This is a genomic window from Flavobacterium sp. WG21 (assembly GCF_000335775.1).
Taxonomy (GTDB): domain Bacteria; phylum Bacteroidota; class Bacteroidia; order Flavobacteriales; family Flavobacteriaceae; genus Flavobacterium; species Flavobacterium tructae.
In genome coordinates this window covers 1-57,671 of sequence record NZ_AMYW01000030.1, presented here as the reverse complement: position 1 = coordinate 57,671, position 57,671 = coordinate 1, and the positions used below count along the sequence as shown (strand labels likewise).

Here is a 57,671-nt window from a genome sequence, read left to right as displayed (position 1 = left end):
TTCATTTGAGCTGAAACATGCTCTCATGTATGAAGTTGAATCGTATCCTGTAGGAGTTCCCGGGATATGAATTGCTCCAACACCAGCAGCTCCTTCGTTTGAATTTTGTCCACAGCTTTGACGGCTAAAATAGTCTGTATGACGTAAACCAATACAGTGACCAATTTCGTGCGCTGCTACGTGTGCGTTTACATTTACAGAATAAGTGTCTAATCCAGAATACAATGTAACTGAGTTATAAGGATTTCCTCCAGTAGGGAATCCGGCTACTCCACCGGCACCTCCGGATTGTCTTCTTACTACTATGTTTGCACCTGTAGTACTTGATCCGAAAGTTAGTGTAAAGTTAATCGTCAATCCTAAACTATTGTATCTGTTTACTGCTGCACGTAATCCCGCTTGCATATTAGCAGAAAGAGCTGTTGTACCTGTTCCGGTTAATCCAACAATTTTAATAGTTTTTGGAGCAGCTACTAAATTAGTAGTACGGTATTGCTCTGAAGTGATACCTCCATGAAGATCCATTTGTTTCAATTGTGCATCAGTGATGATGATATCCCCTTCAACCAGGTAAGCATCTTCAGTGGTACCGTCTAATTTGGTATTTTTAATTACCTGAACATCATTAGTGTTCAATGCAAGTGAGTTAATTTTATCTAACACATCTTGTGATACTGTTAGAGCTTCTTTGTTTGGTTGAGTTACCTCATCCTCTTTATTACAAGACAATAGCGATAGCGCTATACACGACAAAAGTAAGGTTGTTTTAATTGTTTTCATTTAAAAGTGTTTTGGTTAGTTAAATAAGTTGATATTTTTAGGGTCTTTACAAAATATTACTACTTTATTGTCAAAACTACATAGATTTAGTATTAAAATACTTATAAAAACAATAATTTAACAAATTAAATGTATTTTGTTAAATTATTTTCCTGTTTTTTATGCGGTAATCGCATAAAATTCACTATGAGCCCAATAAAAACAAGCAATCGATTACAAATCAACGTATTACTCTAAAACAAATCCTTCAAAATTATTAATTTTAGATTTCGTATACTTCGCGGGTGAAAACGAATCTGATAAACTTTCAACAGCTTTGAAATACAACTGAAAACTCTTAAAAGTGGACTTAACCTTCTAAAATCACGAATTCCGAACGAAATAAAAAGGAATAAAATTTTTACAAATATTTTGATAACTTTGATTTTTTAGCGGCGATATTTAATTCAATTAGAAGTGTTTAAAAAAGATTTCTATCTTAAACTAAAAAGTAATATATCGCTAAAAAAGGCGGTTTTGTCAAAATATTGATCAAAATGGCTGCAATTGCCCTAACACCTACAATAAATGAAGATAAAAATTACGTTTTTCCTTTTTATAGTAACGACAATCTGTTTGTCGCAAAACTCCAAAAAATGGGAACAATACTTAAAGAAAGAAAGTGATGGAACATTTGAAAAATACTCTCTTACCCCTATAGAAAATGCACATCGCAATCAGTATACTATTGTAAAAAAATTAGATGCTACCTATTGTATTGTTGAAAATAAAAGTTCAAAATACAATCGATCGTTGAAAGAGATACTTCCCGTTAATAATTTATGGAAATTGCCTTCAGATTTTTCAAATCATCAAGAACGCAAAAAATACATCATAGCCACTAATGCTATTGAATCATTGCTTGCCGATTTGAAGCTGACGAACATTTCTACTATTAAAATACTTAATGATCATCTTGTAATCCTGGAAAGTGATTCCAAAACAATTCTTGATAAGATTATTCCCTTGAGCAGCGTCACTGCTGTTTCACAAGAAGCGCTTCAACCTGAAAGCGAATCAAAAATAACGGATCAAAATTTCACTATTAATGCTGTAAATAAAGCGCTTATTAATTTCCCTCTTCTCACAGGCGAAAATCAAATTGCCTCTATCAAGGATGACCTTTTTGATCTAAAAGATGTCGATCTCTTCCATAAACATATTCCTTCCTCAACACAATCTTCTACCGTATCCAGCCACGCAACTGCCATGGCCACTATAGTTTCGGGATTGGGGAATAGCTCTGTTTTAGGAAAAGGGGTCGCCATAAAAGCAAAATTGCAATCGTCTGACTTTTTAAATATCTATCCAGACGAAATAGCAACTTTACAAGGGGCCACCACTCAAAATCATTCTTATGGTACAGTGATTGAGAATTTTTATGGTTCACTCGCAAATGCTTACGACAATCAATTGGCCTTAAATCCTGACTTGACTCATTGTTTTTCATCCGGTAATAAAGGATTAGAAGGCTATAAATCTATCACCGGTAATTTTAAACAATCTAAAAACAGCATTGCCTTTGGCTGTGTAGATCAGAATGAAGTCATCCTATCTTTTTCGTCTAAGGGTCCTGCTTATGATGGGAGAATAAAACCGGAATTAGTCGCTTACAGCTCTCAAGGGACATCAAATTCTACTGCATTGGCCACAGGGATTATCACTCTTATGAAGCAACAGTATAAAACGATACATAATACTGCTTTGTCTAATGCCTTAACCAAAGCCATTCTAATTAATAGTGCAAAAGATTTGGGTAACGCCGGTCCTGATTTCACCTATGGTTATGGCAACATCAATGCTGATAAATGTCTGAAAACGATTAGTGAAAACAGATTTATAACCGATAAATTGGCTTCCGGTCAAACGAACTCACATACCATTACAGTTCCTGCTAATGCGAAAAACTTAAAAATAACATTAGTCTGGAACGACTTACCCGCAGCGATCAACAGCGCTATAAGTTTGGTAAACGATTTAGATCTCGAAGTTCTTTCGGCCGATTCTACTACTTTTTTACCCTGGGTTCTGAATCCTGAAAATCCTCAGCAACCTGCCACTAAAGGAAAAGACAAACTGAATACTATCGAGCAGGTATCGGTTGAAAATCCTACATCCGGATCCTATACTATTACTGTTACTGGCGCGTACGTCTCAAATGCTTCTCAGGATTACAGTATCGCCTATGAATATGAAACGGAAAATCGTTTTGAATGGAATTATCCAGTTGCTAATGATAATTTCCCTTATGATGGGAAAATAATTTCTCCTTTCAAATGGAGTTCTTCCTTTCCCGGTACCTCTGGTCAATTATCGATCAGTTATAATAATGGTCAAACCTGGGAAATTATAGCAAATAGTATCAATTTAGATAATGAGCAGTTTACGTACACACCTGCAGAGAAAAAATTCTCGAAAGCTAAACTAAAAATGACCATTGGCAATACAGATTATGTTTCGGATCCCTTTACGGTTTCTTATGATTTAAACATTAGAACCAGTTTAGTATGCGATGGCACAACAGAAATTAATTGGGACAAACCTGCGGATGTTGCTTCGTTTAAAATTTATCAACTGACCAATGATCGTTTAGAGTTTAAAGAACAGATAACGAACAACAATTATGCCTATACTGACGGGAAGATTTATACGGTTACTCCTGTGATAAATGATAGCGAAGGAATAAAAAGTGAATCGACCTTACAGTACGATCAAAACTCAAATTGCTACTTTGAATTGACTTTGGCTGAAGTTTTCGAGGAGAACCAAATAAAGGTCAGCGCCAGTGTTTTTAGCTTGTACAACATCAAAAGAATAGATTTAGTGAAGATTAATAATTCAGCCGAAAGTGTGATCAGTACTCTAAACGACATCCAATCAAAAACATTTTCTTTTCTGGATACAACACCAGTAAAAGGCAGTAATAAATATAAAATCAATATACTATTAGGGAGCAATACTACCGTAAGTTCCCAAATTATTGACGCTAACTATTTAGGTGATGATTTGTTTTTGATTTACCCAACATTATTAAGTAAAAATGAAGAATTAAATATTGAAGCCAAAAAAGAGGAAGCTGCTACTTTTTATCTCTACAATGTTAGCGGACAAAATATTATTACTTCTTCGTTTCTTTCTAAAATCAATAGTATCAATTTGAAAAATACGCCATCAGGAATTTATCTTTACAAAATAATAACAAGTTCCGGCGGGGTACAAACCGGAAAGATTGCGGTTTTTTAAACTACTTCCTTATAATCTATGATGCTTTTTTACATTTGATAGTCAAACCCGACAGGTTTTAAATGTTTCTATGTCTAAGATTTTTTTTCGCACGCAGATCTTACAGATTGCTTCGCCTGTTCGCTATCGCTCGAGTCTGCAGATTTTCGAATCTTTTTAATCCGCTAATCTGTGGCAATTACTTTTCAAAACACCCAACTGGTAATAATTATTCATTTGAAGCTATTTCCTTTCTACCTCATTATCAAAATAAAAAAGCCATTCAAAATGGAGATTTTCCATCGAAAGGCTTTTCGTCTATACAAAAAACTAATTTAACTACAATTCAGTAATTTCGAGAACAACGCTGGTTTCGACCTTAGACGAAGAAACACGTAAACCAACATTCATTAAATAATCTCCCGTAAAGGATTCTCCGGATTCTTCGACTGATTTCTTTGCCTCCGGCATTAGGTTTATTTCTTCTACTTTATAAGTTTTATTTGGATCTAAACCTTGAAAACGAACCGGATTATATTGCGGATCATAAAGTGGATGAAGCGTGTAGGAGAACAAAACCGCTTTACTTTTCGACTCGTTCACATACATCAATACCGCACGGCTTTCCTCATAAGGAGAAATCATTCGATACAGGTCGCCGTGCCAAATTACCGGACTCAATCGTTTATAATTAACTACGGCTTCCTGGCAATATTTCAATTCTTTTTCTTTCAGTTCTTTTACATTAATATCAAAACCTAATTTACCCATCATTGCCACATCAGTCTTGAATTTGATGGATTGATTTCCCCAGGAAGTTACATGGTTACAAATTGAGAAGGCCGGAAAAAACTGCGAATATCCCCATTGTATGAATACTCTGTTGAAAGGATCGGTATTGTCGCTTGCCCAAAACTCTGTAAAATATTGAAGTAATCCGTAATCGGTTCTGCCTCCTCCTCCGGCACAAAGCATCATGGGTAAATTTGGATATTTCGTTTTAATGCGGTCCAAAACTTTATACAAACCTCTGGTGTATTCAATAAACAAATGTGACTGCTGATTTTTCAGATAGGCAGAATAAGCATTAGTCATCATTCTGTTGCAATCCCATTTAAAGAAAGCTACCCCCTGTTTTGTCTGCATAATATCGTCTACTGTTTTGAATACGAAATCCTGCACTTGCGGATTACATAAATCTAAAACCAATTGGGTACGGTAATAACTTTCCGGTCGATTAGGCAATTTTAATACCCAATCCGGATGTTTCTCGTACAATTCACTTTTCGGATTCACCATTTCGGGTTCGATCCAAATTCCGAACTTTATTCCCGTTTTCTCAGCCTCCTGCATCAGGAAACCAATACCATTTGGCAGCTTTGTTTTAGTAGCCTGCCAATCTCCAAGCCCTGATTTATCACCGCTTCTTGGATATTTATTTCCAAACCAGCCATCATCCAGCAAGAACATGTCAACACCCAACGTTTTGGAATCGGCAAACATGTCGGTCAATTTCTTTTCATCAAAATTGAAGAAAGTTGTTTCCCAATTGTTCAATAAGGTCAGACGGGATTTTTCTCCATCTTTCACTCCGTATTTTTTGGCCCATGAATGCAGGTTTCTACTGGCCTGTCCTTTTCCTTTATTCGAAAAAGTATAAATAAAAGACGGCGTTGTGAATACTTTTCCCGGCTGAAGATTATACTCAGAAGCAAACGGATTGATTCCGGAGCTGATTCGAAGCGAATTTTTATTGTCCAATTCAAAAGCAAACTTAAAATTTCCGGACCAGGCAATCGTTCCCGCCACAAGTTCACCCGAATTTTCATTGGCTTTAGCATTTAGAGACAGAAAGAAAACCGGTGTTTGATACATATTTGTACGGACCCCTAATTTCGAATCAATTACTTTGGTACCACTCGTTAACTCACTTTCCTGCATGCGAGTTTCTTTGGCCCAGTCTCCGTGAAATTGAGTCAGCCAATAATGATCGGCATCAAAATGTAACATTGATGACGCATAATTGTATAAGATAACCGATTTCTTTTCATGGTGTACAATTTCAGTCCATTGTTCTATTGTATTCTCGTTATAAAAAGCCTTATAATGCAGTGTAACTTCTACCGGATATACAGGATCTTTAAGTTTGATACTAGTTTCGGTAGTGTTACCATCTAATTTTTGCGTACTATGGCTTACATAGTTTAATTCCAGAGAGGGATTACCGTCATTATGAGTCATTCGAATTGCGGGTTCAAACAAATTCTCTGTTCCAAAAGTCGGGTAAGCCTGATGTCTTAAATTAACCAGCGGATTTCCGTCGTTAACCACAAATGTTTTGGTACTCTCTTTCGAAACCGCATTGTATCCTGAATTATCTCTTAGTTTCGTCCCTAAATAAGACTGATAAAGCAAACCGTTCTTTCCTACCTTTAAAATCAAAGCCGTATTTTGAGTTTCGATCTGAATTTGTTCCTCCTGTGCATTAACTTTACAAAACAGAAATGTAAAGACTAATAGAAATAGTATTTTTTTCATAAAAAGGGTTCGATAATAGTAAATGGTTGGTTTGTGGTATTCTTTATTTTATTCCTTTAATCTAAAGTGAGTTTCAAAAGTATAACAATCAAGCATCCGTACACACCGGTACCTACCAGTTTGTTCTGATCTATTCCAAAAAGCGTTTTTCTTAAACAACATTATACCTATAATTATAATACTATATTACCCTGTTTTTATTCTATAAAAGACCATTACTATTAATTAAAGTAAAAAATCTAATGAAATATCATTTTATATTCTTCGAAGCAAAACCTATATTTCTCCTAACTCAAAAAGCGAATTTTTCAAAGCCCGAAAAGAACCTCACAACAACGGTATTTTTAATCTTTTAACTTTACTATTTCCGGTCCTTTTTGTATTGTAGGTAACCTCAACTTTTTTCCTCACTGTTGAACAATCTGATCGGTTTTATTTTCTTAAAACGTAAAAAATCCTTCATCGCAAACCAATCTTAACTTTTTAACACCTAATCCTATATTACCCACTTTACTTTTCCTGTTTATCGCTGCTTTCTAAGCATCCTCAAAAAAACCGGTAGGAACTGCTTCCTTAAAGAATAGAACATTTATACTTTTGGACTAAACAATAGCTATAAAACTGTACTCTATAAATAATGAAAATTACCGCCAGTAGAAAAAAGATGACATCGAAAATTACCGAACAGTTGTTAATTCAGGACAAAAAGCAACTACGTCTTTAAAACAAAACCAATAAAAAATTTATCTAAAAACAACACAAACAAATACTACTAATACGATAAATAACAAGCTGCTGGCGGTAATTATTCAACATCCATAAAAAACAATTCTAATGAAGAGATTCTTTGAGAAAAAACAAAAACACATTCTATTCGTCCTTGTCGCTTTTTGCTTTGTAGCAGGCAAAGCATTTTCGCAGGAAGACCGTCGCTGGCAAATCAATCCGGACAGAACTATTTCCTGGCAGATCAGTAACAATATTCCGCATGACGATCATATCGAAATGAGTGGCAAGAAGATTTCGGCCGTTCTAAGGTATGGCGTTGCAGCGGATGGTTCGTTCCATGCTACCCGCAGCTTGGTATGGCCCATGCTCAGAACCATCCCTAATAATACTCATGCCAGTTTAACACGAAGGTTTGCACAGGACGGTTTTAATTTGGTAACTGTAAACTACAAACCGATTGTGGCAGAAAAAGTGACTTCACTAACTCTGGACGGAACATTGCTCGTTAAAAGTAAAGTCGGCAATACTCTGGAATTGACCCGACAATTTTTTCCGTCGACAACTTTAGCCGGTTATTTTGAAATATATACCCTTAAAAACATATCTGAAAAAACCTGTGTCGTAGAAATTCCAAAATCGAATACCGTTTATATCACAGATCCGTCAAAAGGAACAGAAGGCAGTTATGCTGTACATGTTGACCTCTCTAATTCCGGGAATTTTAATCTTAAGACCAATGAAGTAGTTAGTTTTTCTGTTTTCTATTCGGGTGTCAAAACAAACGAGCAGATTCCTGTTGTAAATGCCGAAGAAGAAAAAGAAAAACGTACCCAATTTATTAATCAAATATGGAGTAAACTGATCTTAGAAACACCGGATCCCGTTTTGAATACGGAATTTGCCTTTGCTAAAATCAGAGCTTCCGAAAGTATTTTTGAAACCAAAGGCGGTCCTATGCACGGCCCTGGAGGAGAATCTTACTATGCTGCTATCTGGGCCAATGATCAGGCTGAATATATAGGTCCGTTTTTTCCTTTTTTAGGATATGAATATGGCAATCAGGCTTCCTTAAATGCTTATTTGCAATTTGCAAAATTTATGAACAAAGAATACCAACCTATTCCGAGTTCGATTGTAGCCGAAGGAACTGATATTTGGGCCGGAGCCGGTGATCGTGGCGACGGAGCAATGATTGCTTATGGAGCTTCGCGTTATGCTCTTTCAAGAGGAAATACAAATGAAGCCAAACAATTATGGCCCCTGATCGAATGGTGTCTGGAGTATTGCCATAGAAAATTAAATTCTGATGGTATCGTAACATCCGATTCTGATGAACTTGAAGGCCGTCTTCCTGCCGGAAAAGCCAATTTAAACACCTCTTCCTTATATTATGATGCTTTGAATTCTGCTGTTTATTTGGGTAAAGCTTTAGGAAAAAATAAAGCACAGCTTAAAGCTTACAAAGCAGAGGCCGAAAAATTAAAAGCAGCGATTGAGAAGTATTTCGGAGCTAAAGTCGAAGGCTTTGAAACCTACAAATACTACAAAGAAAATGATATTCTAAGAGCCTGGATCTGTACCCCGCTCGCGATGGGCATGTACGATAGAAAGGAAGGAACTATAAACGCCCTATTCTCACCAAGGTTATGGACAAAAGACGGTCTTGCCAGTATTGCGGGTGACAAAATTTTCTGGGACCGTTCGACTTTGTATGCGCTAAGAGGCGTTCTCGCCGCTGGTGAAACAGACAAAGCACTGGATTTTCTGCATTACTATTCGAACCGTCGTTTATTAGGTGATCACGTTCCCTACCCAGTAGAAGCCTATCCCGAAGGTGATCAGCGTCATCTTTCGGCAGAAAGCGGATTGTATTGCCGAATTTTCACCGAAGGATTGTTTGGTATCCGACCTACAGCTCTGAACTCGTTTGACTTCACTCCACGTCTTCCTAAATCCTGGCCCATGATGAAATTGCGCCACATCAATGCATTTGAACATGATTTTGATATTACAGTGGAAAGAGTCGATAAAAAACTAAAAATAACAATCTCTGAAGGCAAAAAAGTAATCGTTAAGAAAATTATCAAAGACGGAAGTACAGTCAATATCAATCTTCAATAAAGTAAACTCCAAATTACAAACGACTTCTTATTTTACAAAAACTTTGATGTACCGATCAGATTTCAACTGCTGGTTTTTAGTTCTAATTAATGTTTTGCTATTTAATGTCAGGTATTCATTCTGCCTGAATTGCAAAACATTAATTAGAATTGATGCATCAAAGTATATGAACATCAAAAGAGAAACCCTACCATCTTGTGTTTTTTCTAAATTATTTACAAAAAAATTAACAAGCTAACCCGACAAATAAAAATATCTTTGTCATCGACTATGACAAAAAAGTTTTACATATTGCTATTCGTTACACTTGGTTTCCTGATGGGACCAACGTTTACGTATGCACATGGAACAAAAAAAGAAATGTCATGTTGCAAAAAAGAATCTGCAGCAAAAGATTGTTGCAGCAAAAAAGATTCGAAAGACAAAAAACATGGCTGTGATAAGAGCTGCATGGGGAATTCCTGTACGCCAACCAGTAGCTGTGGTTTTTCGCCAATGACAATCTTTCAGGTAGAAAACCATTCTCTTTTTGGTTTTTCTGAGAAAAAACAAACTTACTTTTATTCAGAAATCTTTATTTCTTCAGATTTCCGTTCGATCTGGCTTCCCCCTAAAATAAGCTAGATTTCTTTTGTGACGGCCAAAGGTCTGTCTTATCCAAAAGTCTTTTTTAAGGCTTTAATTCAAAACTATTTTTTAATCTTAATCTATTGTCAGAGATAGCTGTATTTGCTATAGTTTCTGCTTTGCTTTAGGATTAATTCATCCAAAAAAAATTACATACAATGAACTCAATAACAAAATTATTGATGGCAATGTCTCTATTGCTATCAGTTACTTTCGTCAGCGCTCAAATTAAAAATAAAACCACTGAAAAAGTAAAAGTAAACGGTAACTGCAGCATGTGCAAAAAAGTGATCGAAACTGCCGCAAACGTTAATAAAGAAGCCAAAGTAATCTGGAACGAAGACACCAAAATCGCTACTATTACTTACGATGCTCAAAAAACGAATCTTGATGCCATTCTAAAACGCATCGCTGATGCCGGATACGATAATGAAAAATTTAAGGCTCCAAATGCGGTTTATGACGAACTACACGGATGCTGTCAATACGACAGAGAACCAAGCGATAAAAAACAAAGTACTTCATCGTCGCATCATTAAAAACCATTTTGTTCGTAACCTTTTTATTTAAAACCAATTGCGAGCAAACATAAAAAAAGAAATCATGTTCAAAATAAAAAATATAATCACACTATTCACCCTTGTAGCAGCTGTTTCTATGACAAATGCACAAATAAAAGTGGGAGATAGTTTTCCGTATGTTCAGCTTCAAAATAATAAGAATACTACAACCAAACTAAATTCTTTTAAAGGAAAAACGGTTTTAGTAGACTTCTGGGCATCCTGGTGTGCTCCTTGTCGACTGGCCAACAAAAAACTGGTTAAAATGTACAATCAATATAAAGATCAGAATTTTGAAATCGTTGGAATATCAATCGATAACGACAAAACAAAATGGTTGAAAGCCATTGAAAAAGACAAAATGAAACACCAGCAATTAATTGATCCAAAAGGCTTTGAAGCCAAAACAGCTCTGACTTTCGGAGTTGAAGCGCTGCCTTCTGCTTTTCTTTTTGATGCATCAGGAAAACTAGTTGCCATCAATCCAACAGAAGCTCAAATAATTGCTCAAATTAAAAAAAACAAAAAATAAGATGAAAACTCTAAATATAAAATTCATAGCTCTTACACTTATTCTATTATTAACGGGTGTAAACTCCTATTCTCAGATTACAAAAGCCGAAATAATTGCAACAGGATTAACCTGTTCGATGTGCTCGAATGCCATAAACAAACAGTTAAAAGCTTTTACAGAAGTAGACAGTATCAGTACCGATTTAAATACCAATACGTTTACCGTTTATTTTAAAAAAGACAATTCATTGGAGCCTAAAGTCCTGAAAAAAGCAGTTGAAAAAGCCGGTTTTTTTGTTGGGTCACTAGTTTTAACAGCAAAATTTCATGTAGACAAAATTGAGGACAATACCACTCTTAAAATCGATGATGCTACTTACACTTTTATCGATATTAAAAAACCTGTAGCACATGCCGAAGGGAAGTACAGAGTTTTAGACAAAGGTTTTGTAACGCAGAAAGAGTATAAAAAACTGCTTAAGTCGTACTCAAAATATCCTGATTACGCGACGGAAAATGAGAATGATTACTATTTAAAAGCCCTTTAAAAATGAGATATTTATCCATAATCTTCTTATTCCTTGTTTCTTATCAAATTGAAGCACAAGAATTATTTGTAGTAACCGAACCTGCCAGTAATGCTCCGGCGGGTTCTATCGGAGTTCGTGTTGGACAATCCTTAATGGAAAAGAAACTCGAAAGCGGTTCCATGTATAATTTAACCCCGGAAGTTACCTGGGGTATCAATAAAAACCTGATGGTTCGTACCTCAGCTTTTTTAAGCAATCAGGACAATGGACTGGGCCTTAAAGGCGGTGGATTTTATGCCAAGTATCGATTCTTTTCGGCAGATGATTTACAAAGTCATTTCAGGATGGCTGCCTTTGGACGATACAGTTACAATAACTCTTACTTTAATCAGGAAGCTATAGATCTGGCAAACGGAAATTCAGGCTACGAAGCTGGTTTGGTTGCCACACAGTTGCTTCATAAAGTAGCTATAAGTTCTTCCGTAAGCTATGTGCGTGCTCTTAACAATGCCGATTACAGCTTTCCGGATATGCTGGGTAAAAATGCCATAAATTATACCTTCTCTGTGGGTAAATTAATGCATCCTAAAAAATACACCAGTTACAAACAGACGAACATTAATGCAATGTTGGAGTTTACCGGACAAACCATTACCGAAAATGGCAGATCGTACCTGGATGTAGTTCCTTCGATTCAGTTTATCATCAACAGTCAGGCGAGAATTGACTTAGCTTACAAAAAAGAGTTGTACAGCTCTATGCAGCGTATGGCAACCGATGGTATTTTTCTGAAACTGGAATATACTTTTTTCAATGTAACGAAGTAAATAAATCCCATTACAACCGGAACAAATCGTTCTGATTAAACCTATAAAATGAAAAAAATAATTTATTTATTATTCCTGTTCTTTGCTTTTGCAAAAGTTCAGGCGCAGATCATAAATCCTGTGAAATGGGAAGCTTCGATCGAGAAAAAATCCAACTCGGAATATCAACTTTCTTTTAAAGGAGCTATTGAAAAAGACTGGCATGTCTATTCGCAATTCACTCCCGAAGATGGTCCGCTTCCGGCTGAATTCCTTTTTCATGATTCCAAAAACAATTATGAACTTATTGGAAAAGCAACCGAAAGTGAAACCCACCGAAAGTTTAATGAAATCTTTGGTGTAGATGAAATTTTCTTTTCGGACAAAGCTGTGTTTACTCAATTAATCAAGCAGACCAATCCGAAAAAAGAAGTCATACAGGTAGAGCTTTCTTATCAGGTATGTAAAGAGAATTGTATTAGCGAAACCAAGTACTTTGAATTCAATCTCAAAACGCTTGAAGCGAAAGAAATTCAGGCAGCTGACATTACAAACGACAAAACGGAGAAAACAACACCAAATTCCACTATAGAAAAACAACCGGAATCTGAAAAAACGGATTCCAGTTTGTACATGATTTTTATTATTGCGTTCTTATCCGGTTTTGCCGCACTGCTTACCCCTTGTGTGTTTCCGATGATTCCCATGACGGTAAGTTTCTTTACCAAACAAAGTAAAACGAAAGCTAAAGGAATTAAAAATGCTATTATTTATGGCATTTCAATCATCCTAATCTATGTATTTCTGGGATCGGTAATTACACTTATTTTTGGTGCAGATGCCTTAAACGCCTTATCTACCAATGTCTGGTTTAATATTATCTTTTTTATCTTACTGATTGTGTTCGCAGCCTCTTTCCTAGGTGCATTCGAAATCATGTTACCCAATTCATGGGCCAATAAAGTAGATCAGCAGGCAGATAAAGGCGGAATCATTGGAATTGTATTTATGGCATTGGCTTTGGCCATTGTTTCTTTTTCCTGCACGGGACCCATTATAGGAACTCTACTGGTTGAAGCAGCTTCTAAAGGCGGAATTGCACCGATTGTGGGCATGTTAGGTTTCTCATCGGCTTTGGCATTGCCTTTTATGCTTTTTGCCATGTTCCCGGGCTGGTTAAATACATTGCCAAAATCTGGTGGCTGGCTCAATACCGTAAAAGTGTTTCTGGGCTTTCTGGAATTGGCTTTAGCCTTTAAATTTTTATCTAATGCCGATTTAGTGCTACAGCTGCACTGGTTTGAAAGAGAAATCTTCCTGGCCATTTGGATCGCTATATTTGGTACGCTGGCTTTCTATTTATTCGGAAAAATAACCTTGCCGCATGATTCTCCAACGTCATCCATTTCGGTGGGCCGTTTAGGAGTTGGATTAATCGTATTGACATTTACCATTTATCTGATCCCCGGATTGTGGGGTGCTCCCTTGAAATTAATTAGTGGTTTCCCTCCTCCAATGACGTATAGCGAATCTCCTTATGGCGTGGGTGGGGCTGGAAAAAATACCTCATCAGTTGAGAAAGCATTACCAGTCGGAGCACACAAAGGCCCTCATGACATCATGGCTTTCACGGATTATGAAAAAGGGCTTGCCTACGCCAAAAGTGTAAACAAACCTATTCTTTTAGATTTTACGGGATTTGCCTGTGTGAATTGCCGAAAAATGGAAGATTATGTATGGTCTGATCCTCGTATTTTATCCATCTTAAACAATGATGTCGTTTTAATTTCTTTATATGTTGACGACAAAAGAGAATTACCTCTTGAAGAACAATATGTCTCTAAAGAAACGGGGAAAAAGATCACAACCATTGGAAATAAATGGAGCGATTTTCAAATTACCCGTTACAAAGCAAATGCGCAGCCGTACTATATTTTATTAGATACGAAAGAGCAAAAGCTGAGCAAACCTACTGGATATACTCCTGACATCACTGAATATGAGCAATGGCTGAAATCCGGTATTGCTAAGTTTCAAAAATAAAAATACCATTTTTTACATCTGTGCATTTTTTAAACGTTGTGCACAATCGTGGTCCGATTACGACCACAACAAAGGGAGATATTCAGGTATCTCCTTTTTTTATTATTACAGATCATCAAACTCTGAAACAGAAATTTTATGACAATTTCCCTCGCGAAGCTATAGTGCACGAACACATTTTAAAATCATAATTATTAAATTTTTATGCTTCAATATTAATATTATTTTCGATACTTTAGCTTTGATGCAGATTGATAAATTAACAGTTTTGATAAACTCTAAGGATTCCTGTTACTCCCTTTTATCTCTGTCAAAAGAACAAATTTTTAACTTCTAAAAAATAAATATGGAACAAAGGCATATCAGAAATAGGCTTTACATCAGCCCGGAAGAGCAGGAATTAATAAAAAATACTCCGATATTATTAGGCGGAGCAGGTATCGGAAGTGCTATTGCTGAATGTTTATTGCGATTAGGTTTTGAAACCCTGACCATCATCGATGGTGATGTTGTCGAATTGTCCAATTTAAACCGACAAAATTATACCGAACACAATATTGCACAACCCAAAGTAGAGGCACTTAAAGAACGATTACTGGCTATCAACAGTCAGGCAAAAATCACGATTCACAATTGTTTTTTAACACCCGAGAATGTTGGCGATTACATTACCGATCATAAAATTGCTATTAACGCTCTGGATTTTACTTCTGATGTTCCTCTTTTGTTCGATTCCATTTGTCAGCAAAAAAACATTCCGGTTTTACATCCTTACAACCTCGGATGGGGCGCATTGGTCTTAGTCATTTCCGATGATGAAGGTTTAGAAGTTTTAAAGAAACCAGATGAAAAATTTAGCGAAGTGAATGTAGTTGACTATGTTTTAGAATACATGAGATACTGGGAAAATCCACAAAAATGGCTGGAAGAAATTCTGGACAAATACAAAAAAGAAAACAAAAACCTGTCTCCTCCCCAACTCCCTATTGCCTCATGGCTGGTAGCGGGAATGTGCACCCACATTGCATTTGATATTGCCACCAACGCCCCCGTAAAAACATTCCCGGAGTTTTATTTGACTTCGCTTAAATAAGGAATTTAAAAGATTTCATCTCTGAAAAAATAAAGCTGCCGATTAGGGCAGCTTTATAAAATCTTAAAACATATTTTATTTCTTGTCCAGTTTTATCCATTCGTGAAAGGTTCCTTCACCTCCCACTCCTTTGATGAAGTACTTATTTCCCTCTTTTTTTATTAAATAAGTAGGATCTAATTTTATACATCGATCATCATTTCCATTGTAATATAATTCCAAAACATTATTTTCTTCTATTCCCTTATAATCCCCTTCGCAAATTGACTGCCCATAAAAGGAATCTAACTTTAATGAAATTTTATCCTCGCTTATTATAAAATTGTATGTTGAATGCCCCGTGCCTTCGGTTGTTAATTCCTCCTCAACAGTTGCCGAAAAATTACCCTGATAATTTTCATCAATTGCTTTAAGGTTTTTTAATTTGTAGGGCAACAACAATTCCGTATATAAATCAATTCCCTCTTTGGTTATTTTATTTGTTAAAAGCTTTTTTAGAAAAACCCATTTATTATTTTCATGAATATAAAAATAAGTACAGGCATTCTCTTTTAAATCAAAATCTCCTGATCCGTCCTTGTAGTATTTTGAGACCGCCTCTTTAGGTAAGAAACTAGCAACAATGTAATACTCATTTAATTTCTGTTTTAAAATTTGACTTACTTTATCATTTATCTCTTTTGAAGTTTCAGAGCTTCTATCGATATTTTTAAATTCCGAAAAAAAACCTTTCTTATTATAAACAGACCAATAATCCTGAATCAAGCTTGATTTCCCAATGTAATTCACATCAAAAAAACCCAAATCTTCAAGATCAAAAAAATAAACAGGGAACGTTGGACTATGATCCTGAAGATAATACCCATTTACCTTGTATTTTTCTTCTAAAAAATTGACAGGCGCAACTTTGAAATCAGATTCTCCATTATTAGACAATCCTTTTTTATCGAGTTTTTCGCTCTTTACCTCATTCTTACTGGAAACAGTTTTAGATTCTTGCTTACAACTAATTAATATCACTCCTAATAGCAAAGCCAATAGTTTTGTACAATTTCGCATATTCTATAATTAAACTATCTTTTTATCAATTAAAATTTTGCCTCTCACTTACCTTATTAACAGTATTTATAATTTTTTCCAACGAAAAATATTCCTTTTTAATTTTCTTATCATATTTAATTTCTGGCTGAGTTGTTTTACCTTTAAAGAAAATAACCGGCAAAAATTTCTGATTTTCAGGAACTAAAACATTTCCATCAATTTCTATATTATTAGCAACAGACGAAAGCAATTTATGATCAGAAACAACTATTTCTGAAATATCCCATGGATATCCATGAAAATAATTATTTGGTCTCTCCTTGTCAATTAAAATTGGAGTGAAATAAAGAAGAGGCTCCAATTTTTTATTTTTAATGTCATAAAAAGCATAGTCGACCCCATCTTCCTCTCCTAAAGATCTAAACAATTCCAATATATGATCCTTGTCCAGATTAATGAAAAATTTATAATTAATACTACCATAAAACTCGTTGACTAAGAATAATTTATAATTGGAAGTAATCCAATATTCTATATTTATATCTCTTTTTGAATCATATACTGTACAAATGAAATCTTTCTTTGAGTCATTATCAAAATCAATAGTTTCTGTAACAATATTTTCATATACATCAGGAATTAGACCTCTTAATTCTTTACTTATTACAACTTCCTGTGGTTTAATTAATTTAAGTTCATTTCTAACTTTTTCATTTTCTTTATCTTTACAGGAAAACATGAAGAAAGACAGAAATAGGCATATCATTATTTTCATTTTTTTTATCTTTTTTCTCAAAAATAGTAATTTAAAATTCTACTCCTTAGTCAGTCTAATAAAGCACTGGGAGTTTATAAATAACACTGTTTTTCAATTTATATGAAAAAACAAAAGCTACCTGCTAGAGGTAGCTTTTAGATCCAATAGATTTAAAGTTTATCATACTCTATTCATCACCTATTTCTGGAAAACAATCCACTTTTTCCTTTTTTAAATCAACTTCAATAATTTTTTCTTTTACCAAGTCGAATTTAAATGCCTTGAGCACTTTTTCATATTTCCCTGATGCTGTTATTTTATTGATTACAACCCCAAAATATTGATCTTTTTTATTATTGTAACAAGTAAAGGATAAACATTTATTCCCCTCCATCTCATATTGGTTCATATCCTTATTTATTGCTTTACCAATACTTAATATATCTATTACTTTCCATTTGTCAATTTTCTCTTTTTTTAAAAGGATTTTTAATAAATTTCCTTGATTATTAATATTTAATACTCCAAAGTCTTTCATTCTAATTACATTTTCATCCTTTATTGTTTCCCTCTCTAAATTCAAGATACTTTGATATCTCCTATCTTCTGTTAAGGTTGAATCAATTAAAAAAATCAGGGTATTCTTGTTCAAATTTATATTTACCGCTACCATAATTAGCATATATTCCTGCTATGTTTAAATCTGAATCATTAAGTAGCTCACCTATTTTAAAATCTCCGTTTTTCTTATTATTTGATTTCAAAGATTCTGCTAAGCTATCCTTTTTTAGAGTATGATATTTATCAGAAGATTCTGTATATTCTTTTTCATTTTTTTTACCACAGGATAATAATATGACAACGATAAATAAAACTATTTTTTTCATATATTTTGATTATTTATTTACGAATATACTATTATTATATTTCTATTTGCCCGAATTTATTTCGAATAATTTCATTGTTATTTCTGATTTTCTTTTACCGGATTTGTGTTAACATTGTTTTTTAAATCAATTATTTCCTCAAATGGATCTAATGCTGCACCTCGATTAGCTCTTGAGCTTCTAACTTCAAAATGTAAATGATTAAATGCCGCTGGTTGACCTTCTGCTTCACCTGTCTGACCTGTAAAACCAAGCAAAGTTCCTGCTTTCACTTTCTGATTGTTCTTTACTACTATTTTACTTAAATGAGCATAAAAGAAATTATATTTTTTTTCATTATAATAACCTTCTATTCTGACATGTAAACCAAAAGTTTGCGAATAAACTGGATCTAAAATTAATACTATTCCATCAATACAAGCATAAACAGGAATATCGACGGGCGTAAAAAGATCTAATCCCAAATGCTTACCTTTATTCCTATATTTTGTGTTGAGCAAATACTTACTTTCATTTAATAACCAACCAGATTTATACCACCCTCTTAATTCCATTCGATCCAATGGATTTCTCCAAATATTTCTGCCATATTCCCCATTATGTAAACTTTCGTAGTATTCTGTAATTAATTCCTTGATTTGTATTCCATTTTTAGTTTTATCAACATCTAAACTTGCATTTGTACCATAAGCTGTTGTCCCTAATTGATATATTGTTTTATCTAGTTCTAATCCCAAATAAGCAGGGGCAAAAACAGCCATGTAAATATCTTCTGGTATTACAGGTAAAGTTTTTACCTTTTTCATATAATCTTCAACTTTACTCAATTGATCTAATTGAGTCATTTTAGCATACTTAAGTTTCAATTCATTAAGCACGTCAAGTCCCCCACCTGTATATTCTCCCATACTTGTAAGTGCATCCTGTGTAAATTGAATAAGTCCAACTGCACTTGAATATTTTTCCCTTTTATATATTTATCAAACGAATTTCTAGTTAATTTCTCTTTAGGAATTAATGTTTTACCTTCTATTTGATGCGGTGCAAAAGTCCCTCCAGTTTCTCTATTCATTACTGCCATTAAACCATTTGCCATTTCCAATGTTTTTTTAGGCCAGAGACGCTTACAAATTTGAAACACTTTTACTCTAAACTCCTTACTCACTTTTGCTCCCCAAATCAATTGCGGATCATTTTCATCAATTCCTACTGCATCAGAAGACTCTATGTTATTATCAACAACCGCATTCATTCCATTCTCCAAAGAAAGCCTGGTTTCAATTCCTTCCATTCCTAAATAAAATGTATCCATCATACCTGTCAATGGATTTATAATATTCCATTCTTCTTTTAAAGTGAAATTAATAATAACAACTCCCTCGTTGTTCACCTTCACTTTTGCAGTATGTATTATATCACTAGTATTTTTATAAATTTTTAATACTACCTCCTGACCGGCTTTATTTAGAGTTTTAATCACTCCTTTTACCTTTGCACCAAAAGGAACCGGAGTTAACAGATTTACACGGCTGTTTTCGTACTCAAAATAAAGATCAGTAATTCTTACAGCTGCTGTAACATCCAGTGCTGCGTCTTTATAAACATTGGTATTTGTTTTAAATGAAAATACTTCTTCGTTTTGTATTCCATTGAGTTCAAATCTAATTTTGGCACTTTGCCCGTTTTTAATTCTTAAATACTGTTGCAAGCCTAAATTAAAATCAAATGTTTGATCTATTTCGCCTCTTGAATTTGTTTTAGTATCGTTATAAAAATTCGCAATTTTGCTATCATTCAGAAAGACACTAATTCTTACAGGCTGATTATCATAATTCGAAATAATACCTCTCACATGATTAATTTCTCCCGAAAAACCTGAAACTTTCTTTTTATCACCATTGTTATACGCCCAATAAGCTTCTGTTATTTTCGGATGTCTTACTGTTATGACGCTACCTGATAATGTTTTAATTCCATCTTTATTATTACTATAAGCTTCAACTGTAAAATCTCCCTCCTTTTTAGGAACCGGAAATTCAAAGGTTTCTCCTTTTTTGAAGTATGGCCTTTTGATATCATTACTCTCATTTAGTATTTTCATACCGTCCGGCACATAGATTTTACTATTCTGATCATAAACCAGCCATTTGACATTCTCTCTCTCCTCTTTTGTAGCGGGTTCAATTTTAAAAGACTTAATTTTAAAGAAAACTTTTGTACCGGCCTCATTCATAAAATAAATCGCTTTTGAAGGAGTTCCGTTCTCTTTAGTAGCAATTACGCTGCTGACATAATTCTTAATGGTTTCAACTGCAAATTCTTTATAAAGTCCGTATTGATCTTTACTGCTTACTATAATCTTATATTCGGCGAAATCAGATAGCGAAAGTTTAATCTCCGAGGTTGAATCCAATTCCGTCAAATCAGAAGTTTTAGTTTCTGATTTACTGTTTTTTATTTCTATTTGATAGTAAAGCTTTAACGGTTGCAATGTACTTAATTCAGGATTTGACAGAGAAATTTTAAATATTTGTTCTTCAGCAAGTGGTCTGATAAATTTGTCTTTGATCGTTATCGGTGGAGTAATTACAAGCTCCTGGGTCACTATTTTTATTTCTACAAACGCAAATGACTTTTTACTTTTCTTATTGTTTGCTCCATGCTCATACCCATAAGCTTCAATTATAAAAACACCTTCTGTATCAAAATTATAACTAAAGGATATCCCTTCATCTTCAAAAATAGTTTCTTCGTATTTTTTACCTTTCTTCTTTTTGTAAACAATCCAGTTAATACCTTCGTTTTTATTTCCATTTTGAACGATCAGGGTTTCGTCAAGGAAAAACTCCAAAGTTTCTCCTACAATAAAGGAAGAAGCCGCTGTATTTTTTATTTTGACCGCTCCTCTTTTTACGGCATTTCCCTGAACATCTTCATAACTTATTTCTTTTAAGAATACATAGACAGCCTCTCTTCCAATCTTGCCATAAAGTCTATCTGCGCTTAAATTAGGATAAATTTTGGTTTTAGTGGTTATAGTAATTGTACCAGGCAGGTCATCCAGTCCCTCTACTTGTCCTAGCAATAAAAACAGTTCATTATATTGTTCAAAAAGATTAGCCACATTGGTGCTGTCTTTCTGTAATTCTTGTTGGATTATTTTCCAGCGTTTTTTACTTCCTTCAGAAATTTTCCCAAACAATATATTGGCATCAATTGCTTTAATCATTTTTTCACGAACGATTTCCCAATTAAAATTTTGGGTTGTCGCTACGGAATTCAGTTGTTTTAGAGCGGCGTACATTTCTGTAAATAATGCATGATTTGGTTTACCTTCAAAATCCTGTACAGACGCTCCTTCATCAAAAGCCTTAGAAATTCTGGTCCAATATTCTACTGCTGCCGTGTCATTTGCAGTAGTGGCCAGTTCTAATTTTTTTCTGATTGCTTCATTAACAGCTTCCAGAGTTGGCTCACCGTTTGGCTGCAGTTTTTCTGGTATCGTCAGCATTTGCAGTGCCTCAACACCAGAATAAATCTGATTCGTTACACCTTTACTTAAATTTAAAGCATCCTCTTCAACTCCGAGTATCGGAGAAGTAGTGTTCACTGATAGGACAGCACTCATCATTGTGCTGTCGATAGTATCAGCAACGTCTTCTCCGATTGAAGTATTAAAAGTTTGCCTCGTTTCTCCGAAAACCAAAGGAGTATTGTTTACCGATAATGCTGTGTTATTTCCTGCTTTAACAATTGTATCGTTCACGCCCCCTTCGGCTGAGAAATTAGAGTTGTTGACAGCAGTATTTTGGCTCTTCTGCTCCTGCCATAATTGTTCTATATCCTTTTGCTGACTCATTTCTTTTGAAATTTTTGCCAGCTCTTTTATCATAACATTGGTTAGATGTTCAGCACTTTTAACATCAGCGCTGTCTTGTATTAAAATATCGAAGTTGTGAATTACATTTTTACTCATTGGTAGCTATTTTTCTGAGTGTAAAAGTAATTTCCTAGTTTATCTTTTTAAAACTTCAAGACACTTGTATTCAGTAGTTTCAGCAAGTTTACATTCTACTGAAACTACTGAATAGAGAAGGTTATTTTTTCTTTTTTTAGTATTCTTCTGTTCTACTTTTACACCCTCAAAAAAATTAAGTAATCCTATTTTCTATAGGTATTCAAAACTTTAAAATTTACCCACAATCCCATCAAACATTATTAAAAAACATGGAAAAAAGACCCAAAATACCAGATAAGAAAAGCTTGAAAAACTTCTTAGATCAATCTTACTTATATCATTAAAAAGGAAAAAACATGGCTTTACAAACATTAAACACTATTAAAAGCTGGTTCAAAACCGGTTTAAAACCAACACAAACTCAATTCTGGGACACTTGGGATTCTTTTCGTCATAAAGACGAAAAAGTTCCTGTAAAGGATGTTGAAGGGATTGACGAATTATTAACCGGATCTAAAATAGTTCCATCTGGAGGATTTATCATTTTTAAAGTTAATCCTAATACAGCTGATGAATTAGAAATCGGTGATAGTGTTATAGGATATTGCGAAGGAAATTTCCTTTGCGAAGCAACCTATTATGGTGGAGATACGAGTTTGATGAGCAGTTTTACGAAATCAAACAATATCGTAGGTAGAATTCTATCTTACAATACTAACGATCACACTATGACTTACGAACTTAATAATGAAGTATTCTTAAGATCTCACAGTCATGGTGTTTATGACGGAATTACACTTAAGTATAAAAGACCGAAAGAACTCGAATTCTCCAATGGAATGTTTCATGGTACATATCCACAATCATGGCTTGGACTTGATTCCGGTACTATCATTAAATTAATAGATACTACTGGTAGTTTGGAAGATTCAGAAGAATTTATACTCCCATACTTCGAAGACCGAGAATAAAACGCTATGAAATAATAATACTGTTTTCTTACCATCATAAAGATTGGTAACAATTATTACTTAAAAAGTTATTCAAAAATAAATTTAACTAAATGAAAAATACAAATCCTAAAGAATCAAAACACCATATCAGCAAACCTTTACAACTTAATTCTGTCCCTCAAAGTGAAGATAAATTAGATAGTGTTCTTGTACGCGGAGCTGACAAAATAGTTAAACATGTTCCCAGAAGTCAATTTTCTAATGGTTCTACTCAAACCTTGCAACAAGTTTTAGATAATGGTGGAGACTATCACTTTAGTACTCCAGGTGCTATTATAGATATAGGTGTAGGGATATCAAATGGAGGTTTTTCCGTCAGGAATACCAATCCTAGTACAGAATCACAAATTCATGCAATATTAGGTAGTTTAACTCTCGGAGTTAAAAATACGATATCAGGTACAGGTTGGTCTTTAGGATCTCCTTTTAATCCTACTTCATATGAAGTAAGATCTTTTAGTGATTTTTGGCATACTACCTTAAAATTTCAAGATCAAAATAATTATACAGGAAACTCTGTATTGACCATTCCAAATAAAGTAGGAGATCATACAATCGCTACGCTAGCTGATATACCACAGACATTGCAACAAACTCTGGATAACGGAAATATTTTAAACTCACGCTCTGTAATCTCCTTTCCTAGGTTATCTATTTTCAACGGGAACATAAGTATGAATTCAAATCCGTTCACTAATCAGATGGATGTTACAGGTAACACTATTGAAAATAATGAAGATCACTCAAGATTTGAAGCAAACAGTGATAAAATAAAGCTTGTGAATTCCATAGAGCCCGGAGGACTAATATTTTCACCCACCTATGATGGAACCGGAACAACGTATACAAATGCAACTAGTCCTGTAAATGGGGGTGGGGTTAAACAAGTAATACCAGTATCCGTTAATTCAATAACTCCAGATCCTATCACTGGTAATATCAATTTGCCAATTAATTTGCAAACAGTGATTGACAACCAAGGTAGAGCAACTGGTGAATTTACCCTCGATTCAGAAGGTTTAACATCAAACACAAGAGTAGCAGGTGGAACTATAGATTTTAAGGAAGGAAATCACTTCGGATCAATATCGCCTACAGCTTTAGTGCAGACATACAACAACAATGAGGAAGTATTATTATTGGCAAATGGCAATTTAAAATTCGAATGGGATGGTGGAAGAAAATCTCTCAACTTAAGTCTGAGAAACTTGAAAGACGGTAACTTAAATGTAAAGTTTCCAAACAAAGCATCCGGAAATTACAATCTAATGTACCGAGAAGATTTGGCTACGTACAACCCAACAACAATAAATCTCTCTTTGACGGAACTCGATAATTCCTACCCTGATGCGATTCCGGGCTTTCGCGTCCATTGCAATTCCATTTCAAGCGGAGCTTTGATCTACGAAAATACGTCAGCTGGCTGGTTGCAAATTACCGCCTCAATTGTTTAATATCCCCACTAAGTAACTTTAAAATTTTAATATAGGAACAAACCAAAATCGCAGTAATTACGAGGTAACGTCTTTTTCAAAACACAACATTTTCTGTTGAAACTGTTAAAAAAAAGAAGGTTTATTTCCTTGTTTCTATCCCTCTAAATTATTCTCTGATTCCAGCATATTCAATACAGTGAGATATTCATTTTCTAAACATTTACAATCTAATTTCACAATCAACTCAAACACACTATGGCCACAAATATCAATACCATTCTAAGCTGGTTCAAAACCGGCAAAAAACCAACTCAAAAAGAATTTTGGGATTCCTGGCAAAGCTTTTGGCATAAAGAGGAAAAAATCCCAATTACATCAATTGAATCAATTGAGTCGATCTTAAATGAGAAAGCAGAAAAATCATTATTAGATACTAAAGAAGATAAAAATCAAAAAGGTGTTGCAGGGGGCTTTGCACCACTAGACAACTTTTCTAAAGTTCTAACTAGTTATTTGAATGTGGTCAACGATCTCGTGACCGGCGGAAGTGATGCTGTACTAACAGCAGAACAGGGAAAAATTTTGCAAAACCAAGTCAATACAATTAATACCTCATTGAGTACTTTACTTATAAATGACCTTACAACTGGCGGAACAACCAAGGCATTAACAGCTGAGCAAGGTAAGCAGTTAAAAATTCAAATTACTGCAATAAATACACTTTTGACTTCTGACAATGTGAATTTAGACACCGTACAGGAAATCGTTGATTCTATTGAAAATATTCAAACTTATTTATCAACTATTTTGGTAAATGACCTTACAACGGGTGGTGTTACCAAGTCGCTTACGGCTGAGATGGGAAAACAACTAGATTTGTTGAAAGAGAATGTTTCTAACAAATCTCAAGACATTGAAGCGGACAAAGCATCTACCACAAAACATGGAAGTGTAAAGGCGGTTTATGACTGGACAATTTCGAAGTTTAATTTATGGGTACTCAGTATTAATAGTATTCCAGGAATATCTTACACTATTGGTTTAACGGACTACAAAACTAAAAATATATTCACGAACACCAATCCTGTTGCATTTACAGTTCCAACCAATGCTGCTGTAGCTGTACCTGTTGGAGCAAGGTTTTCTTATACAGTGCAAGGCGCAGGGACTGTTACCGTTGCGGGAGCCGGAATAACTTTTGTTCAAAAGAATCTTGTCTATACTTATGGTGACACTTTTATTGTTGAAAAAATAGGCACAGATACATGGGCGGTTTACGGTAATTCAAGCGGTATTGTTAATAAACTAACATTATCACCTATTGATGGTGATATGATTGATTTTGGGAATTATGCACAAAATGCGTTTACATTAAAAAGGATTTTTTCCGGAGGAAACAGATATATCGATTTTGAATCTGTTTCGGCTTACGGAACAACATCGGTCAATAAGCTTAGGTTTAGATTAAAAAACTATACTGATTCAGCTGTTTATGATGCCTTTACCATAGAAACAACTACATCAGATGCGGTTTCAAAAGTTACCGTTGGGGGAGATTTAATTGTTAATAGAAATTTATCTATAATAGGTTCTTTTAGTCCTAAAAAATTAGTCCTTGCTCCTGTAAATGATGATCTGATTGATTTTGGAACTTATTTGGAAAATAATTTTTCATTGAAAAGAGCCTTTTCTGGAGGAAACAGATATATCGATTTTGAGTCTGTTTCGACTTATGGAATGGCATCGGTCAATAAGTTTAGGTTTAGATTAAAAAATTACACCGATTCAGCCGTTTATGATGCTTTTACCATTGAAACTACTGCATCAGATGCAATTTCAAAAGTTACAGTTGGCGGAGATTTAATTATTAATAGAAATTTATCTATAATAGGCTCTTTTAGTCCTAAAAAATTAGTCCTTGCTCCTGTAGATGCCAATATGATTGATTTTGGGACTTATTTGGAAAATAATTTTTCGTTGAAAAGAACTTTTTCCGGAGGAAACAGATATATTGATTTTGAGTCTGTTTCGACTTATGGTATGGCATCGGTCAATAAGTTTAGGTTTAGATTAAAAAACTACACCGATTCAGCCATTTATGATGCTTTTACCGTTGAAACTACTACTACTGACGGTGCTGCACTTGTAAAAATCGCGGGAACATTAAAAGCTTCCGAATACGACTTGTCATCACTAGGTCTATATGAAGATGATGCCAAAGCAGCAGCAGGAGGCGTGTCTGTTGGATATGGTTATATTAATAGCTCAACTGGCGCATTGCACCGAAGATTAACCTAATTATAAAATCATGAAAGTACAAGCAATTAATTATACGTCATCAATACCTACTTAGCACTCTGCTTTATTACCGAATATGTTGGTTAATCGTGAATCTCGAACGCTCAGAGTACTTCCTTAGTTGGAACTTAAAAAATAATCCTACTATAATTAAAAACTTCTCATAGATTTTAATTGTAGCATCAAAGCCCGCACTGGAGGACAGTTATGTCTTCTAATGTTGCTTTTACTAAACCAGCTTTTAAACTCTGCTCACACTAAAACTAATTCGTTACTTTTTTTTGAAGAAAATACGTATATTTCATTTCAGTCTTATACATACTTCAATTTTTCGATTATAGTATTATTAAACCTTCCACTCTATTAGACATTCTAGGAAGCGCAAGAGCAGAAACAACAGCATCAATATGAATGATCGTGGTAAGTAGAGAAAAAATCGAATACTAGCCAGATTTCATTATATCAGCACCCGAAGGGCCATTTGGACACAGAGATCATTAACTAATTTCTAAGCAGTACAAAAACAATCCCCCAAACCGCCGTAAACTTTTTGTTTTTTGGCGGTTTGTTTTTGAATTAGAATGCAAATCTCTTCCAATTGCTTAAAGAAAAACACTCAGAATAAAAGCCTTAGCCACAAAACCTATCTACTGAAACTACTGAAAACGAGGAGCAGATTTTTCGTTTTCCAGCTCCCAATGCCTTATTTTTACATCTGCTAATAAAATCGGTTAGCACTCTCAAAATCAATATAAAAACACCCCTTACTTACGGGAATATCCTGAAAGTAGCTACCTCATCTATTGAGAATATTTTAAACAGTATTACCAACCTTTAAACATCAAATCAATCATGAATTCTACATCCAGAGATTTAGGAGAAATACCTTCGGCACCAGACATGAGCAATTTTAAAAACCCTTTGGGGCAGCAACCCGAAGGCAACATTATTATTGGAAATTTTAACATTACTTCTTTAAATCCGTCACAAACCACTGAAAGTCTTACCGAAATCCTGAAAAGAGAAAGTACAGACAGTTCTATTTAAAACATCAAAATTCTTAAATTCTAAAAAATGTTAGACGAAACAGCAATCAAAAAACTAAAAGAAAAATATGGTAATGTATTAAAACTTACCTCTGATGATCAATCTATAACAGCATATTGTAAGAAACCGTCTCTCACCACATTTCTTACTTATCAAAAACGATACAATGATGATCCGCATGATGCAATTTTGTTTCTGTTCAAAGAATGTGTACTTGAAAAAGAAAATTATGAGGATGAATTCATGCTTTCTGCTGGAAATTCAATCATCTCAATGATTCGATCAGACAGTGAATTTACCATCAATGCGACACCTCAAAAAGATGAGTTCAAGAAATCGGCAGCACTTATTCGCCAAGCTTTTCAGGTAGATCCTTATCAATTACCGATGGATGAATTTTATAAACTAATCGAAGAAGCGCTCTGGTTGCAGAAACACAACGAAACAAGACTCGAAAACACCTTTATTACGGCTTTCGCTAAAACATTCTCCAACTAAAAACTAAAAAAATAATGAAATTCAATTTTAATGTAAACGAAATTTTAGACTCTAAAGATACTGAATATACGGGTATTAACTATAACGAATCGGAATCGAAAGATTTTATTATCGATAAAACCGGAGGCGAATTTAACCTAAGAGTCTTTGCTCCCCTAATTTTTGAACCTCTGGTAAAGAAAGATCTCAATCTGCCTGGTTTGCGTATAGATGCGGTAACAGTTAATTTAAATCGCTCAAAAGTTATTAGAAAAGAAGGAATAGAAGGCAGAGATTCAACCATTAAAGAACATATTACAAATGGTGATTTTAGTATTTCGATTGAAGGACTAATTGCCAACGAAAGTGGAGATGAATATCCAAAAGAGAAACTTTTCTTGTTGAAACAATTTCTAAATGCTCCCTATGCTCTGAGAGTAACTCATGCCATTCTGAACCGATTTGGTATTTACGAACTGGTTATAGACTCCTACTCTATTCCTTCTATTTCCGGAACAAAAAATATTCAAAAATTCACGGCCAGCGCCACATCAGACGAAACTGTAGAACTAATAATCAGAGACAATGCTTAAACTAAATGCCAAAATTAAAGTTTATGAAACGGTGAGGCTCATCCCCAGTCCGAAATTTTATGAATTTACCTATGTCAAAAACGTAGAAATCAATAGCTCTTACAAATCGTTAACCGACACCGCCACGATTGTTATGCCTCAAAAAGTATATACCGATACCAAAGGCTTTGATCAGAACTTATTTGCAAATGCAAGCGGTGAACAAAAAACAATTCATGATTTTTTTAAAGTTGAAAATTTCATAGAAATATTTTTAGGATACGACGGAGATTACAAACCGGCTTTTAGGGGTTATATTACAGGCGTACAATCCGATACCAATGCTACTATAACCTGTGAAGACTTAATGTATGCTTTCAAAAAAATAAAAGCAGTAGATAATAGCGATGCTCAGGACAAAAATGACACTTTGAATGTTGTAGCCACTAATCCAACCACCAATGTCGAAAACTTTAATCCAAAAACATTTCTTGAAAAAAGAATCAAACCGCTAAATCTTCCATTGAAGATAGATGCTCTTGACGAAAATTTAGGGAATCTAATGATTAACAGAGGGCAAACATTGGCTCAAGTTTTCGAAATGCTGAAGGATAAAGGAATCTACACCTACTTTAAAATGGAAGAAGCCCGACCTGTACTTACAATCACCAATAACCCGCAAAAACACACAACCGGAGAATTAAGCAGTTTTATCGATCGCAATTTTATCCAAAGTCCTTTAGCCGGGGCAGTTGTAAAAAAACTAATCAATCAGGGACTTCAGCTTTTGAGTACACAACTAAATAAAACAATTCAAGCCGCTTCCGGGAACTTTTTAGGGAAAGCACGTTTCAGATTTCGCTACAACATTATTGAAGATAAGTTAGTTGTAGTGAATGAATCGACCAAAAATACCCGCACACGAGTAGAAAAGTACTTTAAAAATTCGAACACTCCGATTTACATAGAATTAGGTGATCCAAATGGACAATTAATAAAAACCCACGTATTGCACAGTGATAGTGAGGATTTACCTAAAGATACTGCCACTTTCAAAAATACGGCAACAAAAGTAACTTCAGAATTGTATCAATATGCCGCATTACGAGCAATGGAATCTAAGCCCAGCGGATTTGAAGGTTCCTTTCTCACTTTTGGAGAGCCGTTTGTTCGACCAACGGATAAAGTAATTCTTGAAAACGCCAAGGATAAAGAAAAAAACGGAACCTTTCAGGTCGAAAAGGTCGAACGCAGTTATGGTGAAAATGGTTACCGACAAAGGGTTTATATAGGTCGAAGAGTAGAAGTTTAATAAAAATATATCATGGGAAATATAACCGATTTAATAAAAGATGTTGCCGGTAAAAATCAGATTATTGAAACCTTTGCGGCAAAAGTGATCGAAATAAATAATGAAATAGAATCATTTCACAATCCTGAAGACGCTTATACGGTAAACATTATGCGTGCCGATGGCGCCATTCTTAAAAACGTACGATTGAAAGCTTCTATTCAGGATTTAGAACAGGGAATTATAGTCATTCCTAAAAAGGACAGCTGGATTTTGGCGACCATTATTGATGGAGTTGAAACCAGAGCATTTATTTCGCAATATTCAGAAATTGAGCGCACCTTAATACGCTTCAAAAACGAACAAAACCAATACCTGGAAATAGAGAGTAATGCAGATAAGTTTCAAGTATTATTCAAAGAAAAAAAAGAAAATGATCCTGCATCAACTTCGGCACCTCAATACAAAAATATGGCCCAAATCAAATTTACGGGTGGAACTGAGGGGCCAAACATCAACACCTCTTTTTACAATGCAGAAGGCATAGAAATTTCTAAAAACAGTTTTAATATAAATGAGCAAAAGATCAGCATTAATGAAGGAAGTACGCTTTTTAATGTAAAAGATAAGGAAGTTAAAGTCATCATTAAAGATGGTTTTGAAGCTATAATTTCTGATGCCAAAACTTCATTTAAAAAAGGAAGTTTAACTTTTGAAATGGATAAAAAATTTAAAATTGCTGTAAATGAAAAAAGTTTAAAGTCTAAGCTTGAAGAACTAATCGACGAAATTGGCAAAATTACGGTTACTACACCAGTAGGTCCATCTGGACCACCAATCAATCTAGATAAATTTATCACAATGAAAAATAACCTTGCAGAACTTCTAGAATAATAAAATTATGGCCTTAAATAAATCACAATTAGAACAAACAATAAAATCTCTTTTAATTGAAGAGAATAAAAAAACAGACAACAGCTCTACTTCTATTAACAACATTGCCAATCGATTAGCATTCGCAATTGACACATTCGTAAAATCAGGAACTGTAACCACTACAGTAACAACAACTGGTTCTGCATTATCACAAACCGGAACCGGAACTGGATACATTACATAAATCGTTCCGAACTAATAGAAAAATGCCTCTTACCATCAACTATAGTAAGAGGCATTTTTCTATTTCAAAATTATGAGCAAAAAAGATAAAATTCCCTCTCAGAGAATCTTAATTCAGCTTTTTTCTTAAGGTCTCTTCCATTTCATAGAATTTGCTTTCGAGATCATGAATTTTTTCATAGATATTAACAGGATCCGGCATTTGTTTAGACGCATACATACTGGCGTACCAAACCTCCAAAATGTCTTCGGCATAAATAGAATACATCGGGTAATTTCCGTCTCTGTTATCCGATTTAAGGATTAATTTTCCACTTTCCCTAATTCGGTTTAAAACCCTTTTTACCACTACCCCGTCATTCTTACTGATGATGACATAAATTCTTCCGTCTAAGATGTCATCAAAATTATCTACATATTTCCCAAAAAGATAATCCCCATCGTGTATGGTTGTCGACATCGAATTTCCTTTGATTTCAAAACACCTGTAGGTTCCGTTTTTTAACATTGGCATACTGAACGAAGGCAGGGTTTCCATATACTCCGGATCCGAATAACCGTCCAGGTAACCCGCACGTGCTTTAACGCCAACAAAATTGATATTTTCCTCTCCGTCTTCATTTACCGTTATAATTTTCGGCAAATTTAAGCCAATCGCATCCTTGGTTTTCTGAACAAAAATTTCATCGCTTGCTCCAAAAAAATACTCCGGATTTACATTGCAATGGGTAATAATACTTTGGAGTAAATCAAAACCAGGTTTTGTTCTTTTTCTTTCTCCATCAGCTTGCAATCTTCCAATCGTGATACTATCTATTGTAGTACTGGTTACTCCTATTAACTTTGCGAATGAGTTATTGTTTAACTTCAATTCGTCTATAATTCGTTTTATTTTAGCATGTATTTCCATGTTGTAGTTGTATTTACTCATTATATGTAATATGTTTTAACACCCATACACATTCCACTATATGTTGCAAAACTAAATAATATAAAACGAATAATCGCATTTTTTAAACTTTTTTTCATATAACTCCCGAATATAAAGACATTTGAGAGTTGTTTCCTATCGTATTGCTCGAATATAAAGTAAAAACAAGCAAATCATATTACTGAAACTATTGCATTTTAAACTGTAATATGTTGTATTTATTAAAACATATGTTGTATATTTGTCAAAAAATAATCCATCATATGATTTTAAAAGATTTTTATAACGAGAAAAAAAACGCAATTCAATCAGAGTTTACTTCTGATGCGCCAACAGTACAACTTTATAGTGATGCTATTTTTAAAACATCAATCGAAACACCGATCGTAATGTTTAAATACGACAACATCAACTGGGAAACATCCTCTGAAAAAAACTATAAAGCCGATGTATCTTTTTGCCTGTATATTGTATTACCGGTAGACACTATTTCATCAACAAGTTATGCAAATGCATTTAATCTTGCGCAGCGTATAGACAAAGCGGTATTATCTAAAAACAACAGTAATACACATATTGATACCAATTCAACATTCAAAATAAGGGAAAAACAGTGTACAAACGAACATACCTATTGGAATAAAAATGATTATTTTATTTGGGAGATCACTTACAAAACCACATTGATCGAAAATACCTTAAAAAAGAAATACATCCTCTTTAATAACGGATTGAGCAACGAAGCTCTGGAAGACTTAGGATACAATTTAACCTCTGATATCATCTCCATAAATCCAAACCAAGTTAAAGGCGCTATAGATTTAGATACCACTCCCTAAAATCTAGTCGGCAATTTAAGAAAGTTAATTCCAATCAGATCATTAAGCAGCACCTTACCAAAAACAAAACTAATCCTTACCATTAAAACTCCACAAATGAAAAGAAGCAGAACACTATTAGACAAAAGAAGAGAATATGTTATTAATTATCTAAATAGAAATCAGGCTAAACAAATGAAAGTTGTGGTTTCGGAACTTTCGGATACTTTGTTCTTAACGGAGCGTACTATCTATACGATTATCAATGAAGGTCTTTCTTTGGAAGCCAGCGCTTAATAGACTGAAACTACTGGCTTTGACCATTCAAAAAATTGGAAAAACACCCTTTGAGCCTTAAATTTGTACTCGTCGGCAGACCACAAATTCACTCCTAATCTAAGATAACAAACCTACTTGTATTGACCTCCAAAAAATATCTTTTTATTTTTTGAGTCTTAGATTACGAATACTATTTTAAAAATAACAATTAACTAAAAACGAGAAGTTTAACAACTTGTCACAGGCCTCTTTTTGCCCTTTTTTAAGCAAAAAACAAATTTTAAACATTTAAACATTTTATATTATGAGTACATTAAACGATGTAGTAATTACCAAATTATCAGGCGGATTAGGAAGAAGAACTCCGGAGCAGGACATGGTTTCAGGATTACTTTTTGATGGAGTTTCGACTGAAAAATTAGCATTAGATCAAGTAAAACGTCTGGCCTCCTTAGAAGATGCCGAAGCATTAGGAATTACAGCTGATTATGATGTAAACGGACAATCGGCCTACTACCAGATTCAACAATTTTTCAGGATGAATCCGTCAGGGGATTTGTATATTATGAAAGTAGAGGCAGCCTCTTATTACGAAGTTGTTGTACACGCTTTGAAAATGCAGGAAAAAGCAAACGGAAACATTCGACAAATGGCAATCATCTTTTCCGGGCCAGAAACTACATTCACCGAAACTAAGTCCCTAATCTCAACAGCACAAAAATCAGCTACCTACGCGTATACCAACTACATGCCTTTTGAAATTATTCTGGAAGGAAAAGGTTTTGAAGCTAATACTGCTACAAATATGACGGAATTAAATGCTGAAAATGTATCGGTGGTAGTAGCTATGGATCCTGAAAAAGCTTTTGAACAAAAATTGTTTATGAAAGGTACTACAGCCAAAGATGACAAGCTTTATACTTTGGCTCCTAACGAAAAATTAGTACCCGTAGCAAATTCGTCTAATCTTTACAAGGTAGAGAAAACCGATGGTAGCAATAACGACGATAGAGAGAGACTTGAGTTTACGTTCAAAGACGTTTACAAAAATACTGCAGCAGTTGGATTAGCGTTAGGTGCTGTTTCCAGAGCAAAAGTATCGGAGAACATCGCCTGGATCGAAAAATTCAATCTTACCGGTGAAGGTTTTTCGAAAGCAGGTTTCGTAGGCGGAGAAGAAATCAAATCACTTACAGGTTTAAGAACTTTAAACGAAAAAAGATACATCTTCGCCCAAACACACACAGGTTTAGCCGGAATTTATTTCAACGACAGTCACACTTGTACAACAGGTACAGCTGACTTCGCTTATATCGAAAATAACCGTACAATCAATAAAGCAACCCGTTTGTTACGTGCAGCTTTACTACCAAAATTAGCTTCACCGGTTTTAGTGGATATCGATGGTAAATTACCGCAATCGGTTTCTAAAAGTTTCGAAGGATTATGCAGAAGTGCCTTAGAGGGAATGGTAGCCAATCAGGAAGTATCTGCCTTTGATGTGTATGTAGATCCAAAACAAAACATTTTAGCGACTTCAGAATTAAAAGTGAAAGCCGAAATTACGCCAATTGGAACTGCCCGTAAAATTAAAGTTGATTTAGGATTCAAAAATCCTTTCGGAATCGATAAAGCATAATTTAAGCTTTTCTTATCTCTCAAAAACAATAAAATCTCATCAGGATATTGTCGTCTTTCAATTGTCTCAAATAGTGATTGAATCCGATGATAGGCTTGAAGCGTTATCAGAATTATAAAATAAAAAAAATCAAGAAACATATGAATAAGTTACCCTTAATTAACGGACAACAACACAGCTGGTCATCAATTGAAGTAAGTATCGCAGGTAACATTGTTACCGGTATTACCGCTGTCAACTATAGTGACTCAGTATCAAAAGAAAACCACTACGGAGCCGGCGATATGCCTGTGCACAGAGGTAGAGGAAAATACGAAGCAAAAGCTTCTATTACTTTATACAACTATGAGGTAGAAGCTATTCTGGCCGCTTTACCAAAAGGACAAAGATTGCAGGATATTAATCCGTTTAGCATCATTGTAAGTTATTTGGATGACAGCAACGAAGTAATTACTCATACGGTAAGAAACTGTGAATTCAACTCCAACAGCAGAGGAATTAGCCAGGGAGATACTAAAATTGCAGTTTCTTTTGACTTAATCTGCTCTCATATCGAATGGAACTAACCATTACCAATATTCTTTAACCTTACTAATTCCTGTCTGAAAAACCGACTCGAAAGAGAAACCCAATCTTATAGCGTTATACAGAAAAGAAGTTCAAAAGCAACATGATTTCTGTCCGCAAATTATTTCTACAGCTCTTAGCGAGTCCGTTTTCGGACAGGTAATTATCTACTTCACAGGCTGCCTGAGCATTTTCATCCTGAAATGCGGCTCAGGCAGCCTATTTTTCAATCCAAAATAAGTTCTCAAAATGGAAACAACTAACACCAAAACTGTCGATATCCTGGACGGAAATATTACCCAGGCGCAGCTCAACCAATGGAAATACAAACATAAAAAAGTAGTGAAACTCACCATTGCCGATGATGACGAAACTACACTGTTTGCGTATTTCAAAAAACCCGATATGAGTATTCGTGCTGCCGTTTTACAAGCATCCAAAATGGATGAATTTAAAGCGCTGGAAGTACTCTTCAAAAACTGTTACCTGGGCGGTGATGGCAAAATCGAACAAGAAGACGATTTGCGTCTTAACATCACTACCGCATTTTCAGATCATATCCAGCCTAAACCTGTAAAAGTCGAAATTTTATAACAACATCTTTATATTATCCTCCTGCAAAACCTTACCATCATGATCGTTAAAAACCATACCATAGAACTAAAAGATACCAGCGTTTCTGAAATGGCACGTTTTAGGCAAATTATGCTTGGCATTTGGAGTCAGCAGATTGAGAGCGACAAGAATAATGCTGAGATACTTAACTATGCAAAAAAACATTATGAACCGGCAGAAAAATTAAATGCAAACGATTCAAAAGACAACAATAAGACTAAAGAAACTAATAAACGCAAAACAAAAAAGAAGAAATTTTACAAAAAAAACAGGCTTTATAGCAATTCAGGAGAATTCATTAGAAATACGACAAAAGGAACTAAGATTTTGATAGAAACTAAAAATGGTTTAAGATTTTTATCGGGACTTGATTATACAAATAGAGGAACAAGAAAAGCGGTTTCAAAAATAATCACTTACGAAGCTCATTTAAGAGGATATAAAGGATATTATGGAGTTAGAACTCTAAAAATCGATGAAGAAAATACCATTGCCTACACTAATAGGGCTAATACTGTCTGGATTAATACGAAGCAATTAAACTTAGGAACTTGTGATGATTATAACGATTTAGGAAGTACAATTGATCATGAAGCTAATCTTTTATTTGGACATAAAGGTGAAAAAGACCGCAAAAATTATACTTTTGTAAGACATGCAAATGTTTATTTAGGACAAACAAGAACAAAAGATTTTAACGACACAAGCAATGCAAACAAATATTCTGTGGCTACAGGCTTTATAAACAGAATATACAATGCTTATTTAAATAAAGAAATAACTTTTGAAGATTTAAAATCTCAAGTAGGTAATTTCAATAAACTTAATGCTAAAAATGGAGTTCAAATATTAACAAAATTTGATGGTAATGGTGTCAGTATTCAGTTGAAAGATGGCCCCCACCCAGTACATTTAAAGCAATTAATTTTCCCAGAAGAATAATAAATACATAGATACATGAAAAAGATACTTATTGTAATCCTGCTTATCTCAATTGGTTGCACCAACAAACAAAAAGAATTGGAATATTTAATCTGTAAAGATTCTACACAATATTGGAATTACGAATGGCCAAGAGATAGGGCTCAATATTACGGGTTTACCTTTAGTCTAAGTAAAGATGGAAAGCTAAAGAAGTACTCTTATGATAAAATAAAAAATAGAAGAAGCTTTTTTTGGGATATTCCAGATCCGGATATTAGTAAATGGAGTGTATCAAAAGACTCTGTTCTAACTGTTATGGGAGATAAGGATAAAATAATTAAATACACAGATGATACAATTTATGTCATTAGTCTGCAAAACAAAACCAAAAGTTATTATGTGAGAGTAAAAGGAGATTTAAATATCTCTAAAGATGACAACATCCCTAATTTATAAACTTACTAACCAGTCAGAAAATCCTTTCTATCAAGACTATACAGCAGTCTTTAAATATTAAGTCTTTTACGTATTATTAAATTGAACTTTAAATTCAGTACTATTTACTTTCTTATCGTAAACTTCCTGAATTTAGAACAGTTTCAGTCTAATAATTTCCCAAGACTGATCTTTTTTACCTTTCTTTATTTAGCCGGATTTTTAATAAATTTATTCCTTTAATAGACGATTTTTAAACCTTTACTGCTGAAAATAAATCATGACAACAGAAGAACAAATAATTGAAAAACTAAAAACATGGTTAACAAAAACAAAAGTCATATCGTATGATGAGCGTATCCCCTTGAATTGCTGGGATAAAGAATTAAAAGAATTGAGAGACGGAATAGCAAAAGAAGTTTACATAGTATCATTTAAAACAAAAAGCACCAATATAGAGTATAATGAAAAAGGCGAAGTAGTTTCTTTTTTCGAAGGAATGTATTGCTTTGCCTATTTTGATGCCGAAACGTTAGAACTGCTTTATATAATGAAAAAGGCGGGATATATTGAGGTTGACGGTTCTTATTAAGTAAAACCAATGCATTTTTTTAATTTTCCTCATTAATAAAACAATGAAAACAATAACAAAAGTTCTATTCTTTATCGGAGTTTTTCTTTTTCTCTTCAGCTATATTATTGATCCGTATAAAATCAATGAAGAAAGTTATATTGTAATTGATGAAGATACTGTCGCTTTCTTAAAAATGTTATACATAATTACATGCCTGCTTTTCGGATATTCATTTTACATATTTCTAAAAATTTTCAAAACTAAAACTTATACGATTTTTTCTTTTATTCTATTTGTGATCAATTTAACACTTTTGTGCAAAATGTTTTTCTATTTTGATTCATTTCTAGAATAAAATTCTAAAGAAAGCTTATTTATTCTTCTGAAGACAATTCAATCTTGACCAATGTATGATTCATAAATTGTGCCTAAAACAATAAAATAATCTATGACCACAAAAGAACAAATAATTGAAAAACTAAAAAACTGGCTGGAGAAAACAAAGATTTCGTTCGATAAAGATATTGGATTAAATTGCTGGAATAAAGAATTCAAAAAATTAAGAGATGGAAACGACAAAGAAATCTATATTGTAGATTTTCAAACAGAAGATAAAATCGAATATGATGAAAATGGTGAAATTATTTCATTATTTGAAGGCATGTCTTGCTTTGCTTATTTTGATGCCGAAACATTAGAACTGCTTTATATAATGAAAAAGGCGGGATATATTGAAGCTGACGGTTCTTATTAATACATTAAAAATTCAATTTTCAATCTATTAAGAACCCGTTTTCTACACTAGAAAAACGGGTGTTTTTTTTCATTTATTTTCATTTTTGTCTACAAAATAAAGTACTAAAACGCATAACCACACCTACTTAAACCACTGATTAACAAAGCCATAATATTTCCACAACACACCGTTTCAGAGTATTTCCACAGTGCTCTTGAGATTAAATTCTTTTCTCAAAAAACATAAAAAATACATCTTCATAATTTATCCCACGATCCGTTTTCAATCGTAAATAAGTTTCAACATCAATATCATTTTATCGATAAAAATACTCTGACCGTTTTTCTAAACAGTCGGGACAGGATTTTTATGCTCAAAACCTAAAATCATTAATACCAATAAATATGGATCAAACTACAAAAAAACACATTGATTTACTGCATCCTTCAGTCAGAGAAGAAATGACCAAAATCATCGAAGAATGTGATCTGGTTTTAACCGGAAGAGCAAAAGTTAGAATAACACAAAGTCTCAGAACTTTTCAGGAGCAGGAGGATCTTTATGCTTTTGGAAGAACAAAACCCGGTAAAAAAGTCACGAATGCAAAAGGAGGTCAATCCATTCACAATTATGGTTTTGCAGTCGATATCTGTTTAATTATCGACGGTAAAACAGCTTCCTGGGATACAGCAAAAGACTGGGACAACGACCAAATTTCGGATTGGCAGGAATGTGTCGAAATTTTTAAAAAGCACAACTGGAACTGGGGCGGAGACTGGAAAACTTTTAAAGATCTTCCACACTTTGACAAAAAAGGTTACAGTGATTGGAAGGTGCTTAGCAAATTAAAGCGTGACCGAAAAAACTATGTAATCTTATACAAATAACGCAGATGAAACCTTTTAAATTAAAACATACAGCTCTCCTACTTGTTCTGGCTTTTACCATTACCTCCTGTACTTCCACAAAAACAGCTTTATTTGACCTTTATTCCTATCAAAAAACAATTGCAGTAAAAGTCGAAACTATTAAGTTAATGGAGAAAGCTACTACCCCATATGCGGCTCATAAAGTCGAAATAAATGCTTTATTACTTGACATTGAAAAGTTGACTGAATATGAAAAAAATAAACTCCATAACGAAATCACTTTTTCGATGTGGAAAATGCTAAACGATAAAGAAAAAAATCTTTTGGCCGGTTTTTTCAAACGATGGGAAACAAAAGGAATTTTATCTCCTGCTTTTATACAGGAATCCGAAAAACAAGTTTTGCAAGCTCTCGATTTACTAATTCAATACGAAGCCAAAAAAGATAAAGAGTCAAAAGATGCTCTTTTATATTTAATCAACAGTAATACCTGAAACGATGCATAACGATACATTATTAGACCAATTAAAAAGCAAACTGAAAATTATTATAACAGAAAGTTATAAAGATAACAAATTCGAACTGGAGAAAGATCTGAACTCTTTTTTAGAAATCTCCAGAGAGAAATTGGAACGCTGGCTCTTTCTTTTCTCCTCCGGAAATTTAACCGAAGAAGATTTAGAATGGCTGTTAAAAAGTCAATTCAATTTAATGGAATTTCAAGCACTTCAAACCACCGGAATATCAAAAATAAAACTGAATGCTATTAAAAATAATATTCTAAAAATGATTTTTAAAGTACTTCTTGATCTGGTTATCCCACGGGGTTAAATCTTTGTGTTTCCTCAAAAAAATAAAAACCAAAATACTAAAAATCAACAACTTAAAACCAATAATCAACTTACTGAAACTACTGATTCGCAAGCCTCAAAATCTTGGTAAAAGACAAATTCGGACGTATTTTTACAGTATCAAATAAAGGGCATTTTTTGAATATGGCGCGCAGATTCAAAGGAGCTATTCATTAACAAAAAAACAAAAAGTAACTACATATGAGAGATTTTATCATAGAAGATGACTTGTTAATCACGAATGGAGATTTCGCTATTAAAAATGCAGATCAGCAAAACATAGAACATCTATTGCTAAGTCAAAAAGGAAGTTATAAAGAGTTTCCTATTCTGGGAGTAGGAATAAAAAAATACATCAACAGCCCGGATGCAACCTCCAGGTTAAGACTGGAAAACGAAATAGACAAACAATTATCGTATGACAACTTTCACATAAAAACACTAGATGTCAACGATTTACAAAACATTAAAATCGATGGAAACTATTAAACCACAAGAAAATCAAAACATATTTGATGTCTCTTTACAGGAATACGGAAGTATTGAAAAAGTATTCGACCTTTTAGACGACAACGACAGATTTAACCTTACAGAAGACCTTTCTGTTTACGAAGATTTAAAAATAGGCCGCGAAGCTTTCAAAAAAGATATTGTAGAATATTACAATACCCGAAACTTAAAGCCTGCCACAGCTATTACAGAAGAAGAACAGTATTTACTGGATAATTTCTCCGGAATCGATTATATGATTATTGAAGACGATTTCATCATTTATTAGCAATTTGTGTAGGCTGCAACAATCTGAACAACAGTCCAAAAATTCAGGTTATCAAACAAAAAAGCCTATTCATTTCTCCTTTTAGAAGTCTCTAAAAGAAAACTACTTCTCTGTAGTATTTACAAATAACATAAACAATTATCTCTAAGCATATTACACATGTCTTACAGGCTAAACTATTTCAAAAAATTAAAATATGGCACGTACAATTGCTGAAATACAGAACGAAATTCTGATTGAGAAAGGAAAGCAATCCTCCTTAAACAACTTAACAGATTCAAAAACTGCTATTTGGAAACTTTGGATCAACATAGTCGCCACCGCTATCTGGATTCATGAAAAAATAGTAGAAAAAAATGCGTTGATCTCAAGACCGCATACCTTAAACTGGTACAGAAGCCAGGCCTTAAATTTTCATTACGGCCTTACTTCAACCTCTGATTCCAACAGTAAAATTCCATTCCTCTGGAAAGATGGTTCGTATCAGTTTGACACTACAGGTCTTGACGAAACAGAAATCGAAAAATTAAAAATAATCAAACATTGCGCAGTAAGCGAAATTGATCTGGAAACAGTACTCGATCCTACACAAAAGAAAGACCGGGAAGCTATTTTTTCGGACTACTTCCGTAACAAAGTGGGGGTAGTATTTTTAAAAGTAGCCACGGTAAAAGGAGATAAGATCTCGAGAATAGATGTTCCTAATGAACTCTACGCCTTCAAAGAATATATGGCCAAAATTAAAGATGCAGGAAACCATATTCATATCTCTTCTGATAACGGTGATATCTTAAAATTAAACTTAACCGTTTATGTTGATCCTTTGAACATCTATATTGATCCGACAAATCCGGCAAATCCAAAAAATGGTTCATTGATTCTGAACGAAAAGATATTTCCTGTACAAGATGCTGTCAAAGAGCATTTAAAAAGTATTGAGTTTAATGGCGCCTTTGTAAAAACCTATTTTGTCGATGCGTTGCAGAATACGCCGGGTATTAAAATTCCAGTTGTAAATAAAGTCGAAACCAGCTGGGCTAAAAATCCAAATGACCAGCTAAACCCTCCTTTAGAAGATGTTACTAAAACGGAATACTTTATCCCTAACTCAGGCTATTTTGATCTGGATGCCTTAGAGGTACAGGTAAATTATATTCCTTTTACATTTTACCGAGACAAACAATAGCCTAATACCTATACTATGAATAAATACACTGTTTTAAAATGGGAAAAGCTACTATTATGGCTCCTCCCTCCGGTTGTTAGAAAAAAAACACATCTGGAATGGCTTAATGTTTTACTGGCTCCTCTTCGTACGATTTATGACGACATATTATACAAAATGCAGCATACAGGGCAGGTCATTTATCTGGAAAAAGTACTCAACGACGCTTTTAATCCCACAAAAAATTACGATCCCAACCTAAGTATGGAACAAAAGCGATTAGAGGGGCTAATTTATATAGACGAATCTATCAAACCTGCTATTCAATATGTCTATCTCCACAAAGAATACTACGAACCGGATATTACTTTGCCCGACAAAAAGGTAAAAAAAGGAGCTTTAATGATTCCACAATTAAACATTTTCACTAATAATGAACTTAAAAACAGAGACAACAAACCGGTTTATCTCGCACATCGCAAAGATTATACAGAGGTAAACTACGCCAATTTTAGAGTGTTTATACCCGAAAATCTAATTAAGAATCAAACCATAGCTGTTCAACCTAATCAGGACAGTACTGTAGAGAAAACGGAGCCGATCGACGTGACCGATTTAAAATATCACAATCTTCTTAATTTCTATAAACTGGCAGGAAAAAGTTACGAAAGCTATTGTTATGTGCAGGAAAGCATGGACTAAAAAATCGCTCCAAAAAACCATTGACGATTAACTAAATCATTGGTATTAAAACAAATAAACAACATACATTAAAACAAATAAAAAAATGAAACAAATAAATTTTAGCCATGAAGGAGGTTTCCCTCTCGAGCAGGAAACTTTAGAAAGACTTCAGAACGCCTACAGAACGGAGTTATTTGGAGCTTTAAAAGCACATTTTGGCGTTGCAATCGGTGAAAATTGTATTATCGCCGAACCAACAGCCAATAGAGACGGTTGGGCTATAGTACATGATGAAAAGGATTTTTTAAAAGAAGGCGTTTTATATCCTATCCGAAATACGACTGTAACAGGCTATCTAAAAACAATTCGAACAGGCACAAACCTGGTTTACGGAACAGGAAGATCTCAAACTGCTTATTTTGATTTTGAAGCCGTGTATATTGAATTACCAGAATATACTGCTGGTAAAGCAACTCCTGAAATCGACAGAGACGACCTAAAAGTAAGATATTATCAGTTGAAAGATTTTAGAACGATTAAAGATATTCCTGCTGTCGAACGTATTTTGAAAACACTTCAGGATCAAATTGATGCGAATAAAGAAAAAATTCTAAAAGCAACTGAAGATATTGCAGAGATTAATAAATATTTTCCCGGTATCAAAACAGACGTTACTAATCTTAAGTCAGACGTCATCAATATTAAAAAAGAATATCTTCCTATAGACGGCTCAAAAGCCATGACCGGAAATCTAACGGTAGAGGGAAAAGTATATTTAAAGCAGACCGGCAAGGAAAATCCTGATGGTTCTATATTACTGCTGGACAGTTCAAATCAAGTCATTAAAAGTGATACCATAATCAGCCATTTACTTGACCGTGTTACAGAATTAGAAAAGAAAAAGCCTGCAGAATCTGCCATTCCAAAAGGAATGATTGCTATTTGGGGGCGACCTGCTAATCAAATCCCGGAAGGCTGGCAAGAATATGCTCCTTTGAGAGGAAGAATGCCTGTAGGATTTGATCATACTCAGTCAGAATTCAATGAAATTGAAAAGCCAGGAGGTGCAAAAAATAAAACCTTAACAATTGATGAAATACCAAGTCACAGACATGCAGTTGGACTCTTTTCTGGTACAGGTTCTACTGGTAGTGAAGACTGGATATCTGAGCCTTATGAAGAAGACGCACGAAGAGCAGGTAATTATTCAGCTCCAGAAGGCGGAGGTCAGCGGTTTTCAATTCTTAACCCTTATAGCGTAGTTCATTTCATTGAATATACAGGACTTCCAAATAATACAACAAAACCAGAACCTCCAACAAATCTAATCGTAACAAAAGCTACCAGTTCCAGTGTATCTCTAAGCTGGACAAAAGCTACTGGTAATGTGGAGGGCTACTTACTATCTATAGATGGGGGTGACCTTATTTCATCAGACGACATTGATAATCACACTATCACAGACTTGTCCCCGGAAAGACCTTATACTTTTACCGTTTTTGCACAAGACACTGCAGGAAATATTTCAGACGGCAGCACAATTACTAAAGTTACCCCTCGGGTAATTCCGGTACCACAATCTTTAAGATGTCGTATCGAACAGAATGAGGTTATTATTGAATGGGACCATGTAACAAGTTACACTCCTATTACTTATTTACTAGTGAGAAAAATAGAAGGAATTCCTGGAAGTAACGCAACATTTGCCAAAACAAGTTCTAATCTTCGAACAGATTTTTTTGGCAATTATGCACAAATGTACACACATCATTACAAAGTACAAGCATTAGGTGAAGATGGGAATGAATCTGAATTTAGTGCTGTAGTTGCCAAAAATGTATACCCGTATGATCCTAACTGTTTCGATGTAGAATCTCTTGTAACTATGGCATCAGGGCAAACCAAAAAGCTAAAAAATATTGTCATTGGTGATAAACTCCAGGGATTCTCCTTCCCAAATGAGATTGACGAGTCTGAGGGCGATTATATGACATGGAACGGAAAATTAAATGAAGCCGCCAAGGCGGAGGTAACCGTAACTGACAAAAGGACAAGTATCCAACCCAATTATTATGAAATTAAAACACCGGATACAACAATCAAAGTTACAGGAGAACATCCACTGTTGGTAACTGAAGATGGTGAAAATCTAAAATGGACGCGTGCTAAAGATGCACAGCAAACGATGTTATTGATTGACAAACTCGGAAAAACCATACCTATTGAATCGATTGTATTCAAAGAAGAACCTCTTGAAGTAGCTCTTCTGGATGTCGAAAATGTAGACAATTATGTTATTTCAGGAATCGTTGCTCACAATACAAAAGTTGATCCACTAGAATAAACCTTATTACTCTTTTGGGGGAATATATCCCCCAAAAGATTCCTCATCTCTCCTTTTTAACCTAAACTAACGCTATGAAAATTGTAAAATTTATTTTTACCGCTTTGGCATTGCTGTGGCTTTTGATAACCATCCTGATCACGGCACAAGTAGCCATCCTTATACTACCAATCCTTTTTATTTCGAAAAAACATTACACCGAATGGATCCTCTTTACATTTGCCTTAATCTGCTCTTTTGGCGTTTACCCCATTTCTTTTATCTATGCCGCCATCAAATGGAAAGGTTTTCTAAATTATTTAAGAAAACTCAGCTTAAGTATTGATATCTCAGGAAATATGGTCGCCGGGGCCTTATTGAACGACAACTTTATTGCGAGCACTTCCGTCCATAAATTTGGCGTTGTTCAGGAAACGATCAGCGACAATTTAGGCGAAAACGAAAGAGACAATACCTTATCCGTTTTCGGAAAGAGATTTACCAACCTGCTTGGCGTAATTGATTTTGATCACGCCAAAAAGTCTATAGTAGAAGATTAATTCAACCCTAAACCTATGATGATGCATAGAATTACAGAATATTCAAATGAATTAAAATTATTGCTTTATGGAATTTTTATTTACCTGGAAATGGATGCAGAAATTGTTAAAGTGCTGTTTTATTTAATGGTATTGGATACTTTTTTAGGCATTGTCAAAACCATTGTATTGAATAATTCTTTTAGCTTTAAAAAACTGGCCTTAGGATTTGTATCCAAACTGGCCGTATTGTTGATCCCAACAGCTTTGGCGTTAATGAGCAAAGGACTCAATTACAACTTCAAATGGTTTGTCACCATTGTAATGGATTTACTGATCGTAAGCGATGGCATTTCAATCATCAGCAATATAATCGCGATAAAAACAAAAAAAGAAGTAGAGAATTTCGATGCCATGACTTTGATTTTGAAGTCGATCAGAAATCGTTTGATACAACTTTTCAAGAGAATTTTGATTACAATTGACCCCAGATATCATGTAGAAGAATAAAGCAATACACTTTTAAACAGAAAAAAATTAAAACAAACAAAATGGCAACAAATATAAATACTATTCTGAGCTGGTTCAAAACCAGATCAAAGCCCACACAAGAACAATTTTGGGCATCTTGGTCAAGCTTTTGGCATAAAGATGAGCAGATTCCACAAGCTTCTATTTCTAATTTGACCACAACTTTAGACACAAAAACGGATCAATCTCAGTTTCACGCTCATATCACAGACGATAATGCTCATCTTGCAGCCTTTAGAAAAAAAATTAGACAAAGGCGATTACAACGGAACAGCGCAACATTTAAAAAATGATATTGATTCTGTAGAACAAAATTTGCTTGAGAATTACTATACGATTCCAAAAATAGATAGCAAAATTTCTGAAAAACAAGATGTGCTAACCGATGTAAACTTTGGCACATTCCAAAACACATTAACAACAGTAAGCTCAATTTCTGACACTGATAAAATTCACTTTCTAGCTGGTAAATTAACCCGTATAATCTCGTGGACAAACTTTAAAAATTTGTTCAAAACAATAAACGGGAATTCCATTTTTGGTACTGGCGATGTAACTTTAGGAGACATGACAACTGATACAGACCAATCTGTATCAGGAATCAAAACTTTTCTAAATGGAAAATTTGGTCTGAGAAATGTCGCTAATACTTTTTCTTCTTTCTTTACAAATATTAATACCGCTTCTAGAACATACACCTTACCTGACAAAAGTGGAACGATAGCATTGACATCTGATATGCCTACAAATATTGTAAATAATGGCATTCAAAATTTCCTGGGAAAATACAATAACAGTAATGGTATAGTTCCTTGTAGGATTAATGATGACGGTACGAGAATTGGGATTAATAATACAAAACCATACTCAAAAGATTTTGAATTCGGAAATAATGCCAATTTTGAACTTGGGGTTAGACAATCTGATACATATAATATCGGAAGAGATTTAATTGTCTCGGCTGGCAGGACTATAAATTTTGTCGAAAGCTCAGAATTTATCGCTTTAAATCAATCTTTTCGACCATGGTATCAAATGGCTGTAAATTCAAATACAGGAAATGTTTATGCTTGTGGCTACACACATGGTTTATACAAGCAAACGGCTGGATCGGGAGATTTTCATTCGATAGCTTTCACGGGTCAACTTTTACTAGGAGTAACAGTAAATTCTTCAAACAATGATGTCTATGCTTCTATTATAAATGGCGATATATATAAACAAACAGGTGGTATAGGGCCTTTCGAACCAATAGGAGCGGGAAATAGGCAATGGTGGAGTATTGCAGTAAATTCATCAAACAATGACGTGTATGCCGTTGTTTATGGAGGTGATATTTACAAACAGACGGGAGGTACAGGACCATTTGTCGCTGTAGGGGCAGGAAATAGAATATGGCATAGCATTGCGATAAATTCGTCAAACAATGATGTGTATGCTGTTGTAGTGGGTAGCGAAATTTTAAAACAGACTGGAGGTTCCGGTACATTTAATTCCTTAGGTCAACCTCCTAGAACTTGGAAAGCAATCACGGTTAACTCGATGACAAATGATGTTTTTGCCGCTGATGGTGGGGGTGATATATATAAACAAACAAATGGCACTGGAAATTTTATTGCACAAGGTCTAACAGCTAGAAACTGGAATGGTATAGCTGTACACTCAATTACAGGTGATATTTATGCTTCCGTTCATACTGAAGATATCTATAAACAAATAAACCAAGCAACAGGAAATCCTAATCTTGACGGTGGCATTCTAAAATTAAAAGCTGGTACTGGAAAGGGCTCTGGTGAAAGTCGTCAAGAATTTTACACTGGTCAAAAAACGATTTCCGGAACTAATATGCAAGCAGAAACATTACGATTTTACATAGACGAAAACGGATTTTTTGTTTATTTAACTCCTCCAATTTATACAAGTGATGCAGCCGCAGATGAGGACACTAATCTTCCTTCAGGCGCGTATTATAAAATAACCGGAGATCGCACGCTTTTTCAAAAACCATAAACTTATTTTTTTTTTTAAGAATCCTCATTACGATTGACCCCAAATACTATGTAGAAGAATAGATTCAGAATATTCCGTACCTTTTTACAAAATCCATGAATATATTGCAACTATTAAAGTAACCGTTATAAATCAAAAACCCCTCTTACAAAACAATAAGAGGGGCTATATCTATACATTTTACATTTTACATCTCACACCCTACTTCTTAATAAATTTCTGCACATAGTTTGCTTTATCGGTCACTATATTGATGATGTACATTCCATTGGCAAAGTCACTAACGTTAATCTGATTGTTATTGAATTGAGTGTTAATTGATTTCCCTGAAATATCATAGACCGTTACTTTTAACACTTCGTCTTCCGTTCTAATGTTCAATACATCTGAAACCGGGTTTGGATAAACTGCCAGTTCTAATTTCGTGAATTCACCGGTACCTAAATTAGTTGTTGTATTTACAATGATTGATTTTTCAACCCATTTTCCATTGGAATTAAAACGAATCACCACTGTTGCAGTACCCTGAGTTTTTGGAGTCAGAACCAATTCGTCATTCACATTTATTATGGCCGAAACCACCTCTGTATCACTAACTGACTTTACAGATTTTACAATCGCCGCCGACAAATTATCAGTATCCGAGACAATGTTTTTTAAATCGATTACAGTTGGTTCTTTTACCGAAACTTCCGATGGCAGAGTATTGCTCACTACAGGTGCTGCATTATCCGGAAAAACAGTCATGCCGGGAAACCAATAGTAATCGTCTAAAACTCTTGTCTGAATTAAATTTCCTGTACGATCAAAAGTATGAACCCAGTTTTTCTGAAAATGTGCTCCAAATCCGTTTTCTGTAGTATTGAGAATCAGCTCATCTGAAACCGGATCAATACGCAGGGCGGCACCATAAGGAATTTGTTTAAAAGCATCTGTCTGACCCGGAATCGTTGCAAAATTCTCATTAAAGGTTTTTGAAGTAATATCAAATTTTACAATTTTTGTTACTGAAGTAAAAGAACTGATAGCGTTTATCCAAAACAAAGCATTCTCCTGCGTGCTATAAGTAAAACTTCCCGCGTTCCAGGCTCCCCAGGAACCCGGGTATTTAGTTGTTGGAATTGCATATTCGGTTACTGTAAAAGTTGTAGCATTAATATTGATTAGCTTTTGATCCTGAATTCCCCATACACTTCCGTCTTTGGCCTGAACTACAGAGTGGAATTTACCGGTAATAGTCTTAATCAAAGTATTAGTAGCAGGATCGATTATCAGCATTCCTCCATTTTGTGTTACTGCAAATACATACTGAGACGTACGAATCATATTGCCAACCTGTCCTGCAGTACCTGTGCCTGCTAATAAACTCCCTACCTTCAAATTGGCAATATCAAAAAGATAAATACCTTTTGAAGTACCGATATATCCTGTATTTTCATTTACTCCAACAAACGAACGTCCATCTGCTCCAATGTTTGCAAATCCGGCAATTTTTTTCATGGTTTTAGCATTGGCAACAACCAATCTTCCGCCTGGACTAAAATTTTGATCTCCTCCACTTGCTGCCTGTTTGGAAATAAAATAAAAATTATCTCCATAAATTGTTCCATAACAAGTGGTCACGCCAAAGGTTTCATTGTTGTTCGCTATACTATAAATTCGGTAATTAGTACTTCCGTCTTTATTAATAAAATTCACAGAACCATTGGTATGTCCGAACCAGTCTTCATTTACCATAAAAAATCCATTCGTAAAATCTGTTGCTTCTCCATAAGGTACAACCGGAGTAAAAGTTCCGGCAATAGGAAGCCCATTTTTAGAGGGTGCGTAATTCCAAACATCCCAGGAATCATTTTGCAGAATACGGCCAGATGCCCCTGTACTTACGGCAGTAAAATCAGCATCGGCAGGATTTTTCCCCCAATACGTCCACTCACCATTTGTCCATCCGGATTGCCAGTGATCGTTTGTATCAATTGCTGTGTAGCTGTCAAAGTCATAAGCAGTCGTATTCACAAAACCATTTGTTGGATAAAGAGGATAAGTATAATCTGTCCCTTTATAAAGTCCGATCGTTTTAATTCCATTCAGATCAAAACCCAATCCTCCCACCGAAGATCCCGTTTGTGTTCCCTTATACAACAGAGCGAAAAAACGACGATCTGCTTTTAGTATGGCCTTCAACATGTCTTCGCCTGTGGCGGTACCCTCCCATCTGAATCCCCAGACTAAAGCATCGGTATTTTTACCATCATTCCACTGCACCACAAATGCTGCCCGATTAGAGCCTGTGCCTATCCAATACTTAATATCATCAAAGGTTGCTACAGCAGTCGTGTTTTTGGCAATTTTATTTTTCGCTGCTGTTTGTTTATTATTATTTAGAATTGTGCCCTCCAATACTACCTGACCACGTATAAAAAAGACAGAAAGGAACATCAATAATAACAAGTAATTTTTCTTCATATTCAATTTAATTTTAATTTTTCATTATTTAAGATACAGGTCATAAGCTCCGGCAACATCTGTAGAAACTTCTCCCAGCCAGCCTGCTTCCTGATTGATTGCGGTATGTATTTTGACGAAATCTATTCCGGGAAGTTTTACGTATTTTCCGTTTTTGTCTACCGCCCAGGAAATATCAATATTAGAACCTTCGTCGCTATTAGGTGCATTATCGGCATAACCAAAATCAAATCCTGTGCCTACCCAATAGTTTCCGGTACCACTTTGATCATAAAAATTGTCTTTTATTCTGGTTCCTTTCAAAGTATAAGAAGCCTCTGAAATCCATAGCGGATAATAGCTTTGTTCGTGAAATCCATTTTTAGTTTTATATCCTGAATTCCCCTGACTGTCTTCCCATTTAATGTACTGTACATCAGTCTGCCAAAAATCCTGACCTGCAACAGCCGGTTTGTTAGGATCCGGTTTGAAATAAGTCACACTATAGTTCTTCACGGTAGTATTTTTAAAATACTCGCTTCCGGCTATTTCATACCATTCGTCCTCGTCGGGTTTTCCATTCTTATTTTTATCGTAAGCCACCAGAATAATTCCGGGTTCACAAGAACCTGAACGAGTTTCCTTTGTGTCATTAGCCCAAAATGCATTTCCCAAAACTTTAAAATCACGGCCATTCATGTTTGGAATCGTATGATCAAAACCAAATACAATATAGCCTCCAAATCCGCCTAGAGATATCATACTGGCATTAGAACCAACGAGTGACTTTTTTGCGGCATTGATCAAATTACTTTCGGTATTTCCCGGTGCGTATAAGGGAAGTTCATTGGTAAACTGACCGACTCCGGGACGAAATTCCAGTACATTAGAGATGTACTTACTATAATTTCCGGTCTCTTTTGTTACATTGATAATCGATTGGAATGTTTTTACAACACCATTGGTTTCCACTTTTAACGTTAAGGGATAGCTCTTTAAATACGGACTGATAAAATCCAGTTGAAGGCTTTCTGAGATCACTGAATCTTTAATACTCCAGGTTAATTTTGAATTACTATTTAATTTTAAATCAATATTGAGCACTTTAAAACGATCTATCGTATAGGATTCTTTTAGTATTTCTCCAAAATTTTCATTTTCCGCTTCTTCTTCCCGATCCGTTCCACAGGAAATAAATCCCAATAAAAGAGTTACTACTAGTGCGCATTTTAAAAATGCGAAAGGGGCTTTTTTCATATTTTTTTATTTTTATTCTTTAATGACACATGATTGCTGAGGTACAACAAAATAAATTTCCAGTGAGGTAACATCTAATTCTTTATTCTTTATTCTTTATTCTTTATTCTTTATTCTTTATTCTTTATTCTTTATTCTTTATTCTTTATTCTTTATTCTTCACTTTTCACAACTTACTTTTTAGTTATAAAAGCAATATGTGCTGGAATATTACCTGCCGTAGTTTTCCATTTTAATTTTCCTTCGGGAGTAAAACAGTAGATGTAACCTGTTACTACGTAATTTTGGGCATCGGTAATGTATATTTCTTTCGTTTCGGGATTTACCTGTAAACCGTAAGGAATCATGATATGCTTTTCAGTGCCGTCTGTAATGATTTTATCGTTAATCACTTTTTTGGTCTTTGTATCTAATATTCCGTACGTAACCTTATTACTGTTGGTCAGATAGCTCCATGAAACACTGTAATAATAGAGCAAATCATCGACCAGACAGGTTGCTGAAACGGGAATATCAAGCTGCATTTTCTTTTCATCCGTCTTCGTATCAATCACAAAAAGATTAGACGGTGTGTTGTAATAATCACCTCTGGAACTCACATAAATATCACCTCTGCTGTCTACCTGCATGCTATGAAGGTTAATCCCTACATCGATTTTTTTTATTTCGGTAAAAGTTTCAAGATCGATAACAGATACTGTTCTGTCATAATTAGGTACTTTGTAACCTCCTGAATTGGCAACATACAATTTTCCGTTATGTACCACCATTTGTTCCGGCTGATAACCAACGGTCACTTTGCGTTTTATTTCTAAGGATGTCGTATCTATTTCGGCTACAAATCCAATTTCGGCATTTGGATCAATGGCAACAGGGCCTGAATAGGAACTTACGTAGGCTTTATTTTTGTAGAAAGTGACATATCGGCAATTCGGAATGTCTATTTTTTTGATTCGTTTTGCGGACCATTTGTCGATTACCTCAACCTTATTGGAGCAGTTAATAACCGCATACACTTTATTCCCGTAAATTTTTATATCATTACCCACATCCCCCAGTTCTTTTACTACTGTTGGATTGCGTTCGGAGTAAATATCGGTGGTATAATTCCCGGTTCTGTAATTGAACACGTCAATACTGGCGCGGTTCATTCCCATATTACCTTCGTTTAAAAGATAAAATCCTTCTATTTTGCCATCGCTTCTGGGTGCGGCTACACTTTTATCCGAAGAGGGAAAAATAGTTTCTTCTTCTCTACAGGAAACCAAAAGAAGAGCAACAAATAAACTAAGCAGGAATCGGGTACTTCTCTTTTTCATAGTGCAATACTGATTATAAATTTTAAAGTACGGCCCGGCATCGGATAGTTATAAATCACTTCATACTGCTGATTCAGGGCATTGTTTAATTCGATTGTTCCTTTTATTTTATACTGATGAAAAGAGAACATTTTCTGAACCGCCAAATCATGTGTGTACCAAGGCTGCACTTCATTAATTTTGATATTGTTTACATTTCCGTTGTAGCGTTTTCCTACATATATAAAACTGTAGTTAAAATTCCATGACTTATAATCTGCATTTAATATTCCGGATCCGCTGTGCCAGGGTGTGTAAGGAATCTGATCTCCGTAAGAGGATAATTCCAAACCAGCAAACTTGGTATAATCTCGACTCTCCGAATACGTATAGGTTAAATGAGTGGTCAGATTTACTTTGCCGAAATGCATTTTCATATCCACAGCCGACTCTATCCCCTTTCCTTTCACCTGCCCGATATTAGTCATCATCCAACGGAATAAATTTCCGGTTGGAGCAGCAATTATTTTATCTTTAGTATTGGTATAATATCCATCGACCTGAAGAGAAAACTGATCCAGGAAACCTTTCTCTACTGGTATGTTGTAGGTAAATCCAATGTCATATTGATTCATGTATTCGGGCCTTAAGGTACTGGAACCGACCATCGTATAATACAAATCATTAAAAGTGGGCATTCGGAACATACGTTTCGCAAAAGCTCTTACATTAAAATCATAGGCTATAAAAGGAGTGTAACCCAAAAATATAGCAGGAGTAAATTCTGTTTTATCAGGAGCTTTGGCATTGTAACGTACTTCTTCCTGCACGTGCGTTCCCACAACGCTGCCCAGAACTTTAAAGCCATCCAGTCTATAGGAACTTGCCAGGGCAAACAAAGCGGTGTAGCGCTCCGGATAAGAGAACAGGGTTTTTATCCCTTTTCTGGTTGCATTAAGGCGGTTGTACTGAAAATCAGTTGACAACGAAACGTCCCAAGTGGGTAAAATCTTGTACAGATTGACTGCTGAAAAATAATATTCCTGTTGGTAATAACTATCGTCAGATTGAGCGCCTTCGGTAACCACTTCACCCAGTACACTGGTGGTGTCTCTGGCTACATAATGAGTATAATCATAAGCATATTTTGCCTTAGCCTGAAATTTATATCTTTCGCTAAGGTCTTTTATAAAAGTACCCTGTGCAAAAAAATTCTTGTCGTACTGTCTAAAACCATCCGAAAACTTATTTTCTACAATAGCTCCCGGTGCTCCTCTTTCGGAACCGTAATAATACACTTTCGCATCCCAAGTGCCGTTCTTCATTTTCCCATACAGACCAGACTCGAAACGAAATGCTTGTATATCACTATTGTGTCTCGTGGCTGAGGTATCATAAGCCACAGTACCGTCGAGATTGTTTCTTTTGTATCTGAATTTGTATTCGCCATTAGATTTTATGTATTCAGAACTGGCGCTCCAGCTTACCTTATCACTTAATTTATGCTCCAATCTAAAAGAAAGATCATTGTAATTGATAGACATGGTTTTATAACGCAGTAAGAAATTGGTCTTTTTGTTATTCTCAAAAACAGGCCGTTTGGTGCGCAAATAGATAGTAGAAGCTGCCGCAAAATCTTTAGCCGACTGAAATATTTCACTCTTCTGACCATTATACATGGTGAGAGATTCCATATCATCGAGAGAGTATTTTCCTAAATCTGTAACTCCGTTCTGTGCATTTCCTAACTGAATTCCGTCGTAAAAAACACCCACGTGATGCGTTCCCATGTTGCGTACATCCACCGTTTTAAGTCCGCCCAAACCACCGTAATCCTTGATTTGTACTCCGGCAAAATAACGAAGTGCATCGGCAACATTGTGGCTGGCTAAGTTTTCAAGCAGTACTCCTGAGAGGCTTTGTACGGGAATCACTTCCTGATAAGGTTTTGCTTTTAACAGTACTTCTTTCAAAACCCTCAGACTGTCCTTAGTAGTCTGCGAGTGAAGTACGACGGGAGCTAACAATACGAAAAGAAATAAAAGTAATTTTCTGGTCTTACACATCACTGATTTAATTAAATAAACTTCGGGATATGATCGTCAAAAAAGCAATAAGGCAGGATCCCGTTACAAAATAACAGGTCCGTTTATTGTTGTTCAACTTTATTCCACGAAAGTCTTAAACTATGTGATTCCGGCAGGTCTCCTGACTTGTTCCATCTTTAAACTGCCTTCTCATCCCGCAAAGCGGGGCAATGGCATGAGTAACGTTAAAGACTTTTACAGAACTTACAGTAGCGGGTCTGTTCAGGATTTACACCTGATTCCCTTTTAACTGTTTTCTCTAAAGAAAAAACAGACCTTAATCTGGCCGTAAAGATAGAATTATCTTTATAAAAACAAGAGTTAATTAGTTCATATTACACTTTTGACAATGAATGAGACCAAATTTCACTCATTCATTAAAAGAATGCTGTTTTAAACATTCTTCACTTTTTTAAACCTACCCGTAACAAAAAAGCATTTTTGCGACCAATAATAGGTTCAGTTGGATTGCTTTTTTATAAACATTGAAGAACTGAAACAAAATCATTCAAAACAGGAATTGATTTTATTAATAATGAAGTGAAATAGAAATATTAAAAGTAAATTAACAAATCCCGAGATTTTTGCGTCTTTATATTTGTTAAATTGCGCCCCTGTAAATGAAGATGCCCCTCGTACTACATATTCTTCGAAAAACTCTTGTAAAATGGACTGGAGAAAGGTTTTGGGCCGAAAGTCAAAATTAAAAGAACACTAAAAGAGAAACAAAAAATTCAATGAATACAACAAAGGCTTCCATTATTGCTATTGGAGGATATGTACCGGAAACGGTTTTAAGCAATACTGATTTAGAAAAAAGAATAGATACAACAGATGAGTGGATTACCTCTCGAACAGGCATAAAAGAAAGAAGAATATTGGATGACCCTGCACTGGCAACCTCAGATATGGCTTCTTTCGCCATTAAAGATTTAATAAAAAATTATGATATAAATCCTCTGGATATTGATTGTTTAATACTCGCAACATCAACACCCGATCATATTCTTACTCCCGCTGCCAGTTTGGTATGCGAAAAAGCAGGATTGAAAAGCGCCTGGGGATTTGACCTTAACGCTGCCTGCAGTGGTTTTTTATACGCACTTTCGGTAGGTGCAAGCTTTATTGAAAGCGGCAGATACAAAAATGTTATCGTAGTTGGTGCCGATAAAATGAGTTCGATCGTTAATTACGAAGACCGAAACAGCTGTATTTTATTTGGTGACGGCGCTGGTGCTGTACTTTTACAACCTACTACAGACGGTCGTGGGATTCATCAAAATATTTTCAGAACAGACGGAACAGGTGCTGAATTCCTTTCTGTACGTGCCGGAGGTTCTCTTTTGGCAACAACAGAAGAAACCATTCAAAACAAACAGCACTTTGTACATCAGGAAGGAAGAACCGTTTTTAAACACGCTGTGAGAAACATGAGCGGTACTTCGAAAGAACTAATGGAAAAAGCTTCATTGACTCCGGAGATGGTAGACTGGGTAATCCCCCATCAGGCTAACTTAAGAATCATTCAGGCAGTAAGTGAAGAAGTTGGTATTCCTATTGAGAAGTTTAAAGTAAACATTCAAAGATACGGTAACACTACAGCGGCAACCATCCCGTTATGTCTTTGGGATTTCAAAAACGATTTCAAAAAAGGAGATAATCTTGTTATTACGGCTTTTGGAGCAGGATTCTCCTGGGGCAGTATGTACATCAAATGGTAAATAGTATATAAAAAAATTACGCTAAATTCTTATGCTGAGGTAACTCATCATAAATTCAATATCGATTTCAAACAAAAAAACAATCAGGACAAAATGTA

53 protein-coding genes and 1 riboswitch (1 of these 54 running past the window's edge) are annotated in these 57,671 nt (G+C 34.8%); of the genes, 40 read left to right on the top strand and 13 right to left on the bottom strand.

Annotation, left to right across the window (positions count from 1 at the left end; all coding sequences use genetic code 11):
- A protein-coding gene (locus C245_RS0118270) for a M57 family metalloprotease (RefSeq protein WP_026110146.1) crosses the window boundary here: on the bottom strand, positions 1-780 show its 5' portion. Its footprint begins 51 nt before the window's first position; only the first 780 of its 831 coding nucleotides appear in the window; it begins with the start codon at positions 778-780; its stop codon lies off the left edge, out of view.
- Between the two features lie 567 nt (positions 781-1,347).
- Here C245_RS0118270 and C245_RS0118265 point away from each other — a divergent pair.
- On the top strand, positions 1,348-4,062 hold the full coding sequence (locus tag C245_RS0118265; RefSeq protein ID WP_026110145.1) for a S8 family serine peptidase: 2,715 nt from the start codon (positions 1,348-1,350) through the stop codon (positions 4,060-4,062).
- Between the two features lie 318 nt (positions 4,063-4,380).
- Here the strand turns inward: C245_RS0118265 and C245_RS0118260 are convergent, their stop codons facing one another.
- Complete coding sequence (locus tag C245_RS0118260) at positions 4,381-6,579, bottom strand: alpha-galactosidase (RefSeq protein WP_017498057.1); 2,199 nt, start codon at positions 6,577-6,579, stop codon at positions 4,381-4,383.
- A gap of 834 nt (positions 6,580-7,413) precedes the next feature.
- Between C245_RS0118260 and C245_RS0118255 the strand changes: the two genes are divergently transcribed.
- From C245_RS0118255 to C245_RS0118210, 8 genes are all read left to right on the top strand, one after another.
- Positions 7,414-9,429, top strand: coding sequence for a hypothetical protein (locus C245_RS0118255; protein ID WP_017498056.1), 2,016 nt, complete (start codon positions 7,414-7,416; stop codon positions 9,427-9,429).
- A 270-nt stretch (positions 9,430-9,699) separates the two neighbouring features.
- On the top strand, positions 9,700-10,053 hold the full coding sequence (locus C245_RS24285; protein WP_157495907.1) for a hypothetical protein: 354 nt from the start codon (positions 9,700-9,702) through the stop codon (positions 10,051-10,053).
- Positions 10,054-10,214: 161 nt separating this feature from the next.
- A complete protein-coding gene (locus C245_RS0118240) occupies positions 10,215-10,595 on the top strand; it encodes a hypothetical protein (RefSeq protein ID WP_017498053.1) in 381 nt (126 codons plus the stop codon).
- A gap of 64 nt (positions 10,596-10,659) precedes the next feature.
- Positions 10,660-11,148, top strand: coding sequence for a TlpA disulfide reductase family protein (locus C245_RS0118235; RefSeq protein ID WP_232424385.1), 489 nt, complete (start codon positions 10,660-10,662; stop codon positions 11,146-11,148).
- 1 nt (position 11,149) lies between these two features.
- On the top strand, positions 11,150-11,677 hold the full coding sequence (locus C245_RS0118230) for a heavy-metal-associated domain-containing protein (protein WP_123923531.1): 528 nt from the start codon (positions 11,150-11,152) through the stop codon (positions 11,675-11,677).
- A 2-nt stretch (positions 11,678-11,679) separates the two neighbouring features.
- Positions 11,680-12,486 carry a hypothetical protein gene (locus C245_RS0118225; protein WP_017498050.1) on the top strand — a complete coding sequence of 269 codons (807 nt, stop codon included), beginning with the start codon at positions 11,680-11,682 and terminating at the stop codon, positions 12,484-12,486.
- A 48-nt stretch (positions 12,487-12,534) separates the two neighbouring features.
- Complete coding sequence (locus C245_RS0118220; protein ID WP_017498049.1) at positions 12,535-14,508, top strand: thioredoxin family protein; 1,974 nt, start codon at positions 12,535-12,537, stop codon at positions 14,506-14,508.
- 346 nt (positions 14,509-14,854) lie between these two features.
- On the top strand, positions 14,855-15,601 hold the full coding sequence (locus tag C245_RS0118210) for a ThiF family adenylyltransferase (RefSeq protein ID WP_017498047.1): 747 nt from the start codon (positions 14,855-14,857) through the stop codon (positions 15,599-15,601).
- Between the two features lie 75 nt (positions 15,602-15,676).
- Here C245_RS0118210 and C245_RS0118200 read toward each other — a convergent pair whose 3' ends face one another.
- The 6 genes from C245_RS0118200 to C245_RS0118175 form a co-directional block, all read right to left on the bottom strand.
- A complete protein-coding gene (locus C245_RS0118200; protein ID WP_017498045.1) occupies positions 15,677-16,660 on the bottom strand; it encodes a hypothetical protein in 984 nt (327 codons plus the stop codon).
- A 25-nt stretch (positions 16,661-16,685) separates the two neighbouring features.
- On the bottom strand, positions 16,686-17,417 hold the full coding sequence (locus C245_RS0118195) for a hypothetical protein (protein WP_157495906.1): 732 nt from the start codon (positions 17,415-17,417) through the stop codon (positions 16,686-16,688).
- Positions 17,418-17,586: 169 nt separating this feature from the next.
- Entirely contained in the window at positions 17,587-18,051 is a 465-nt protein-coding gene (locus C245_RS0118190) for a hypothetical protein (protein WP_157495905.1), read from the bottom strand.
- Positions 18,020-18,286 (bottom strand): hypothetical protein, encoded by a 267-nt coding sequence (locus C245_RS0118185; RefSeq protein ID WP_017498042.1) that lies wholly within the window; start codon positions 18,284-18,286, stop codon positions 18,020-18,022. Before C245_RS0118185 ends, C245_RS0118190 begins: the two co-directional genes overlap by 32 nt.
- A gap of 77 nt (positions 18,287-18,363) precedes the next feature.
- Entirely contained in the window at positions 18,364-19,194 is an 831-nt protein-coding gene (locus C245_RS23785) for a M23 family metallopeptidase (RefSeq protein WP_017498041.1), read from the bottom strand.
- Positions 19,149-22,262, bottom strand: a complete 3,114-nt coding sequence (locus C245_RS0118175; protein ID WP_017498040.1) for a hypothetical protein — start codon at positions 22,260-22,262, stop codon at positions 19,149-19,151. Before C245_RS0118175 ends, C245_RS23785 begins: the two co-directional genes overlap by 46 nt.
- Positions 22,263-22,600: 338 nt before the next feature.
- Here C245_RS0118175 and C245_RS23780 point away from each other — a divergent pair, with 338 nt between their 5' ends.
- From C245_RS23780 to C245_RS0118125, 9 genes are all read left to right on the top strand, one after another.
- Positions 22,601-23,215, top strand: coding sequence for a hypothetical protein (locus C245_RS23780; RefSeq protein ID WP_017498039.1), 615 nt, complete (start codon positions 22,601-22,603; stop codon positions 23,213-23,215).
- A 92-nt stretch (positions 23,216-23,307) separates the two neighbouring features.
- Complete coding sequence (locus tag C245_RS0118160; RefSeq protein ID WP_017498038.1) at positions 23,308-24,711, top strand: hypothetical protein; 1,404 nt, start codon at positions 23,308-23,310, stop codon at positions 24,709-24,711.
- 237 nt (positions 24,712-24,948) lie between these two features.
- Complete coding sequence (locus C245_RS0118155; protein WP_017498037.1) at positions 24,949-26,991, top strand: hypothetical protein; 2,043 nt, start codon at positions 24,949-24,951, stop codon at positions 26,989-26,991.
- A gap of 852 nt (positions 26,992-27,843) precedes the next feature.
- Entirely contained in the window at positions 27,844-28,038 is a 195-nt protein-coding gene (locus C245_RS0118150; RefSeq protein WP_017498036.1) for a hypothetical protein, read from the top strand.
- Positions 28,039-28,065: 27 nt separating this feature from the next.
- Positions 28,066-28,536: a hypothetical protein gene (locus C245_RS0118145; RefSeq protein ID WP_017498035.1), complete on the top strand. Its 471-nt coding sequence runs from the start codon at positions 28,066-28,068 to the stop codon at positions 28,534-28,536.
- Positions 28,537-28,550: 14 nt separating this feature from the next.
- On the top strand, positions 28,551-29,108 hold the full coding sequence (locus C245_RS0118140; RefSeq protein WP_017498034.1) for a DUF6046 domain-containing protein: 558 nt from the start codon (positions 28,551-28,553) through the stop codon (positions 29,106-29,108).
- Positions 29,101-30,399 (top strand): hypothetical protein, encoded by a 1,299-nt coding sequence (locus C245_RS0118135; protein WP_017498033.1) that lies wholly within the window; start codon positions 29,101-29,103, stop codon positions 30,397-30,399. The genes C245_RS0118140 and C245_RS0118135 overlap by 8 nt, the downstream gene beginning before the upstream one ends.
- Positions 30,400-30,411: 12 nt before the next feature.
- Positions 30,412-31,272 (top strand): hypothetical protein, encoded by an 861-nt coding sequence (locus C245_RS0118130; protein WP_017498032.1) that lies wholly within the window; start codon positions 30,412-30,414, stop codon positions 31,270-31,272.
- 7 nt (positions 31,273-31,279) lie between these two features.
- On the top strand, positions 31,280-31,498 hold the full coding sequence (locus tag C245_RS0118125) for a hypothetical protein (protein WP_017498031.1): 219 nt from the start codon (positions 31,280-31,282) through the stop codon (positions 31,496-31,498).
- A gap of 108 nt (positions 31,499-31,606) precedes the next feature.
- Here C245_RS0118125 and C245_RS0118120 read toward each other — a convergent pair whose 3' ends face one another.
- Positions 31,607-32,428, bottom strand: coding sequence for a S24 family peptidase (locus C245_RS0118120; RefSeq protein ID WP_232424384.1), 822 nt, complete (start codon positions 32,426-32,428; stop codon positions 31,607-31,609).
- A 263-nt stretch (positions 32,429-32,691) separates the two neighbouring features.
- Here C245_RS0118120 and C245_RS0118115 point away from each other — a divergent pair, with 263 nt between their 5' ends.
- The 21 genes from C245_RS0118115 to C245_RS0118015 all read left to right on the top strand — a co-directional run bounded on the left by C245_RS0118115 (position 32,692) and on the right by C245_RS0118015 (position 48,765).
- Positions 32,692-33,267, top strand: coding sequence for a hypothetical protein (locus C245_RS0118115; protein ID WP_017498029.1), 576 nt, complete (start codon positions 32,692-32,694; stop codon positions 33,265-33,267).
- Between the two features lie 96 nt (positions 33,268-33,363).
- Positions 33,364-33,543: a hypothetical protein gene (locus tag C245_RS0118110; RefSeq protein WP_017498028.1), complete on the top strand. Its 180-nt coding sequence runs from the start codon at positions 33,364-33,366 to the stop codon at positions 33,541-33,543.
- 286 nt (positions 33,544-33,829) lie between these two features.
- Positions 33,830-35,164: a DUF2586 domain-containing protein gene (locus tag C245_RS0118105; protein WP_017498027.1), complete on the top strand. Its 1,335-nt coding sequence runs from the start codon at positions 33,830-33,832 to the stop codon at positions 35,162-35,164.
- 140 nt (positions 35,165-35,304) lie between these two features.
- Entirely contained in the window at positions 35,305-35,730 is a 426-nt protein-coding gene (locus C245_RS0118100; protein ID WP_008461938.1) for a hypothetical protein, read from the top strand.
- Between the two features lie 250 nt (positions 35,731-35,980).
- Entirely contained in the window at positions 35,981-36,325 is a 345-nt protein-coding gene (locus C245_RS0118095) for a hypothetical protein (protein WP_017498025.1), read from the top strand.
- Between the two features lie 39 nt (positions 36,326-36,364).
- Entirely contained in the window at positions 36,365-37,288 is a 924-nt protein-coding gene (locus tag C245_RS0118090) for a hypothetical protein (RefSeq protein ID WP_017498024.1), read from the top strand.
- 15 nt (positions 37,289-37,303) lie between these two features.
- Positions 37,304-37,726: a hypothetical protein gene (locus C245_RS0118085; protein ID WP_017498023.1), complete on the top strand. Its 423-nt coding sequence runs from the start codon at positions 37,304-37,306 to the stop codon at positions 37,724-37,726.
- Positions 37,727-37,985: 259 nt separating this feature from the next.
- Positions 37,986-38,297: a hypothetical protein gene (locus C245_RS0118080; protein ID WP_017498022.1), complete on the top strand. Its 312-nt coding sequence runs from the start codon at positions 37,986-37,988 to the stop codon at positions 38,295-38,297.
- A 430-nt stretch (positions 38,298-38,727) separates the two neighbouring features.
- Positions 38,728-39,033, top strand: a complete 306-nt coding sequence (locus C245_RS0118070) for a hypothetical protein (RefSeq protein WP_017498020.1) — start codon at positions 38,728-38,730, stop codon at positions 39,031-39,033.
- Positions 39,034-39,419: 386 nt separating this feature from the next.
- On the top strand, positions 39,420-39,902 hold the full coding sequence (locus C245_RS0118065; protein ID WP_017498019.1) for a M15 family metallopeptidase: 483 nt from the start codon (positions 39,420-39,422) through the stop codon (positions 39,900-39,902).
- Positions 39,903-39,907: 5 nt separating this feature from the next.
- Complete coding sequence (locus C245_RS0118060; RefSeq protein ID WP_017498018.1) at positions 39,908-40,378, top strand: hypothetical protein; 471 nt, start codon at positions 39,908-39,910, stop codon at positions 40,376-40,378.
- A 4-nt stretch (positions 40,379-40,382) separates the two neighbouring features.
- Positions 40,383-40,715, top strand: coding sequence for a hypothetical protein (locus C245_RS0118055; protein ID WP_017498017.1), 333 nt, complete (start codon positions 40,383-40,385; stop codon positions 40,713-40,715).
- A gap of 221 nt (positions 40,716-40,936) precedes the next feature.
- Positions 40,937-41,224: a hypothetical protein gene (locus C245_RS0118050; protein ID WP_017498016.1), complete on the top strand. Its 288-nt coding sequence runs from the start codon at positions 40,937-40,939 to the stop codon at positions 41,222-41,224.
- Complete coding sequence (locus C245_RS0118045) at positions 41,211-41,513, top strand: hypothetical protein (protein WP_017498015.1); 303 nt, start codon at positions 41,211-41,213, stop codon at positions 41,511-41,513. The genes C245_RS0118050 and C245_RS0118045 overlap by 14 nt, the downstream gene beginning before the upstream one ends.
- Positions 41,514-41,709: 196 nt before the next feature.
- A complete protein-coding gene (locus C245_RS0118040; protein WP_017498014.1) occupies positions 41,710-42,699 on the top strand; it encodes a hypothetical protein in 990 nt (329 codons plus the stop codon).
- A 15-nt stretch (positions 42,700-42,714) separates the two neighbouring features.
- Positions 42,715-43,380, top strand: a complete 666-nt coding sequence (locus tag C245_RS0118035; protein WP_017498013.1) for a hypothetical protein — start codon at positions 42,715-42,717, stop codon at positions 43,378-43,380.
- A gap of 85 nt (positions 43,381-43,465) precedes the next feature.
- Positions 43,466-45,706, top strand: coding sequence for a fibronectin type III domain-containing protein (locus tag C245_RS0118030; protein ID WP_017498012.1), 2,241 nt, complete (start codon positions 43,466-43,468; stop codon positions 45,704-45,706).
- A gap of 74 nt (positions 45,707-45,780) precedes the next feature.
- Complete coding sequence (locus C245_RS0118025; protein ID WP_017498011.1) at positions 45,781-46,245, top strand: hypothetical protein; 465 nt, start codon at positions 45,781-45,783, stop codon at positions 46,243-46,245.
- 15 nt (positions 46,246-46,260) lie between these two features.
- Positions 46,261-46,734 carry a phage holin family protein gene (locus tag C245_RS0118020; protein ID WP_232424383.1) on the top strand — a complete coding sequence of 158 codons (474 nt, stop codon included), beginning with the start codon at positions 46,261-46,263 and terminating at the stop codon, positions 46,732-46,734.
- A gap of 41 nt (positions 46,735-46,775) precedes the next feature.
- Positions 46,776-47,048 (top strand): hypothetical protein, encoded by a 273-nt coding sequence (locus C245_RS24420; protein ID WP_198288059.1) that lies wholly within the window; start codon positions 46,776-46,778, stop codon positions 47,046-47,048.
- Entirely contained in the window at positions 46,981-48,765 is a 1,785-nt protein-coding gene (locus tag C245_RS0118015) for a hypothetical protein (protein WP_157495904.1), read from the top strand. Before C245_RS24420 ends, C245_RS0118015 begins: the two co-directional genes overlap by 68 nt.
- A 201-nt stretch (positions 48,766-48,966) precedes the next feature.
- Here C245_RS0118015 and C245_RS0118010 read toward each other — a convergent pair whose 3' ends face one another.
- From C245_RS0118010 to C245_RS0117995, 4 genes are all read right to left on the bottom strand, one after another.
- Positions 48,967-51,231: a DUF5074 domain-containing protein gene (locus C245_RS0118010; RefSeq protein ID WP_026110142.1), complete on the bottom strand. Its 2,265-nt coding sequence runs from the start codon at positions 51,229-51,231 to the stop codon at positions 48,967-48,969.
- A 24-nt stretch (positions 51,232-51,255) separates the two neighbouring features.
- Complete coding sequence (locus C245_RS0118005) at positions 51,256-52,467, bottom strand: hypothetical protein (RefSeq protein WP_017498007.1); 1,212 nt, start codon at positions 52,465-52,467, stop codon at positions 51,256-51,258.
- A gap of 173 nt (positions 52,468-52,640) precedes the next feature.
- Positions 52,641-53,786 carry a YncE family protein gene (locus C245_RS0118000; RefSeq protein WP_017498006.1) on the bottom strand — a complete coding sequence of 382 codons (1,146 nt, stop codon included), beginning with the start codon at positions 53,784-53,786 and terminating at the stop codon, positions 52,641-52,643.
- On the bottom strand, positions 53,783-55,831 hold the full coding sequence (locus tag C245_RS0117995; RefSeq protein ID WP_026110140.1) for a TonB-dependent receptor: 2,049 nt from the start codon (positions 55,829-55,831) through the stop codon (positions 53,783-53,785). Before C245_RS0117995 ends, C245_RS0118000 begins: the two co-directional genes overlap by 4 nt.
- A gap of 114 nt (positions 55,832-55,945) precedes the next feature.
- Positions 55,946-56,147: riboswitch (cobalamin riboswitch) on the bottom strand.
- A 442-nt stretch (positions 56,148-56,589) separates the two neighbouring features.
- Here C245_RS0117995 and C245_RS0117990 point away from each other — a divergent pair.
- Positions 56,590-57,573 carry a beta-ketoacyl-ACP synthase III gene (locus tag C245_RS0117990; protein ID WP_017498004.1) on the top strand — a complete coding sequence of 328 codons (984 nt, stop codon included), beginning with the start codon at positions 56,590-56,592 and terminating at the stop codon, positions 57,571-57,573.
- The last annotated feature ends 98 nt before the right edge of the window (positions 57,574-57,671 follow it).

Coding starts and splice junctions, on each gene's coding strand:
- C245_RS0118265 (WP_026110145.1), top strand. CDS start 1,348: ATGAAGATAAAAATTACGTTTTTCCTTTTTATAGTAACGACAATCTGT.
- C245_RS0118260 (WP_017498057.1), bottom strand. CDS start 6,579: ATGAAAAAAATACTATTTCTATTAGTCTTTACATTTCTGTTTTGTAAA.
- C245_RS0118255 (WP_017498056.1), top strand. CDS start 7,414: ATGAAGAGATTCTTTGAGAAAAAACAAAAACACATTCTATTCGTCCTT.
- C245_RS24285 (WP_157495907.1), top strand. CDS start 9,700: ATGACAAAAAAGTTTTACATATTGCTATTCGTTACACTTGGTTTCCTG.
- C245_RS0118240 (WP_017498053.1), top strand. CDS start 10,215: ATGAACTCAATAACAAAATTATTGATGGCAATGTCTCTATTGCTATCA.
- C245_RS0118235 (WP_232424385.1), top strand. CDS start 10,660: ATGTTCAAAATAAAAAATATAATCACACTATTCACCCTTGTAGCAGCT.
- C245_RS0118230 (WP_123923531.1), top strand. CDS start 11,150: ATGAAAACTCTAAATATAAAATTCATAGCTCTTACACTTATTCTATTA.
- C245_RS0118225 (WP_017498050.1), top strand. CDS start 11,680: ATGAGATATTTATCCATAATCTTCTTATTCCTTGTTTCTTATCAAATT.
- C245_RS0118220 (WP_017498049.1), top strand. CDS start 12,535: ATGAAAAAAATAATTTATTTATTATTCCTGTTCTTTGCTTTTGCAAAA.
- C245_RS0118210 (WP_017498047.1), top strand. CDS start 14,855: ATGGAACAAAGGCATATCAGAAATAGGCTTTACATCAGCCCGGAAGAG.
- C245_RS0118200 (WP_017498045.1), bottom strand. CDS start 16,660: ATGCGAAATTGTACAAAACTATTGGCTTTGCTATTAGGAGTGATATTA.
- C245_RS0118195 (WP_157495906.1), bottom strand. CDS start 17,417: ATGAAAATAATGATATGCCTATTTCTGTCTTTCTTCATGTTTTCCTGT.
- C245_RS0118185 (WP_017498042.1), bottom strand. CDS start 18,286: ATGAAAAAAATAGTTTTATTTATCGTTGTCATATTATTATCCTGTGGT.
- C245_RS23785 (WP_017498041.1), bottom strand. CDS start 19,194: ATGGGAGAATATACAGGTGGGGGACTTGACGTGCTTAATGAATTGAAA.
- C245_RS0118175 (WP_017498040.1), bottom strand. CDS start 22,262: ATGAGTAAAAATGTAATTCACAACTTCGATATTTTAATACAAGACAGC.
- C245_RS23780 (WP_017498039.1), top strand. CDS start 22,601: ATGGCTTTACAAACATTAAACACTATTAAAAGCTGGTTCAAAACCGGT.
- C245_RS0118160 (WP_017498038.1), top strand. CDS start 23,308: ATGAAAAATACAAATCCTAAAGAATCAAAACACCATATCAGCAAACCT.
- C245_RS0118155 (WP_017498037.1), top strand. CDS start 24,949: ATGGCCACAAATATCAATACCATTCTAAGCTGGTTCAAAACCGGCAAA.
- C245_RS0118150 (WP_017498036.1), top strand. CDS start 27,844: ATGAATTCTACATCCAGAGATTTAGGAGAAATACCTTCGGCACCAGAC.
- C245_RS0118145 (WP_017498035.1), top strand. CDS start 28,066: ATGTTAGACGAAACAGCAATCAAAAAACTAAAAGAAAAATATGGTAAT.
- C245_RS0118140 (WP_017498034.1), top strand. CDS start 28,551: ATGAAATTCAATTTTAATGTAAACGAAATTTTAGACTCTAAAGATACT.
- C245_RS0118135 (WP_017498033.1), top strand. CDS start 29,101: ATGCTTAAACTAAATGCCAAAATTAAAGTTTATGAAACGGTGAGGCTC.
- C245_RS0118130 (WP_017498032.1), top strand. CDS start 30,412: ATGGGAAATATAACCGATTTAATAAAAGATGTTGCCGGTAAAAATCAG.
- C245_RS0118125 (WP_017498031.1), top strand. CDS start 31,280: ATGGCCTTAAATAAATCACAATTAGAACAAACAATAAAATCTCTTTTA.
- C245_RS0118120 (WP_232424384.1), bottom strand. CDS start 32,428: ATGAGTAAATACAACTACAACATGGAAATACATGCTAAAATAAAACGA.
- C245_RS0118115 (WP_017498029.1), top strand. CDS start 32,692: ATGATTTTAAAAGATTTTTATAACGAGAAAAAAAACGCAATTCAATCA.
- C245_RS0118110 (WP_017498028.1), top strand. CDS start 33,364: ATGAAAAGAAGCAGAACACTATTAGACAAAAGAAGAGAATATGTTATT.
- C245_RS0118105 (WP_017498027.1), top strand. CDS start 33,830: ATGAGTACATTAAACGATGTAGTAATTACCAAATTATCAGGCGGATTA.
- C245_RS0118100 (WP_008461938.1), top strand. CDS start 35,305: ATGAATAAGTTACCCTTAATTAACGGACAACAACACAGCTGGTCATCA.
- C245_RS0118095 (WP_017498025.1), top strand. CDS start 35,981: ATGGAAACAACTAACACCAAAACTGTCGATATCCTGGACGGAAATATT.
- C245_RS0118090 (WP_017498024.1), top strand. CDS start 36,365: ATGATCGTTAAAAACCATACCATAGAACTAAAAGATACCAGCGTTTCT.
- C245_RS0118085 (WP_017498023.1), top strand. CDS start 37,304: ATGAAAAAGATACTTATTGTAATCCTGCTTATCTCAATTGGTTGCACC.
- C245_RS0118080 (WP_017498022.1), top strand. CDS start 37,986: ATGACAACAGAAGAACAAATAATTGAAAAACTAAAAACATGGTTAACA.
- C245_RS0118070 (WP_017498020.1), top strand. CDS start 38,728: ATGACCACAAAAGAACAAATAATTGAAAAACTAAAAAACTGGCTGGAG.
- C245_RS0118065 (WP_017498019.1), top strand. CDS start 39,420: ATGGATCAAACTACAAAAAAACACATTGATTTACTGCATCCTTCAGTC.
- C245_RS0118060 (WP_017498018.1), top strand. CDS start 39,908: ATGAAACCTTTTAAATTAAAACATACAGCTCTCCTACTTGTTCTGGCT.
- C245_RS0118055 (WP_017498017.1), top strand. CDS start 40,383: ATGCATAACGATACATTATTAGACCAATTAAAAAGCAAACTGAAAATT.
- C245_RS0118050 (WP_017498016.1), top strand. CDS start 40,937: ATGAGAGATTTTATCATAGAAGATGACTTGTTAATCACGAATGGAGAT.
- C245_RS0118045 (WP_017498015.1), top strand. CDS start 41,211: ATGGAAACTATTAAACCACAAGAAAATCAAAACATATTTGATGTCTCT.
- C245_RS0118040 (WP_017498014.1), top strand. CDS start 41,710: ATGGCACGTACAATTGCTGAAATACAGAACGAAATTCTGATTGAGAAA.
- C245_RS0118035 (WP_017498013.1), top strand. CDS start 42,715: ATGAATAAATACACTGTTTTAAAATGGGAAAAGCTACTATTATGGCTC.
- C245_RS0118030 (WP_017498012.1), top strand. CDS start 43,466: ATGAAACAAATAAATTTTAGCCATGAAGGAGGTTTCCCTCTCGAGCAG.
- C245_RS0118025 (WP_017498011.1), top strand. CDS start 45,781: ATGAAAATTGTAAAATTTATTTTTACCGCTTTGGCATTGCTGTGGCTT.
- C245_RS0118020 (WP_232424383.1), top strand. CDS start 46,261: ATGATGATGCATAGAATTACAGAATATTCAAATGAATTAAAATTATTG.
- C245_RS24420 (WP_198288059.1), top strand. CDS start 46,776: ATGGCAACAAATATAAATACTATTCTGAGCTGGTTCAAAACCAGATCA.
- C245_RS0118010 (WP_026110142.1), bottom strand. CDS start 51,231: ATGAAGAAAAATTACTTGTTATTATTGATGTTCCTTTCTGTCTTTTTT.
- C245_RS0118005 (WP_017498007.1), bottom strand. CDS start 52,467: ATGAAAAAAGCCCCTTTCGCATTTTTAAAATGCGCACTAGTAGTAACT.
- C245_RS0118000 (WP_017498006.1), bottom strand. CDS start 53,786: ATGAAAAAGAGAAGTACCCGATTCCTGCTTAGTTTATTTGTTGCTCTT.
- C245_RS0117995 (WP_026110140.1), bottom strand. CDS start 55,831: ATGTGTAAGACCAGAAAATTACTTTTATTTCTTTTCGTATTGTTAGCT.
- C245_RS0117990 (WP_017498004.1), top strand. CDS start 56,590: ATGAATACAACAAAGGCTTCCATTATTGCTATTGGAGGATATGTACCG.